The organism is Streptomyces sp. NPDC020898 (genome assembly GCF_044333925.1).
GTDB lineage: Bacteria > Actinomycetota > Actinomycetes > Streptomycetales > Streptomycetaceae > Streptomyces.
Genome location: NZ_JBIRRV010000022.1, coordinates 1 through 57,671 on the forward strand (window position 1 = coordinate 1; position 57,671 = coordinate 57,671).

The window sequence follows — 57,671 nt, forward strand, 5'->3', positions numbered from 1 at the left end:
CACGTTCTTCGAACCTCAAGCCGTCCCCCAAGCCGCCTGAAACATCACCAATCAACCGACCCGCCCCTTGACGAAAGAGATAGGGGCACCCCCCAGAACCACCAGAGCCCTCAGAACCCCCAGGTCCTTCAAGAGGAGAGCCGCACCATGAACGTTCGCTCGTGTCATGATCATGTCACCGCTAAGGCCGCTGTGCTGCTCGGCTGCACCGCCCTCGTCCTGACCGTCACCGGTCCCGCCGCCCAGGCCGCCCCTCAGGCCCGTGACCTCGGCCGTCAGACCCTCGCCGCCGGTGACGGCTGGGGCTCCGACACGGGTGGCACGACCGGCGGTTCGACCGCCGCCGCCGAGCACGTCTACACCGTCACCACCTGGGCGGAGTTCAAGGCCGCGCTGCAGGCCGGCGGGAGCGCCCCCAAGATCATCAAGGTCAAGGGCATGATCGACGCCGTGGCCGAGGGCTGCGAGGCCTTCGTCGCCGGTGGCTACGACCTCCAGGAGTACCTCAAGGCCTACGACCCGGCCGTCTGGGGCAACGACACGGTCGCCAGTGGTCCGCAGGAGGACGCGCGGGTCGCCTCCGCCGCCAACCAGGACTCGGAGATCAAGGCCAACATCCCGAGCAACACCACCATCGTCGGCGTCGGCAAGAACTCCGGCATCCTCGGCGGCAGCCTCCAGATCAAGGGCGTCTCGAACGTCATCATGCGCAACCTCACCATCGAGGCCCCGCTCGACTGCTTCCCGAAGTGGGACCCGACCGACGACAACAAGACCGGCAACTGGAACTCCGAGTACGACGCCGTGGTCGTCTTCGGCACCGATCACGTGTGGCTCGACCACAACACGTTCACCGACGGCCGCTACCCCGACAGCGAGCGGCCGAGCTACTTCGGCAAGGTCTTCCAGCAGCACGACGGGCTGACGGACATCGTGCGTGGCTCCAACTACGTCACCGTGTCCTGGAACGCCTTCAAGGACCACGACAAGAACATGCTGATCGGGAACGGCGACGGCCTCGCCACCACCGACGCGGGCAAGCTCAAGGTCACCATGCACCACAACCACTTCGAGGGCATCCTCCAGCGCTCCCCGCGCGTGCGCTTCGGACAGGTCGACGTCTACAACAACAACTACGTGGTGAACGAGGCGCAGGTCTCCGACTACTACATCTTCGGCGTCGGCATCTCCTCGCAGCTGCACGCCAGTGACAACGCCATCTCCCTGCCAGCCGGCGCCAAGGTCGGCAAGGCGCTGAAGAAGTGGAACGAGTCCCCGCTCACCGCCGTGAACAACTACGTCAACGGCAAGCTGACCGACCTGATCGCCGTCCACAACGCCGAGATCCCCGCCGAGACCCTCCAGTCGGGCGCCGGCTGGACGCCCACCCTGCGCACGAAGGTCGACTCGCCGCGAGCCGTACCGCACATCGTCAGCCGCGGTGCGGGCGCCGGCAAGGTCTGCTGACCATGACCAGCCCCCAACTCCCGTTCAGCAGACGTTCGTTCGTCGTCGCGAGCACCGGGGCCGCACTGGCCCTGGGGCTCGCGGCCCCCGCCCGCGCGGCCGGCCGCCCCCGGTTCGGCCGCTACGGCTCCCCGTCCCGTCGCCGCTCCGCGCAGACCCTGTACGTCGACGCGGCCGGCTCCGGCGACTTCACCACCGTCCAGGCCGCGGTGACCGCCGTCACCGGCAGCGGATACACGCTGGTCATCGCGCCGGGCGTCTACCGGGAGACGGTCGCCGTCGACGTCACCCGTACGGAACTGACCTGGATCGGCGCCTCCGAGAACCCGCGTGACGTCGTCGTCGTGTACGACAACGCGGCCGGCACCCCGAAGCCCGGCGGCGGCACGTACGGCACCACCGGTTCCGCCACCACCCTCGTCCAGGCCGCCGGCTTCACCGCCTCCTGGATCACCTTCGCCAACGACTGGCTGCGCGCCGACCACCCCGGTGTGAGCGGCACCCAGGCCGTCGCCATCAAGGTGCAGGGCGACCGGTCGGCGTTCCGCCACTGCCGGTTCCTCGGCCACCAGGACACCCTGTACGCCGACTCCATGAACCGCGACGCGTACGCCAGGCAGTACTTCGCGCACTGCTATGCCGAAGGGGACGTCGACTTCGTCTTCGGCCGGGCCACCGCCGTGTACGAGCACTGCCACTTCCGCACCCTGAACCGTACCGACCTCACCAGCGCCCCCCTCGGCTTCGTCTTCGCGCCCTCCACCGTGGGCACCAACCCGCGCGGATACCTGGTGACGGACAGCCGGATCACGAGTGAAGCCCCGGACGCCTTCTACAAGTTGGCCCGTCCCTGGGTGCCCAGCTCCGACACCGCCGCCCGCCCCATGCTCACCGTCCGGGACACCCACCTCGGCGCCGGCATCGACGCGGTCGCGCCCTACACCAACATGTCGGACACCTACCCGTGGCAGAGCCAGCGGTTCGCCGAGTACCGGAACACGGGCCCGGGAGCGGAGATCACCGTCCCCGAGAACCGGCCCCAACTCACGGCCACGGAGGCCGAGTCGGCGACCCGCGAGGCGTATCTGGGCGACTGGACGCCGTGGCTGCGGCAGGGGTGGTGCTGAGATGCGCCGACGCGCGCTGCTCACCGGGTTCGCCGGAGGCCTGATCGCCACCGGTACGGCACCCGCCTTCGCGTTCGGCGCCCGCCGCGTCCTGCATGTCCGTCCCGGCGGCTCGGTCCAGGCCGCCGTGGACGCGACGGTCGCGGCGGGCGGGGCCGGCTGGACGGTCGTCGTGCACCCGGGTACGTACCGCGAGGTCGTCAACATCCCTGCCCAGGCAGCCGAGTTGACGATCCGCGGTGCCACCCGCGATCCGCGCGACGCCGTCATCGTGTACGACAACGCCAACGGCACCCAGAAACCCGACGGTTCGGGTACCTACGGCACCGCGGGCTCCGCCACCTTCACCTCGGCGGCGCCCGGCCTGACCGTACGCGAGCTGACCCTCGCCAACGACTGGCTGCGCGCCGACCACCCGGAGATCACGGGGACGCAGGCCGTCGCCGCGTATGTCACCGGGGACCGTTCGCAGTTCACGCGCGTCCGGCTCCTCGCCCACCAGGACACCCTGTTCGCGGACACGACGGCACTGACCGCCTTCGACCGGCACTACTACCACGACTGCTACATCGAGGGCGACGTCGACTTCGTCTTCGGCCGGGCCAGGGCCGTCTTCGACCACTGCCACTTCCACACCCTGGACCGGCAGGTCGCCTTCACACCCGAGGGCATGGTCTTCGCCCCCGCCACGGCCCGCGCCAACCCGTACGGCTTCCTGGCCGTGCGCGGGCTGGTCACCTCGGGCGCGGAGGACGGCGCCTACAAGATCGCCCGGCCCTGGGTGCCCTCGTACGAGACAACTGCCTGGCCCTCGCTGGTCGTCCGGGACACCTGGCTGGGCCCGGGCATCGACGCGGTGACCCCGTACATCAACATGCGCGAGGCCTATCCCTGGCAGACCATGCGCTTTCGGGAGTACGGCAACTCCGGTCCGGGCGCGGTGATCACGGTGCCGGAGAACCGGCCGCAGCTGACGGAGGCCGAGGCCGGGGAGCACACGCGGCGGACGTATCTGGGGGACTGGTGCCCGTATGCCCGCCCGTGATCCGGCGGTCGGGCGGCGGGCGTTCGTCGTCGGAGCGGGGGCGGCCCTGATCAACGGGGCCGCTCCCCACCCCGCCCAGGCAGCCACGGACATGGAGTCGGTCATCGTCGACGGCCCCCTGCCCGGCTTCCACCCGGCGCTCAAGGACGAGCTGGACTTCCCGCTCGCCTGGGGCAGGTCAGGTATCCGGGACTTCCGCGCCTGGCGCCGGATCGCCCGCGCCAAGGTGGAGGAGACGCTCCTCGTCGAGCCGGACGGCGACGGCACCCCGTACGACCCGGAGTTCAGCGACCGCGCCGAAACCCCTTCCTACACAAGGGAGTTGGTGACCCTCGCCCTCACCCGTTACGAGCCCGTGCGCGGTGCCCTGCTCACCCCGCACGGCCCCGGCCCCTTCCCCGCCGTTCTGCTGCTCCACGACCACGGGGCCAAGTTCGACATCGGGAAGGAGAAACTCGTCCGGCCCTGGTACGACGACACCCGGCTCGCCTCCGCACAGACCTGGGCGGACCGGTACTTCAGCGGACGGTTCGTCGGTGACGAACTGGCCCGGCGCGGGTATGTCGTGCTCGCGCTGGACGCGCTCGGCTGGGGCGACCGGGGCCCGCTCGCCTACGACCAACAGCAGGCCCTGGCAAGCAACTTGTACAACCTCGGCTCGTCCCTCGCCGGACTCATGGCGCGCGAGGACGTCCGCGCCGCCCACTTCCTCGCCGGGCTCGACCGCGTGGACCGGCGGCGGGTCGCGGCTGTCGGGTTCTCCATGGGCGCCTTCCGCGCCTGGCAGACCGCCGCGCTCAGCGACGACATCGCCGCCGCGGCCAGCGTCTGCTGGATGACCGGGCTGAAGGAAATGATGGTCCCCGGCAACAACACGCTGCGCGGCCAGTCCAGTTACTACATGCTCCACCCCGGGCTCGCCCGGCACCTCGACTTCCCCGACGTGGCAAGCATCGCCGCACCCAGGCCGATGCTGTTCTTCCACGGCGCCCAGGATCCGCTGTTCCCGGCGGAGGGCGTACGTGTGGCCCACGAGAAGCTGCGCGCCGTCTGGCGCTCACGCCGCGCCGGGGAGCGGCTGCACACCAGGATCTGGCCCGACCTCGGCCATGTGTTCACCGCACCCATGCAGGACGACGTCTTCTCATGGCTGGACGACGTCCTGTAGTCCCCACCGCCCACCCTCGACCGCTTGTCCCAACCCCCCACCGCTTCCCCATGCCCATGCCCATCCCCATCCCTATCCCCACACCCGTCCCCGTTCTACGACCAAAGGACCCGCACGTCATGCGTCGTATTACTCGTGTCACCCAGTCCCTGACCGCTCTCGCCGTCACCACCGCCGGTGTCGGCCTCGCGGTACTCCCCACCCCCGCCCAGGCCGCGACCGTGGTCGTCGACACGTCCGCCGAGCTGAGCAGCGCGCTCTCCAGCGCCACCGCCGGCACGGTCATCCAGGTGCGCGCCGGAACGTACTACCCGACGGCCACCCTCCAGTCGACCGCCAACGGCACGTCCGCCAGCCGCATCCACCTCCAGCCGTACGGCTCGGAGAGCGTCAAGATCGACGGGTCGAACCTGCCCGACGGCGACTGGATCTTCAAGCTGACCGCCGACTACTGGACCGTCTCGAACATCACGTTCCAGAACTCGCCGGACAGCGCGGTCGTCTGCCAGTCCTGTGCCTCGACGGTCTGGAGCAACATCAAGACCATCAACGGCGGCGACTCCGGCTTCACGCTCACCGGCGACAGCACCACCAACAACACCGTGAAGAACATCGACTCGTACGGCCACTACGACGCCGCCAACCACGGCGAGAACGCCGACGGCATCGCCGTGAAGTACGGCTCCGGCTCCGGCAACCTCATCACCGGCGCCCGTCTCTACAACAACTCGGACGACGGGCTGGACTTCTGGTCCTTCTCGTCCCCCGTCACCGTCGAGCACACCTGGGCGATGGGCAACGGCAAGAACCGCTGGTCCGACTCCGCGTTCGCGGGCGACGGCAACGGCTACAAGCTGGGCGGCGACGGCGAGACCGTCGCCCATGTCATCAACAACTCGGCGGCCTGGGACAACGCGGGCAACGGCTTCACCGAGAACAGCAACAAGGGCGCCATCGTCATCAACCGCACCACCGCCTACGCCAACGCCAAGTGGGGCTACTACTTCGCCACCGGCGCGGGCAGGCTCGGCAAGAACCTGGCGGTGAGCAACAGTTCGGGGTCGGTCAACAAGGGCTCGTCGGTCGTCTCGTCCGGCAACAACTGGGACTCGGGGATATCGACCCCGTCCTTCGCGTCCACGAACGCGGCGACCACGTACAACGCCCGTGCGACGGACGGGACGTTGCCCGCGACGACGTTCCTGACGACGGGCAGCAGCACGATCGGGTCGACGATGAACTGACCCTGCCACTGCTCTGTTCCGAGGGCGCGAGGCCAAGACTGTCTGAGGATTTGGTATCCATCAGGCAAACGGGCCTCGCGTTCCGAGGGTGACGCGCGTAGAACTCCTGTCATGCATAAGCCATTCCGTTTCGCGACGCTCACCGTCGCATGTGCCGTCGCCGGTGCCGCCCTGTACGGCACCGGCGCGGCCACCGCCGGCCAGTCCACGGCCAACTCCACCCGCGAGCCCCACAACATCGGGCTCCTGGTCCAGGAGATCGACACCTACTACGGCACCAAGCCCGACAGTGCCGGCGTCTACCAGGCCTCCGCCACCAGCCCGTACGCCCAGGACCTGGCGCGGATCGAGAAGGCGGCGAAGAAGGACATCGACAAGGCGGCCCGCAAGGCGCTGCACAAGGGCAAGAAGCCCGCGGTCGTCTTCGACATCGACGACACGCTGCTGCTCTCCCTCGACTACGAGAAGAAGTCCAACTACACCTACAACTCCGCCACGTGGGCCGAGTACGTGGCCAAGGCCGACCGTCCGGCCGTCTTCGGCACGCCCCAGCTGGTCGCGTACGCCGAGGCCAAGGGCGTCGAGGTGTTCTACAACTCCGGTCTGAAGGAGTCGCAGCGCGCCGCGGCCGTCGCCAACCTGAAGAAGGTCGGCGCCGATATCAACCTCGACGCCGACCACATGTTCCTCAAGGACGCGGCCAACCCGCCCGCCTACCTGAGCGCCTGTGCCACGGCCGCCGCCTGGAACTGCACAACCGTGCAGTACAAGTCCGGCACCCGTCAGCACATCGAGAAGGACCTCGGGTACGAGGTCATAGCCAACTTCGGCGACCAGTACTCGGACCTCGAAGGCGGCTACGCCGACAAGACGTACAAGCTCCCGAACCCGACGTACTACGTCAGCTGATACCTAGTCCCGGACGGGCTTGACGGCCTTGACCGGCCTGATCGACTCCAGGGTCGGTACGACCGGCAGGATCGTCCCGTCGGCCGCGAACCGCATCCGGTCGATGGTGGTCTCCCGGTGCATGCCGTCACCGCCCGCCTTGCCGGGGCCGTTGAGGGCGAACCGGTGGTACACCATGTACCAGTCGTCGGTGCCGGGCGCGTTCACCACCGAGTGGTGGCCGGTGGCCTTGATGCCGTACTCGGGGCGCTTGGACAGGATCGTCCCCCGCTTGGTCCACGGGCCGAGCGGGGACGGTCCGGTCGCGTAGGCGACGTGGTAGTTCTCGCTGCGGGTGTCGTCCTCGGACCACATGAAGTAGTACGTCCCCTGCCGCTTCACCACGAAGGAACCCTCGCGGAAGTTGTCCGGGGTGATGTCCTGCACCTTCGTCGCGTCGAACGACACCATGTCGTCGTTCAGCGGCACGACGTATCCGCGCCCGTTGCCCCAGTAGAGGTACGCCTGCCCGTCGTCGTCGGTGAAGACGGCCGGGTCGATCATCTGGCCGCTCAACTGCCCTTTCGCCACAAGGGGTTTGCCGAGCGCGTCCTTGAACGGGCCGGCGGGGGAGTCGGCGACGGCGACCCCGATCGCCTGCTCGGCGCAGAAGTAGAAGTAGTACGTGCCGTTCCTCTCGGCGATCGCCGGCGCCCAGGCGTTCTTGTCCGCCCAGGACACGTCCGGACCCAGGTCGAGGATCACGCCGTGGTCGGTCCAGTGGACCAGATCCTTCGACGAGAACGCCTTGAACTTCGTGCCGCTCCAGCCCTGGAAGCCGTCCGTGGTCGGGTAGATCCAGTAACGGCCGTCCAGGTACTGGACGTCGGGGTCGGCATACAGCCCCGGAAGCACCGGGCTGCGGGTGGGCACGGCCTCGACCGTCCAGGTGCGCTTCGTCCCGTCCGCCGCCGTCACCGTGTACTTCTGCGGCTTGCGGAAGTCACGTCGCGTACCGGAGGCGGGGCTCACCTTCGCGCCCTCGCCGACCCACAACTTCGGTGCCAGGCGGCCGAGTTCGGCATCGGGCCGCATCGGCAGCACGACCTTGGAGGCAGCCTCGGTGACGACGGCATACCCCTTCTGACCACTCGCCGTGGCGTCCACGACGGATGCCGCTGTCTCCGGATAGGCGGCCAGCAGCCGGTCGTACTCCGCCTGTGTCACCGGCATGACCGTGCCGTGGCGGGGGCTGACGGGCAGCTGGTAGTTGGCGGACATCGTCCACTTGCCCGAGTCGAGGTCGGTGGTCTCGAAGGGGACGTAGCCGCGACCGCCGTACTCGTCGATGAACAGGTACCACTTGTCCTCGGTGTTGGACTTGAAGACCGTCGGCCCCTCGCCCCGGTCGATCGATCCGCTCCCGACGCAGTCGGCGACGAAGTCGTACGAGGTGTCCGTCAGCGAGGTCGACTTCTCCGCGGTGATGAACTTCGAGCAGGGGCTGGACGAGGTGGGGTCCCGCTCGTCCTTCGTGTAGCGGTAGTAAGTGCCCTTGTGCTCCACGACAGTCGAGTCGATCACCGAGTAGCCCGGGTCGTCCCAGACCTTCGGTTCGCTGAAGGTGCGGAAGTCCTTCGTCGTCGCGTACAGCATCTTGTTGTACGTCGATCCGGTGTGCCCGGGGTCGTCGTCGGCGTACAGCTTCGACGCCCAGAAGACGACGTAGGAGTCGAGCTTCTCGTCGTAGTACGCCTCCGGGGCCCAGGTGTTGCCGGCGGCCTCGGGGGAGACCTTCACCAGGCGCTGGTCGGTCCAGTGGACCAGGTCGGTGGACTCCCAGACCATGATCGACTTGCTGCCGTGGCGCTGGACGTAGTCCCAACTCCCGCTGCTGTTGCGGTACATGCGCAGGTCGGTCGCGATCATGTAGAACTTGTCGCCCTCGGGGGAGCGGATCACGAACGGGTCGCGCAGGCCCTTCTCGCCGGTGGTGGAGGTGAGGACGGGCTTGCCCGCGTTCAACTCCCGCCAGTGCAACGGGTCGTTGCCCCGGCTGAGGGCGTACCGGATCTGCTCGCCGTCGGCCGTGCCCTCGCCGGTGAAGTAGGCGAAGAGATAACCGGCGTACTTCTGCGCGGACTTGGGATCAGGCTTCTGCTCGTCCTGCTTCTGCTGCGTCACGGGTGGTGCTCCTGAGGCGGCGGGGCTGGGTGGGGCGGCCAGCAGGGCGAGGAGCAGGGCCGCCAGGGCGATGAGGGGGAGCAGGAAGGTGCGGGCGAGGTGGGGGCGCATGACACATCCTGTGGGAGTCTGATGGTTTCTGTTGGGTGATCGTCCTCGGAGTCTCACCAGCAGGGGACAGCGCGTCAATCGATGCGGACGAGGCCGGTGGGACCGAAAGTTTCGTGCGCTTTCGTACGGACCACGGCAACCCTTTTCAGCCGGGCGGCGACAAGACAGCAGAACCGGGTTGCGGCCCCACCTCATCGGGGGCGCAACCCGGCTCGCATCGTGAAGCGAACACCGTCCCGACTCCGAGGAAAGGAACGTCCCGTGCGCATCGGCACCGGCCGTCACCGCAGAACCCGCACCCTCTCCATCGCCGCCGCGGTGGCCCTCTCCTCGGGTGCGGGCGGCGTCTACCTCGGCCTCTCGCCCGACGGCGCCGACGCTGCCACCGGCACGGTCACCGTGTCCAACGCCGCTCAGCTGGAGGCCGCGGTGAAGAACGCGGCGGCCGGTACCGTCATCCAGGTGCGCGCCGGCACGTACTACCCGACGGCCACGCTCAAGTCGACGGCGAACGGCACGAGTTCGGCGCGGATCACGCTCCAGGCGTACGGCAGCGAGAAGGTGCGGATCGACGGTTCCAAGCTGCCCGCCGGTTCCTGGCTGGCCGGGATCTACGGCGACCACTGGACGGTCCAGAACCTCACCTTCCAGAACTCCCCGGCCCAGGGCTTCGTCGTCACCTCGTCCGTCGGCGGGATCTTCAGGAACCTCGTCACCGCGAGCAACGGCGACTCCGGCTTCACCCTGCGCGGCGACGGCACCAGCGACAACCTCGTGCAGAACCTGGACAGTCACCTGAACTACGACCCCGCCAACCACGGCCAGAACGCCGACGGCCTCGCCATCAAGTTCGGCTCCGGGACGGGGAACAGGATCACCGGCGCCCGCCTCTACAACAACGCGGACGACGGGCTCGACCTCTGGCAGTTCTCCTCGCCGGTCACCGTCGAACGCACCTGGGCCTTCGGCAACGGCAAGAACCGCTGGAACGACACCGCCTTCGAGGGCAACGGCAACGGCTTCAAGCTCGGTGGGGGAGGCGCCTCGGTCGCGCACCTCGTCAACAACAACGCGGCCTGGGGCAACACCCTCCACGGGTTCACGGAGAACTCCAACACGGGCGCGATCCTGCTCAACCGCAACACCGCGTACGCCAACGCCCAGTGCGGCTTCTACTTCGCCACCGGCAAGGCCCGCCTCGCGAGGAACCTCGCGGTGGGCAACAAGGGGGCGCTGTCCAAGTTGGGCCGGTCCACGGTGTCGGCCGCGAACAACTGGGACAGCGGTGTCTGGACGCCGGCGCTGAAGTCGAAGGACCCGGCGAGCGCGTACGGTGCTCGTCGGTCGAACGGCTTGCTGCCGGCTACCACTTTCCTGACGGTGGACTCGACGGCCATCGGGTCGTCCATGAACTAGGCGCGGGAAAAGGGTAGTTGGGTAGCTGCGGGCCGGTTGTGGCTGGTCGCGCAGTTCCCCGCGCCCCTGTCGGGGCGCGAGCGCCCCAGCCAGTCGTCACTGGCTGGGGCGCTCTTTTCTGACTGGCCGAGGGGGGCTCAGGCCAGCAGATCCAGGCAGTCGAAGGAGGTGCCGGGGCTCAGGAACGCCGTTCCGGTCGAACCGCTGACGATGCTGATCTTCAGTACGTTGTACTGCCCCGCGTCCGTCTTCCACGCACTGGCAGGGACGCTGTACGTGAACGTACGGTTGTTCCCCCGGTACGAACCCGTGGTGAGGGAGCGCGTCGAGGGCTGCGCGGGTGCCGAGGGGATGGCTGACACCCAGTCGTTCACCGTGACGCGCGGGCGCCCGTTGGAGAAGGCGTCCGTCACACCGATGCGCAGGGTGTGCGCGGCGGCGGCCTGGGCGGCCGTCAGCTTGAAGTACACGAGGATGCCGTCGTTGACGCCGTTCCACATGTACGCCGGGAAGGATGCCGCCGCCGAGCCGCTGCCGATGGTGACGTTCCCCGTCCACTTCGCCGCGCGGGCGTCGGACGGATGCGCGTACGTCATCAGCTCGGCGTTCTTGAACTCGCCGGGCGTGCCGTCCCAGTCCCCGAGCCGCCAGATCGTCTTCGCGGCGGACGGGTCCCCGGCCACGGTGATGCTGTTCAGCGCGGTCGCGCCGCCCGCCCTCACCGTCACCGAAGCGGTGTGCACGGCCAGCTCACCCTTGAACACGGTCAGCGTGTACGTCCCCGGCAGCATCCCCTTGCAGGAGAAGGCGCCGGTGCCGGAAGCGGCCTTCGCCCAGTACTGGGCGCCCGCGTTCGCGAAGCCCATGGTGTACGGGTACGTCGCGTCCATGCCCTTGATGCCGACGCCGGCCACCTTGCCGCGCCCGGCCGCCCCGACCCAGCCGGTGATGCCGAGCCCGTCCACCCAGGAGGTGTCGAGCTTGGCCGCGGAGAGCGAGGACGAGGGGGCGCCGCCGTCCGTGAAGGCGAGGACGTACGGACCCTGCAAGCCGAAACGCTCCGGCTCCGTCTGGGCCTGGTTGTAGTGCAGGATCTCGTACAGCCCCGCGCCCTTGTCGTTCGAGTGGCGCAGCAGCGAGCGGTAGAAGGGGCCGCCGGACGCCTTCTCGTGGTTGGAGCGCACGATCCACAGGCCGGCCGAACCGGTGGTGAAGCCGATGTGGTCGTAGTCGATGACCCGCTTGCCCGAGTAGTGCTTGGAGTGCGTGGTGCCGTCCGCGCGCTTCCAGACGTCCCCGGCCTCGATGACCTTGTCGGAGGCCTCGATCCAGGAGTCCGACCCCTCGTTCGGGAACATCCCCGGCTTGAGGCGGACCAGGAAACGGGTCGCCGTGAAGGAGGCGTCCGCCTTGTTCGTCCACAGGTAGACGTTGTTCTGGCCGCTGCGGGCCGCGTACCACTGGGTGATCGCCCCGTGCGCGACCTTGACCAGGATCGTCGACCCGGACTGCTTGACGGTCACTGTGGACGCGCCGAGCCCCGACTCGACGTGCGAGTGCCTGCCCCCGTAGCCCTCGTACTCCTTGCCCCGGTAGACCAGGGACGTGAGGTCGCCGGTCGACTTGGAGATCTTGAAGACGAGCGAGGCCCCCGTGTTGATCACGAAGCTCGAACCGTCGTCGGTGTGGCCGAAAGTCGCCGCCGATGCGGAGGACAGCAGACCGCTGCCGGCCGCCACCGCGGCGCCCGTACCGGCCACGCCCACGGCGGAAGCGGCCAGCAGCCTGCGACGACCGATGTTTCTCTTGTGCGTGCTCAAGGGTGCCGACTCCGTCTTACTTGAAGGCTCACTTACTTGTACGTGATGTCAGATGGCGAGAACTTGCAGGTGGTTCCATCCGCTCCGCTGCCGATCTCGGTCGGCTCCTTGCCTGTGTTGTTGCCCTTGAAGCGCACACACGGCTTGATCTTCTTCTTGGGATCGCCGTAGATCCTGATCTTGCTGAGTGTGGCCGTGTCGCCGTAGTTCGCGTTCACGCCGACCAGCACCTTGCCCGGCACGGTCGCGTCGATGTCACTGATCACGATCGTGCGCTTGTACTGCGTCTTGCAGTTGCCGCAGGAGCGCACCAGCTTGCCGAAGTTCTCGACGTGGAAGCCGGTGATGCTGAGCTTGCCGGCCCCGTTGAACTGGAACACCTTGTCGGAGGCCGACCTCGCACCGCCGCCGACCACCTTGTACACGGCCGTCGACTTCTTGCTCTTGAAGCTGGCGGCGTCCTCGCCGACGTCCAGCCACCACACGTTCTCCAGCGTGCAGGAGCCGGTGCAGTGGACGCCGTCCGCGCCCGGGGTACCGATGATCACGTTCTTGAGGACCGCGCCGTCCTTCAGCTCGAAGATCGGGTCCTGGCCCTCGTCCTGGCTCGCGTTGCCGAGCGCGCCGCTGCCGAAGAACTTCTGCAGCTTGCCGTCTAATGTGCCCGACACCGAGATCGTCGACGACACGGCCTTGCTGCCCTTGGCCGTCGGCCAGGTGGCGGTGGCACCGGCGGACGACATCAGCGTCGTCGTCAGGACCGCCCCCGCGGTCAGGCTCAGAGCGGCGGCGCCGCCGATCACGGCCCGTCGTCCGGTGACCCGACGGCGGTGGCGGACGCGCTGTTCGACTCGTGCAGTCATGAACCGGGTTCCTTGGGTGGTGAGGAGATGTGTGCGTCTCCTGGTCGCCACCCGTGGGGAAAGGGTTGCCGAGTCTGCTGAATTTCTTTACGAGTTGGGCCTGTGGGGCCGCTGGACCTTCACGAATCGCCCTCGTCGGACTCGTCGTTGTCGTCCTGGCCTGCGAAGTCGCCCTTCACTGCGAGCTGTTGACCCGCTGCTTCGGCCGTCACCGCATAGGTGTCGTCCTTCGCGTCCCGGCCGCCGCGCGTGTGGTCGTACTGGCCCGCGAAGACCCACTCGCCGGGCTGGACCGTGTGGCCCTCCTTGAGCACCCACGTGTAGACCAGGAAGTCGTCGCGCTCGGCGACCGTCAGCTCGAAGTCGCCCTCCGGAGCCGACCGCCAGGCACCCGCGGAGGTGACCCCGCCGGTCAGCGCGATCCTCAACTCGACGGTGAGCGAGGTGAGTTGCTCGGACGACTTGATGGTGACGTTGCTCTGCGCCCAGAAGTCGTTGCTGTGCGGGTCGACGGAACCGTCCGACCACAGGGGGCCGTCCTCGGTGCCCTTCGCGGCCGGCGCCGACGCCGTGTTCGAGGCCTTGGGCGTCGGAGTGGGGGTCGGTGTCGGCGTCGAACTCGGCTCCTCGTCCTGGGCGTTGCCACCCGACGGATCGGGAGCCGGCTGGATCGGGGCCCGGCTGGTCGCGTCCGGCGAGGGGGTCGGCAGCGGGGAGACCGAGACGGTCGGATCGGCCGGGGTCTCGTCGCTCTTCACCGCGGAGGCCAGCGCGTAGCCGCCCATCGCGAGAATCCCGGAGACCGCGGCGGTGGCACCGGCGACCCGCGCCCAGGCCAGCAGCGGGGGACGCGTCGCCCGGCGCCGGGTGTGCTTCTCCTCGGGACCGGCGGCCATACCGCGCTCGACCCGCGCGAGGATGCGCGCGCGGTCGGGCTCGTACGCCTCGGCCGCCTCGCGCAGCCCGGCGCGCAGCTCGTCGTGCGGCGTCCTCATCGGTTCCTTCCTCCCGCTCCGCCGGTGGTGCGCACCGGAGTACGCATTCGAAGCGGGGCCTCGTCCGAACCAAGGAGCCGCTGCAGTTCGGCCATTCCCTTGGACGTCTGGCTCTTCACCGTACCGACAGTAACTCCCAGCGCGAGCGCCGTGTCCTTCTCCGAGAGGTCGAAAGCATGCCGGAGCACCACACATGCCCGCTTGCGGAACGGCAGCCGACGCAGGGCCTCCTGGACGTCGACGACGCCGGGTATGTCGGGATTCTCCGTTTTCTCCTCGCGCTGCGACCAGAACAGCGTGATCCTCCGGCGCTCCCGGACCGCGCTGCGAATCCGGGTCTTGGCCAGGTTCGCGACCACGCCACGCGCGTACGCCACCGGATGATCGGCGGCCCGCACCCGGTCCCAGCGGTGCCACAGCGCGAGCAGCGCGTCCGCCGCCAGATCGTCGGCGGCATCCGCCTCGCCCGTCAACAGGTGGGCCAGGCGCGCGAGTTCGGCGTAGTGCCGCTCGAAGAAGGCATGGAACTCCACGGAGGCTGCGTCGTCGACGACAGTGCCCACGGGCGACCTCTCCCCCTTAGTCTTCGCTGAGTTTTCCCTGGCAGCGGCGACCGCCGGCCGGAGCCGGGTGTCCACGTATACGGCCACTGTGGTGCGCCAGTGAAGAGACGGTGATCGTTTGGCGCGAGAGCCGAGAGAGTATCAGGCGTACGTACGGCCCTTCGAGTGTCGTACGACCGGTCGATCCTGATTCCGTAACACGGAGAAAACCTGAGAACGGTTCAACACAGGAACAATCCAGCCAGCATCCGCACACAGATCATTCAGGCAACGAGGAGTAACCGTCATGTCCGAACCACAGAAGGTGGCTGACCGGTCGGGCGCCGCGCCCCCCGCGGCGAACAGCGTCGACAGCTTCTTCAAGATCTCCGAGCGGGGATCCACCTTCACCCGTGAGATACGCGGCGGCTTCGCCACGTTCTTCACGATGGCCTACATCCTTGTCCTGAATCCCATCATCCTGGGCAGCGCCAAGGACAAGTTCGGGCACCAGCTCGACAGCGTCCAGCTCGTCACCGCCACCGCCCTCGTGGCCGCGGTGATGACGATCATCATGGGCGTCGGCGGCAACCTCCCGCTCGCGCTCGCCGCCGGTCTCGGCCTCAACGCGGTGGTCGCCTTCCAGATCGCCCCGCTGATGAGCTGGGACGACGCGATGGGCCTGGTCGTCCTTGAGGGGCTGCTGATCTGCGTCCTTGTGCTGACCGGCCTCCGCGAGGCGATCATGCACGCGATACCGGGGCCGCTCAAGGCGGCGATCGGCGTGGGCATCGGCCTGTTCATCGCCTTCATCGGCTTCGTCGACGCCGGCTTCGTCACCCGCATCCCCGACGTCGCGAGCACCACGGTCCCGGTGCAGCTCGGCGGTACGGGCACGCTCAGCGGCTGGCCCGTCCTGGTCTTCTGTCTCGGCGTCCTGCTGACCATCGGTCTGATCGCGCGCAAGGTGAAGGGCGCGATCCTGATCAGCATCGTCACGATGACGCTCGTCGCGCTCGTCATCAACTCGGTCGCCGACATCAAGAGCTGGGGCCTGACCACGCCGGCCTGGCCCGACAAGATCGCGGACACCCCCGACTTCGGGCTGATCGGCGACTTCAGCCTGTTCGGCGCGTTCAGTGAGACCACGGTGATCACCGTGGTCCTGCTGGTCTTCACCCTGGTCCTGTCGGACTTCTTCGACACCATGGGCACGGTCGTCGGCATCACCGGCGAGGCCGGCCTCCTCGACAAGGACGGCAAGGTCCCGAACCTGGGCCGCGTGCTGCTCATCGACGGCGCGGCGGCAGTGGCGGGCGGCGCGAGCTCGTCGTCCTCGGCGACCTCGTACATCGAGTCGGCGGCGGGCGTCGGCGAGGGTGCCCGTACGGGCTTCGCCAACCTGATCACCGGCGGCCTGTTCGCCTGCGCGCTCTTCCTGACACCGATCCTGACCATCGTCCCGATGCAGGCCGCCGCGCCCGCCCTGGTCGCGGTCGGATTCCTGATGATGACCCAGGTCAAGCACATCGACTGGGACAAGTACGAGATCGCCATCCCCGCGTTCCTGACGATCGCCGTGATGCCGTTCACGTACTCCATCACCAACGGCATCGGCGCGGGCTTCGTGACCTACGTCCTCATCAAGGCGGTCGTCGGCAAGGCGAAGGAGGTCCACTGGCTGCTGTGGGGCACGAGCGCGTTGTTCCTGATCTACTTCGCGATCGACCCGATCGAGCAGCTCTTCGGTACCAAGTAAGTTCCGGCACAGGTAACCCCGCGCCCTTGATAGGGGCGCGGGGAACTGCGCGAAAAACCACGACGGCGCCGCACCCGAAAACTCACCCAGCCAGCGCAGCCTGCATCATCGCCTTGGCGACAGGCGCCGCCAGCCCGTTCCCACTCACCTCGGACCGAGCCGCCCCCGACTGCTCGACCAGCACCGTCACGGCAACCTCCTTCCCGGTGGAATCAGATTTCGCATAAGACGTGAACCAGGCATACGGCGTCTGGCTGTTGTTCTCGCCGTGCTGAGCCGTACCCGTCTTACCGCCCACCGTCGCGCCCGGTATCTGCGCGTTGCTCCCGGTACCGTCGGCGACAACCGTCTGCATCGCGGACTGGAGCTGCTCGGCCGTGTCCGAGCTGATGATCTCCTTCGTCGACGCCTCGCTGTCGTAGTCCTGGAGCACATCCCCGTCGGAGTTCGTGACCTGGGACACCATGTGCGGCGAGACCAGTTTGCCGCCGTTGGCGATCGCGGCGGACACCATGGCCATCTGCAACGGCGTCGCCGTGACATCGAACTGCCCGATGCCCGTCAGCGCGGTCTCCGACTTCTCCATGTCCGAGGGGTACACGCTCGTGTACGCCCGCACCGGCACGTCCTGCGCGTCGTCGTTGAAGCCGAACTTCTCCGCCATCGCCCTGAGCTTGTCCTGCCCGAGGTCGACGGCCATCTTCCCGAACACGTTGTTGCAGGAGTACTGGAGCGCGACCCGGATCGTGGCGTTCTCACAGGGCGCGTTCGGATTCTCGTTCGTCAGGTTCCGGATCGTCCCGGGCAGCGGGTACGGGTCCGGGCTGTCCGTACGGTCGTCCACCGACCCGTACAGCCCGTCCTCCAGAGCCGCCGCCGCGACCACCAGCTTGAACGTCGAACCCGGCGGCAGAGGCTGCCGTATCGCGCGGTTGACCAGCGGTTTGTCGGCGTCCTTGTTGAGCGCGGTCCAGGTGCTGCCGTCGCTCGCCCCGGTGATCGTCGACGGGTCGTACGACGGTGTGGAGACCATCGCGAGGATCTTCCCGGTCTTCGGGTCGATGGCGACGGCCGCGCCCTTCTTGTCACCGAGCGCCGCGTACGCCGCCTTCTGCACATCCGGGTCTATCGTCGTGATCACGTTCCCCGGGGCGGCGTGCGCGTTGGTGACCGTGTCCATGACGGTCGTCAGCCGGCTGTCCGAGCCGTCGAGCACGTTCTTGTAGATGCCCTCCAGCTGCGTCGGCGCGAACAACGGCGTGCTGTAGCCGGTCACGGCCGCGTAGAGCTCGCCGTCCGTGTACGTCCGCTGGTACTTGAGATCGCCGCTGCTCGTCTCCTTCGAGCCGGTGACCGACTCGCCGGCCACGATGATGTTCCCGAGCGGATTCGCGTACAACGCGATCGCGTTCCGCCGGTTCTGGCTGTCGTCCGCGAGCGCCTGACCGTCGTAGAACTGCACCCATGTCGCCCTGACCAGCAGAGCGAGCACGAGCAGCAGCGAGAAGACGGAAGCGCGCCTGATCGTCTTGTTCATCCCGTCTGAAGACGACCGGCACCGAGCGGAACGTTCCCTTCCGCCCGGTTTCTCATGACGGATTCATGAAACGCGAGAAAACGCGTGAGGCGGTACGAGGCTCACGCGTCCAGCGTCAGCACGACCTCGTCGATCTCCGCGCCGCGGGCGTTCGCGTACCCCCGGTCGTGCCCGGAGACGCGGAAACCGCATTTCTCCAGGACCCGCAGCGAGCCCGCGTTGTCGGCGGCGGCACGCGCGTGCAGCGGGCGTTCCGGGACGGCGGCGAGAAGCGCGCGCAGGGCGGCCGTCGCGATACCGCGGCCCCAGTAGGAGCGGTCGATCCAGTACGTGACCTCGCGGGAGCCCGGCTCCCCGTACACCGCCGCACTGCCCACCACGTCACCGTCGACGAGGACCGTGCGCGGCACCACGTCCGACGCGGCGCGGATCCGCTTCCAGTGGGCGTCGAAGGCGTCCCGGTCGGTCGGGTCCTGCGCCGTGAACGCGGCCATCCGCAGCGACTCGGGGTCATTCGTCTGCCGGAAGAAGACGGGCAGGTCGCTGTCGTGGACCTCGCGGAGTTCGACCTCCGTGGCAGCTGTGTACCGCATCGCTCAGAGCCTCCTCGTGGCCAGCGTCAGCCGGTCGCGCGCGTCGAAGAGGGCGTCCTTGACCATCTGTTCGTGGGCCGGGGTGAGCCGGGCGACCGGCACCGAGCAGCTGATCGCGTCCCGCGCGGGGGTGCGGTACGGGATCGCCACGCCGAAGCAGCGCAGCCCCAGCGTGTTCTCCTCGCGGTCCACCGCGAAGCCCTGCTCGCGCACCAGGTTCAGCTCCTCGATGAGCTTCTCCCGGTCGGTGATCGTGTGCTCGGTCAGCGCGGGCAGCGTCTCCGGGAGCAGCTTGCGGACCTGCTCGTCGCTGTGGGTGGCCAGCAGCGCCTTGCCGAGGGAGGTCGAGTGGGCGGGCAGCCGGCGCCCGACCCGGGTGAAGGGGCGCAGATAGTGCTGCGACTGGCGGGTGGCGAGATAGACGACGTTCGTGCCGTCGAGCCGGGCCAGGTGGATGGTCTCCGTCGTGTCGTCGGAGAGCCGGTCGAGGGTCGGCCGGGCCACCGCGACCACCTCGTCGCCGTCGATGTACGAGGTACCGACCAACAGGGCCCGTACGCCGATGCCGTACCGCGTACCCGTAGCATCGGTCTCGACCCAACCGAGGTCGACGAGCGTACGCAGCAGCATGTAGAGACTGGACTTGGGGTAACCGACGGCCTCCTGGACCGCCGCCAGGGAGTGCATGCCGGGACGACCGGCGAAGTATTCCAGCAGTTCAACGGTCCGTACCGCGGACTTGACCTGCGCCCCGCCGCCTGTCTCAGCTGCCGACATCGCCCTTGACCCCTTCGTTCGACGGGAAATAGTCTCCAACAGCATATTCATCATCAGAGACAGCGTTCAGCATATCGAACGCCCTGGTGGATGACACAAGAACTGCGCATTTCAAGCGGCAGCACAAACTCGCAACACAATCTGGAGGGACCCCCGGTGGCAGCAGCACCAGTCTGGAGTGTCGACCCCCGTACCGGGAAGCAGCGGGAGCAGGTCGCTGTCGAGGCCACGGCCCAGGAGGTGGACGCCGCCGTCCGCGCGGCGCACGCCGCCCGCCCCGCCCTTGCCGACCGCACGGTCCGCGCGGCCTTCCTGCGCAGCGCCGCCGAGCACCTCGAAGCGGCCAAGGAGCAGCTCGTCGAGGCCGGCGACGCGGAGACCGCGCTCGGCCCGGTCCGCCTCACCGGCGAACTCGCCCGCACCTGCTACCAGCTGCGGGCCTTCGCGGACATCGTCGACGAGGGCGAGTTCCTCGGCGTCGTCATCAACCACCCCGACGACACCGCGACCCCGCCGATCCCGGACCTGCGCCGCTACAAGGTCCCGCTGGGCGTCGTCGCCGTCTACTCGGCCTCCAACTTCCCCTTCGCCTTCTCCGTGGCCGGTGGCGACACCGCGAGCGCGCTCGCGGCGGGCTGCCCGGTGGTCGTCAAGGCGCACCCGGACCACCCGGGCCTGTCCGAGCTGGTCGCGGCCGTCCTGCGCCGGGCCGCGGCCCCGCACGGCATCCCCGAGGGCGTCGTCGGCCTGGTCCACGGCTTCGAGGCGGGCGTGGAGCTCGTCAAGCACCCGCTGGTCTCGGCGGCCGGCTTCACCGGTTCCGTACGAGGCGGCCGTGCCCTCTTCGACGCGGCGGCGGCCCGGCCGGTGCCGATCCCGTTCCACGGTGAGCTGGGCTCGCTGAACCCCGTGGTGATCACGGAGGCGGCCGCAGTCGAGCGTGCCGAGGCCATCGGCACGGGGCTCGCGGGCTCCATGACACTGGGCGTCGGTCAGTTCTGCGTGAAGCCGGGCCTGGTGCTGGCGCCGGCCGGCGCGGCGGGCGACCGCATGCTGAAGTCCCTGACGGACGCGGTCAGCGACACCGCCTCCGGTGTTCTCCTGGACCACCGGATGCGCGACAACTTCGTCGCCGGGGTCGCCGAGCGCGGCGAGCTGCCCGAGGTCGAGTCCCCGGTGACGCCGGGTGCGGGCGGCGAGCACACGGTCAGCGCGGGGTTCCTCACGGTGGCGGCCGAGAAGCTGGTGTCGGAGGGGTCGTACGACCTGCTCCTGGAGGAGTGCTTCGGGCCGGTCACCGTCGTGGCCCGCTACGAGGACGACGCCGAGGCGACGGCCGTTCTCTCGCGGCTGCCCGGGAACCTGACGGCCACGGTCCACCTCTCGGCCGAGGAGGCCGCGGGCGAGGGACGCGGGGCGGAGATCCTGGCCGAGCTGACGCCGCTTGCCGGGCGTGTGCTCGTGAACGCGTGGCCGACCGGTGTCGCTGTGGCCGCGGCCCAGCATCACGGGGGGCCGTACCCGGCCACCACGTCGACGTCGACTTCCGTCGGCGGTACGGCTGTTGAGCGGTGGCTGCGGCCGGTTGCCTACCAGAACACGCCTGCCGCGCTGCTGCCGGTCGAGCTGCGGGACGAGAACGTGCTGGGGTTGCCGCGTCGATTCAACGGTCAGCTGGAGCGCTAGCGGCTTTGGGGTGCGGTGGATTTCGCGGCTGCTTGCCCGTTGTGGCTTGTCGCGCAGTTCCCCGCGCCCCTATCGGGGCGCCCGTCTGGGCCTGCGATAATCAGGCAATGGACCTGGAATTTGCCCAACTGCCCTTTCCCCTGCGTACTTATGGGCCCGACGGACACTGGTCCTTCGAGGACGGGGTGCTCACCGGGTGGGCCGGGCCCCGGCAGGACCGGTTCGTGTCGCCCACCGGGGAGGCGCTGGATCCCGCGTCCGACGCGCCGCGTCTGCTCGGCGCACCCCATGGCGACTTCCAGCTGATCGCCCGTGTCACCGTCGGGTTCGCGGGGGCCTTCGACGCCGGGGTGCTCTACATCCATGTCGGCGAGCGGGCGTGGGCCAAGCTCTGCCTGGAGAACTCCCCGGACGTACCCACCGTCTGCACAGTGGTCACCCGGGGACACTCCGACGACGCCAACTCCTTCACCGTGGACGGCAGTTCGGTCTGGCTCCGGATCAGCCGCACCGGCCGGGCCTTCGCCTTCCACGCCTCGCGCGACGGCGAGAAGTGGACCTTCATCCGCCTGTTCACCCTCGGTGACGAGAAGGAGACGGACGCGGCCCTGATCGGCTTCATGACCCAGTCGCCGATGGGGGAGGGGTGTGTGGTGACGTACGACCACATCGAGTTCCGCCCGGACTGGCCGAAGGACCTGCGGGACGGCAGCTGAGCGCTGCGCTGGGCTTGAGCCGGGCGCCGTCGGGGGCGGCGGGTCAGGTTGTCGGGCGGGTGCGGGTCTGTGGGGGCTGGTCGCGCAGTTCCCCGCGCCCCTGAGTGGGCACAGGCGCCCGGGAATGATCCGCACTGCTTGAACGTTCATCCACTCAGCGGAGGGTGTCTCCGTACCCGTACGACCTGGAGAGCCGAAGACATGCGCGTCGAGATCTGGAGCGACATCGCCTGCCCCTGGTGCTATGTCGGCAAGGCCCGATTCGAGAAGGCGCTCGACGCCTTCCCGCACCGTGACGGCGTCGAGGTGGTGCACCGGTCCTTCGAGCTGGACCCGGGGCTCGCCAAGGGCGACATCCAGCCCGTCCTCACGATGCTCTCCAAGAAGTACGGCATGAGCGAGGCGCAGGCGCAGGCCGGCGAGGAGAACCTGGGGGCGCAGGCCGCCGCCGAGGGGCTCGCGTACCGCACCCGGGACCGTGACAACGGCAACACCTTCGACATGCACCGGCTGCTCCACCTCGCGAAGGACAAGGGGCGCCAGGACGAGCTGATCCAGCTCTTCTACCGGGCGAACTTCGCCGAGGAGCAGTCCGTCTTCGGCAACGACGAGCGGCTCGTGGAGCTCGCGGTCTCCGCCGGTCTCGACGCGGACGAGGTACGAGGCGTACTCGCCGACCCGGACGCGTACGCCGACGCCGTGCGCGCCGACGAGCGCGAGGCCGCCGAACTGGGCGCCAACGGTGTGCCGTTCTTCGTCCTCGACCGCAAGTTCGGCGTCTCCGGCGCCCAGCCCGTCGAGGCCTTCGCCCAGGCGCTCACCCAGGCGTGGGGGGAGCGGCCCGCGCCCCTCAAGGTCGTCCAGTCGGAGGCAGGCGCGGGCGCCGAGGTCTGCGGGCCCGACGGTTGCGCCGTACCCCAGCAGTCCCAGTAGGCCAGAAAACCGCAGCTCAGGGGCTATGCATAAGCATCCCTTTGCGGTGCCGTGCAGAATTCGGCAATGGACGAGGGGATCAACGGGCCGCACAGTTGTCCCTATGGAGACCTCCGAGAACCTCCGCAACCTCGTCCGTGCCGAGTTCGCTCCGAAGAACACCTATCTGAACACTGCGAGCACCGGGCTCCTCCCTGCCCGCGCGGTGACCGCCATGCGCGACGCCGTGCAGTCGGTGGCCGACGGTCAGGCGCAGGACATGTTCGCCGACGTGGAGGCGTCGCGGTCCGCCTTCGCGCGGCTCGTCGGGGTGTCCGACCGCAGGGTCGCCGCCGGGGCCTCGGTCGCCGTCTACAGCGCGCTGATCGCCGCCTCGCTGCCCGCCGGCGCCGAAGTCCTCACCGCCGAGGACGACTTCACCTCCGTCCTCAACCCGTTCCACGTACGCGGGGACCTGAAGGTACGGACCGTGCCGCTGGAGCGGATCCCCGAGTCCGTCCGGCCGGGCACCGCCCTCGTCGCCGTCAGCGCCGCCCAGTCCGCCGACGGACGCATCGTCGACCTGCCCGCGCTCCGCGAGGCCGCCCGTGAGCACGGCGCCCGTACGTACGTCGACGCCTCCCAGGCCACCGGCTGGCTGCCGGTCGACGCGGACGCCTACGACTACGTCTCCTCCGTCGCCTTCAAGTGGCTCGTCTGCCCGCGGGGCGTGGCCTTCCTCGTCGTACCCGAGGACATGGGCGGTCTGACGCCGGTGTTCGCGGGCTGGGTCGCGGGCGAGGTGCCCTGGGACAGCTGTTACGGCCCGGTGCGTGAACTCGCCCACTCAGCGCGGCGGTTCGACGAGAGCCCGAGCCTGTTCTCCTACGCCGGCGCCCGCCACTCCCTCGCCCTGATCGAGGAGTTGGGCGTCGACACCGTACGCGCCCACGACCTCGCGCTCGCCGACCGGTTCCGCGCCGGGCTGGACCGACTGGGCCACCAGCCCGTCCCCGCCCCCGGCTCGGCCATCGTGTCCGTACCGAAACTCGGGCACCGGCAGGCCGAGTTGAGCCGCGCCGGGGTCGAGGTCTCCGACCGGGCCGGAAATCTGCGCGCGGCCTTCCACCTCTACAACACGCCCTCGGACGTCGACCGGCTCCTGGACGTCCTGTCCGGCTGAACCGACGGCCGGTACACGGCGCAGGGCGGCCCGGTGAACGGGCCGCCCTGCGGCCGGAGAAGAGCTACTTCACCGGAGTGAAATCCCTGGCCTCAATGCTGTGTCCGATTGCGGCTTCGCCGCGGGTCGGCTCCGCCGACCGGAAGAGACCTCACTTCACCGGAGTGAAATCCCTCGCCCCGATGAACTCAGGCCGGCGCACCGGTGCCGCGAACGGTTCCACCGCCTGGTTCTCCACGCTGTTGAACACGATGAAGACGTTGCTGCGCGGGAACGGTGTGATGTTGTCACCGGACCCGTGCATGCAGTTGCAGTCGAACCAGGTCGCCGAACCCGCCCTGCCCGTGAACAACTTGATGCCGTACTCGCCGGCCAGAGAGGTCAGCGCCTCGTCGGACGGGGTGCCGGCGTCCTGCATCTGGAGCGACTTCTTGTAGTTGTCCTCGGGCGTGGCCCCCGCGCAGCCGAGGAACGTCCGGTGCGAGCCCGGCATGATCATCAGGCCGCCGTTGGTGTCGAGGTTCTCGGTCAGCGCGATCGAGACGGACACCGTGCGCATGTTGGGCAGACCGTCCTCGGCGTGCCAGGTCTCGAAGTCGGAGTGCCAGTAGAAGCCGCCGGCCCCGAAACCCGGCTTGACGTTGATCCGCGACTGGTGGACGTACACGTCGGAGCCGAGGAGCTGCCGGGCCCGCCCGACGACCCGCTCGTCCCGGACGAGCCGCGCGAACACCTCGCTGATCCGGTGCACCTCGAAGACCGACCGGATCTCCTTCGACTTCGGCTCGATGATCGACCGCTCGTCGGCCCGGATCGCGGGATCGGCGATCAGCCGTTCCAACTCGGCCCGGTAGAGCGCGACATCGTCGTCATCGAGGAGCCGGTCGATCGCCCGGAAGCCGTCCCGCTCGTACGCCATGACCTCGGCGGTGGAGAACGGCCCGGGCGTACCGGGCGCGCCCCAGACGACCGGGTCCTGGCGCGGGGCGGACACCTCGGTGGCGCCACGGGTGGGGTACAGGTCGGTGAGCGTGGATGTGGGTGACATGGGTGTCAGACCTCCTCGTGGTCGAAGCCGGGGTCGGGGTCGGGTTCCGTCAGCAGGGGATAGACGCCGTTCTCGTCGTGGTCCTCGCGGCCGGTCACGGGCGGGTTGAAGACGCACAGGCAGCGGAAGTCCTCCTTGATCCGCATCGTGTGCCGCTCGTGCCCGTCGAGGAGGTACATGGTGCCGGGGGTGATCGTGTACGTCCGCCCGGTCTCGTCGTCGGTCAGCAGGGCCTCGCCCTCGACGCACACGACGGCCTCGACATGGTTCGCGTACCACATCGACGTCTTCGTGCCCGCGTACAGAACGGTCTCGTGGAGCGAGAAGCCGACCCGCTCCTTGGCGAGGACGATGCGTTTGCTCTCCCAGGTGCCGGACGCCGACCTCACATGCCGGTCGGTGCCTTCGATGTCCTTGAACGAACGGACGATCACGTGTTCAACAACCCCTTTCTCAGACGGTTTCTGCGGTTTCTGTGGTTTCGCGTACGGCCCGGGCCACGACGCGCAGGCCCTCGTCCAGTTCCTCGGGTGTGATGGTGAGCGCCGGCAGCAGCTTCACGACCTCGCCCTCGGGGCCGGACGTCTCGATGAGCAGCCCGAGTTCGAAGGCGCGCTTCGCGACCCGCCCCGCGCGCCCCTTCTCGTGGAACTCCATGCCCCAGACCAGCCCCCGGCCCCGGTACTCCTTCACGTCGGCCAGGTTCTCCTCGGCGATCGAGATCAGCGCCTCCTCGATCTGCTCACCCCGGGCACGCGTCTGCTTCTCCATGGCGGAGCCGTCGGACCAGTACGTCTCCAGCGCCGCCGCGGCCGTCACGAACGCCGGGTTGTTGCCGCGGAACGTGCCGTTGTGCTCGCCCGGCTCCCAGATGTCCAGCTCGGGCCTGAACAGGCAGAGGGACATGGGGAGTCCGTACCCGCTGATGGACTTGGACACGGTGACGATGTCGGGCACGATGCCCGCCTCCTCGAAGGAGAAGAAGGCGCCGGTGCGCCCGCAGCCCATCTGGATGTCGTCGACGATCAGCAGCATGTCCTGGCGCTCGCACAGGTCGGCCAGCGCCCGCAGCCACTCCGGGCGCGCCACATTGATGCCGCCCTCGCCCTGCACGGTCTCCACGATCACGGCGGCCGGCTTGTTGAGACCGGAGCCCTGGTCCTCCAACAGCCGCTCGAACCACAGGAAGTCGGGGACCGTACCGTCGAAGTAGTTGTCGAAGGGCATCGGCGTGCCGTGCACCAGCGGAATCCCGGCGCCGGCCCGCTTGAAGGCGTTGCCGGTCACGGCCAGCGATCCCAGCGACATTCCGTGGAAGGCGTTGGTGAAGGACACGATGGCCTCCCGCCCCTTCACCTTCCGCGCCAACTTCAGTGCCGCCTCAACGGCGTTGGTGCCCGTCGGCCCCGGGAACATGACCTTGTACGGCAGTTCGCGGGGTCGCAGCACCAACTCCTGGAAGGACTCCAGGAAGGCGCGCTTGGCGGTGGTCGACATGTCGAGCCCGTGCGTGACGCCGTCCCGCTCCAGATAGTCGATCAACGCCCGTTTGAGTACGGGGTTGTTGTGGCCGTAGTTGAGTGATCCGGCGCCGGCGAAGAAGTCGAGGTAGACATGGCCGTCCTCGTCGTACATCCGGCTGCCCTGTGCCCGGTCGAACACGGCGGGCCAGCTGCGGCAGTAGCTGCGCACCTCCGACTCGACGGTCTCGAAGACGCTCAGGTCGGGCTGGGTGATGGTCATGGCGGTGAACTCCTTGAAGTGGGGGGTGAGTCAGCCGGAGAGGTCGGTGAGGGGGCCGATGCGGTACAGGACCTCGGGGTCGTGCGCGCCCTCCTGGCCGACGGAGTCCTTCGGGAACAGGCCCGCGTCGAACAGCACTTCGCGCTCGACGGTGGCACCGTGGCGCTGTGCGAACGAGGTGAACAGCCGCTCCGAGGCGGTGTTGCCCGGCGTGATGGTGGTCTCGACGGCGGTGATCCCCTGCTCGGCGGCGACCCGCCGGGCCAGTCCGTCGAGCATCGCGGCGGCGAGCCCGCGCCCCTGGTGGCCGGCGTCGACGGCCACCTGCCAGACGAGCAGGGTGTGCGGGCGGTCCGGCCGGACGTACCCGGTGACGAAGCCGACCGGTCCGCCCTCGGCGTCCCGGGCGACGACCGAGGTGGCGGCGAAGTCCCGGCACCAGAGCAGATAGCTGTACGACGAGTTGAGGTCGAGAACTTTCGAGTCCCTGGCGATCCGCCACAGCGCGGCCCCGTCGGCCACATCCGGGCGGTCTATTTGCAGGTCTGTCAGTACGGCACTCATGCAAATTGAACTTACCGAGAGAAAATCAAAAATGCATCGCCGGTCGGGGTTACGTATGAGGGGGCGATGTGTTATCCAGCAGGCATGGAAATGCCCGCTTTGCGCGGTAAATAACCAGACAAAGTGGGCGGGTTGTTGGGTGCGTCACAATCATGTAATTCACTTGATTTGTTCGCGAAATCTTTGCGTTTAGGTCGCCGAAAAGCGGGCAGAAGAATACGGGGAGCTGCCCTGGATTTCCTGGATTTACTTGTCGATTTTCAACGCGCATTCACGGTGTGTATTCGCGGGGTGGATTCACAGAGAATTCGCGACGGCCCGCCGGGCCCCGGCCACGTCCACCACGAGCCCCCGCTCCGCCAGCGCCGCCCCCAGCGCGACCAGGCTCCCGAGCACCGCCTCGCGCGTCGCGTCGGCCCCGTAGTGGTTGACCCGGATCATCTCCTTGGCCAGCGCGCCCCCGCCCGCCGCCAGCGGCAGCGCCGGATCGGCGGCCAGCGCGCTCGCCACCAGCTCCGACGCGACGACCCCGGAGGGGGTCCGCAGCGTCGTGGCGACCGGCGCCGCGTCCTCGGCCTCGTACACATACGGCTCCAGGCCGCCGCCCAGCGCGAGCGCCCCCGCCCGGGTGGCCGCCGCCGCGGTGGTGTGCCGGGCGATCACCGCATCCAGCCCCGCCGCGTCGATCCGCTCGACGCACGCCTCCAGCGCGAGCATCTCCAGCTGGGCGGGAGCGTGCAGGAGGGCGCGTCGGCCGCCGTCGATCCAGCGCTCCTTCCAGTCGAGGAGCGAGAGGTACGACCGTCGGGGAGCCCCCGGGTTCGCCGCCATCCGCGCCCACGCCCGCTCGCTCACCGACACCGCCGACACCCCGGCCGGCCCGCCCATCGCCTTCTGCGCCCCGATCACACACAGGTCCACGCCCCACGCGTCCGGCAGCACCGGCTCGGCGCCGACCGAGGCGACGGCGTCGAGGTAGAAGAGGGCGCCGTGTTCCCGTACGGCCTCGCCGATCTCCGCGACCGGGTTGGTGTTGCCGGTGGCGGCCTCCGCGTGCACCAGGGAGACGAAGTCGATCTCCGGGTGCTCGGCGAACGCCTCCCGGATCTGCGCGGCCGTGACCGCCGTGTGGAAAGGCACGGTGAGGTCGACGACCGTGGCACCGCAGTCCCGCAGCCAGTCGCCGAAGGTCTGCCCGTAGGGGCCCGTGACGACATTGAGGGCCGTCGTACCGGGGCCGGCGGTCGCCCGGATGGCGCCTTCCAGGGGCAGCAGCGCCTCGCCCTGCATGATCACGACGTCCTGCTCGGTGCCGAGCAGCCGCGCCACGCGGTCCTCGATCGACGCGAAGCGCGCGGCGGTCAGTGGCGCCAGGTCCAGGAAGGGGTGCGTGGTCACGGTGGTGCTCTCTTCGATTCGCGGGGTAGGTAAGTCGAGTCGAGACTAACCGGAGAGCTTCCTGACCCTAGGCCCTGTCGTCAAACTCCCGCCTGCCCTGCGACGCCATGCACGCTCCCCCACTGCCTTAAGGGCGTGGGAGGGGCCCCCACTCGCCGCACCGGACACAGACCCACGTACAACCAGTACGAGGGCCTGCGCCCGGCACGCCGAGAGCACGCTCCCCCACTCTCGGCTTCGCTCGAGCGGGAGGTGCCCCCACGCCGCCGCAGGGCCCGCCCTTCGGGCGGACGACGGGAATGTGACGACAGGGCCTAGGACTGGCGGGATGCGAGACCCAGCAGCCTCGGAACCACAGGCCACGCTGCCCCGCGACCATGGGAATGGTTTGAGAAAGCCAAACGTCTCCTTATCATCAGAACTCACAGTCCCCCCACAGGAGGTCCCCGTGAACACGGTCCCCGGACGACGGTCCCGCATCCTTGCCGCCACCACCGCGACGGCCGGGCTCCTGCTCGTGGCCGGCTGCTCCTCGGACGACGACGGCGGCAGCGCCGCGAAGACCGCCGCCGGCGGCGTGGAGGTCGTCAAGGCGGGGCAACTCACCGTCTGCACCCACCTGCCCTACCCGCCCTTCCAGTCGGAGATCGACGGCAAGGTGCAGGGCTTCGACGTGTCGCTCGTCGACCTGGTCGCGGGCGATCTCGGCGTGAAGCAGGAGATCCTCGACACGCCCTTCGAGAACTTCAAGACGGGCGCCTTCCTCAACGCCGGTCAGTGCGACCTCGGCGCGGCCGGCATGACCATCACCGAGGAACGCAAGAAGAACGTCGACTTCTCCGACCCCTACTTCGACGCGACGCAGGCCGTCCTCGTCGACAAGAAGAGCGGCATCGCCTCCGCCGCCGACCTCAAGGGCAAGAAGGTCGGCGCCCAGGCACAGACGACCGGCGAGGACTACGCCAAGGGCAAGGACCTCGACCCGGTCTCCTTCGAGTCCTCCGACGCCGTCCTCAACGGCCTGCGCACCGGCCAGGTCGATGCCGTGATCATCGACTATCCGGTCGTCCAGGGCTGGCTCAAGGACAAGGCCAACGCCGACGCCTTCACGGTGGCGGACAACCTCAACACCGGTGAGCAGTACGGCTTCACGGTGAAGAAGGGCAACACCAAGCTCCTCGCCGCCCTCAACAAGGCGATCACGGACGCGAAGGCCGACGGCACGTACAAGAAGCTGTACGAGCAGTGGATCGGCCCGTACGACGAGTCCGCGGCGTCGGCGTCGGCGTCCCCCGCCTCATGACGGACACCGCGGACAAGCAGGTCCAGCCCCGTAAACAGGGGTTGAGTCGCCGTCAGAAGCGGGCGCTGTCCCGTGGCGTCCAGTACGCGGTGTTCGTCGCGGCGGTGGTCGCCTTCGCGGTATCGGCCGACTGGGGCCGTCTGAGGAACCAGTTCGCGCAGGCGGACCTGGCCGAGCAGATGTTCCCGGACATCATCACGCTGGCGCTCAAGAACACCGTCCTCTACACCCTGTCCGGCTTCGTCTTCGGCCTGGTCCTCGGCATGGTGATCGCCCTGATGCGGCTGTCACCGGTGGGCCCATACCGCTGGCTCGCCGGCATCTACATCGAGATCTTCCGCGGCCTGCCGGCGCTGCTGATCTTCATCTTCGTAGGTGTGGCGGTCCCGTTGGCGTTCCCCGGCACGGAGATCCCGGGCGGCACCTACGGCAAGGTGGCGCTGGCACTCGGTCTGGTCTCGGCCGCGTACATGGCGGAGACGATCCGCGCGGGCATCCAGGCGGTGCCCAAGGGGCAGATGGAGGCGGCCCGTTCACTGGGTTTCTCGCACACCTGGGCCATGGTCTCGATCATCATTCCGCAGGCGTTCCGCATCGTGATCCCGCCGCTCACCAACGAGTTGGTGCTCCTCTTCAAGGACTCCTCGCTGGTGCTGTTCCTCGGTGTCACCCTGGAGGAACGCGAACTGGCCAAGTACGGCCGCGACTTGGCGAGCCAGACCGCCAACTCCACCCCGATCCTGGTGGCGGGCCTGTGCTATCTGCTGGTGACGGTGCCGCTGGGCCTCGTCGTACGACGGCTGGAGACGAAGGCGGGGGAGGCCACGAGATGAGCGACGGCACCGAGAACACCACGAGCGTCCCGGAGATCCACGTACGGGACCTGTACAAGTCGTTCGGCGACAACGAGGTGCTGCGCGGCATCGACCTGGAGATCGGGCAGGGCGAGGTCGTGTGCGTGATCGGCCCGTCCGGCTCGGGCAAGTCGACCCTGCTGCGCTGCGTGAACCTGCTGGAGGAGCCGACGAAGGGCCAGGTCTTCGTCGGCGGTACGGAGGTCACGCACCCGGACGTCGACATCGACGCGGTCCGCCGCCGTATCGGCATGGTCTTCCAGCAGTTCAACCTCTTCCCGCATCTGACGGTGACGGAGAACCTGACACTGCCGCAACGCCGTGTCCTGAAGCGGGACAAGGCGGAGGCGGCGAAGGTGGCCGCCCACAACCTGGAGCGGGTGGGCCTGTCGGAGAAGGCGACCGCCTACCCCTCCTCCCTCTCCGGCGGCCAGCAGCAACGCGTGGCGATCGCACGGGCGTTGGCGATGGGTCCCGAGGTGATGCTGTTCGACGAGCCGACGTCGGCACTCGACCCCGAGCTGGTGGGCGACGTCCTGGCGGTCATGCGCAGGCTGGCGAACGAGGGCATGACGATGATGGTCGTCACCCACGAGATGACGTTCGCCCGCGAGGTCGCCGACCGGGTCGTCTTCATGGACGGCGGAGTGATCGTCGAGGACGGCCCCCCGGACCGGGTCATCACCAACCCGAGCCACGAACGCACCCGCCACTTCCTCTCCCGGCTGCTGGACCCGGCGATGGCCGAGGTGGAGGAGGAGACCTCGGACCAGGTGGGCGGCCCGGCTGACTAAGGTGCGGTGCATGAGCGATCAGGCGGCGGTGCTGCATGTGAAGGGGCGGGTGCTGGTCGGCCCGGAGGAGACCCGGGACGAGCTGTGGGTGGTCGGCGGCAGGATCTCGTACGACCGGCCGTCCGGCGCCCGTGACATCCGCACGGTGGAGGGCTGGGCGCTGCCCGGCCTGGTCGACGCGCACTGCCATGTGGGGCTGGGCCCGCACGGCCCGGTGCCCGAGGTCACGGCGGAGAAGCAGGCACTGACGGACAGGGACGCCGGGGCCCTCCTCATCCGCGACGCGGGCTCACCGTCGGACACCCACTGGACCGACGCCCGCGAGGATCTCCCGAAGATCATCAGGGCGGGCCGGCACATCGCCCGTACCCGCCGCTACATCCGGGGCTACGCGCACGAGATCGAGCCGGACGACCTGGTCTCGTACGTCGCCCAGGAGGCCCGGCGCGGCGACGGCTGGGTGAAGCTGGTGGGGGACTGGCTGGACCGGGGCACCGGTGACCTGTCCGCCTGCTGGCCGCGCGAAGCGGTGGAAGCGGCGATCACGGAAGCCCACCGCCTGGGCGTCCGCGTCACGGCCCACTGCTTCGCGGAGGACTCCCTGCGGGACCTGGTCGAGGCGGGCATCGACTGCGTCGAGCACGCGACGGGCCTGACGGACGACACGATCCCCTTGTTCGCGTCGCGCGGCGTGGCCATCGTCCCGACGCTGGTCAACATCGCGACGTTCCCGACCCTGGCGGAGGCCGGCGACGCGAAGTTCCCGGCGTGGTCGTCCCACATGCGCCGCCTGCACGCCCGCCGCTACGACACGGTGCGTTCGGCGTACGACGCGGGGATCCCGGTGTACGTCGGCACGGACGCCGGCGGCACGCTGCCCCACGGCTTGGTCGCGGCGGAGGTCGCGGAGCTGGTCACGGCGGGTATCCCGGCGGTCGCGGCGCTGTCGGCGACGACGTGGGGTGCGCGGGAGTGGCTGGGGCGGCCCGGGCTGGAGGAGGGGGCTGCGGCGGACCTGGTGGTGTACGAACGGGACCCGCGTACGGACGTACGCGTGCTGGGGGCCCCGGTTCGGGTGGTGCTGAACGGGCGGGTGGCGGCCTGAGGTTCGCTGGAAGAACGGCCGCGTCACCCGGGTAGGGAAGAGGTGGCGCCGCGGTCGCGGTCGTGGGTGATGCGGGGCGGCTCAGAGTCGCCGTCGTCCCGGTCGTCCTTGTCGTCGGCGAGTTCACGGGCGGGCCGCGCCTTCCCCGGGGTCCGTGGTGTCGGGTTCGGAGGCGGCCGCGGTCCAGCCCCGTCAGTGCGGGCCGGGGTCGCGGGAGCGGTGCCGATGATCAACGCCGTGGCCACGGTGCCGACGAGGACGGCGCGCAGCAGGCTCCTCCATGACCTGCCACATGTGTGCGCGAGTTCCGGACTGTGAACGATTGCTCGAAAGTCTGCACGTATGCGCCACGATGGGGCGAACTCCCATGGGATCGCCGTCGAACGAGCGGTGGTGCGACATCCTTTCGAGGTCCCGAATCTGTTCTCTCTGGGGGTCCCACCACCTTGAACGGCACCAACTTCCGCATGCCCGCACGCCGTCTCGCCACCGTCGCGGCGGCCACGGCCCTGGCCGCCGGTCCCGCGGCCCTGACCGGCGCGGCCTCCGCCCACGCGACCCCCGACCCTGGGCGCGCGAGCGCCGCCGTCCTGCGCGCCGGACTCGACGTCTCGCTGCTCAACAAGACCGTGAACGTCCCGCTCGCGGTCTCCCTCAACGAGGTCCAGGCGCCGAGCAGTGCCCAGAAGACCACGCTGACCGCCCAGTTGGACGGGGTCGACGGAGGGGAGCCCTTCAGTCTGCTGCGCGCCGACGTCGCGGACGCGAAGGCCACGGTCACCGCGGAGAAGGCCGAGGCCCACACCCGCCTCGCCCACGCCCGGCTGCATGTCCCCGGCCTGCCGCTGCTCGCCCTGGTCGAACTCGGCACGGTCACCTCCAAGGCGACCTGTGAGGCCGGAAAGACCCCGGTCGCCACCTCGAACCTGCTCGGCGCGGTGACGGTCCTCGGCAAGAAGGTCGCGCTCACCGCCGACGGTCCGACGGAGGTGAAGGTGCCCGGCGTGGGCGAGGTCCGACTCGACCTCTCGAAGGCGGAGACGACTACGCGTACGGCGGCCGCGACGGCCCTTGAACTCAAGGTCTCCGTCAACCCGTTGAACCTGAACGTCGCCGAGGTGACCGGCACCCTGACCCTGGCGAAGGCGACCTGCGAGGCACCCCCGGCGCCGGCGGAGGCCCCCGCGGCGCCGGACGGTACGGCTCCGGACGCCGACGTGAAACCGCAGGGCGCCCCCGCCGAAGCGGGGCTGGCGCAGACCGGCGGCAACTCGATGACGCCGTACCTCGCCGGTGGTGCGATCGCCCTGGTAGTTGCAGGTGGGGGAGCGGTGGCGCTGGCGCGCCGCGGCCGCGGCTGACCGGCCGGGCAGGTTCGGCAGTCAACAGGCTTCTGTGTCAGGCCTGTTGACTGCCGAATGAAAACGTTTTAACTTCCCCTCACTCTGACATCGAGATTCGAGGGGGACCCGTGGTCACCGTCCTACGGGAACGCGCAGGTACAGAGGAGGTAGACACACCTCGCCGTCGAACCGGCGGTGAGCGCCCGCGACGAAAACGTTTGCAGAGTCGCGGCCTCATTCTGCTCCTGTTACCCGGCCTCGCCTACTTCCTGGTGTTCCACTACGGCGCCCTGGCCGGCAACGTCATCGCCTTCAAGGAGTACGTCCCCTTCGACGGACTCTGGGGCAGTCCCTGGGTCGGCCTCGGCAACTTCCAGCGCATGTTCGAGGACGGCGCCTTCTGGGACGCGGTGCTCAACACCGTCTGGATCGCCGTCCTGCAACTGGTCTTCTACTTCCCGGTGCCGCTCGCCCTCGCCCTGCTCCTGCACAGCCTCACCTGGAGCACGGTGCGCCGGTTCGTGCAGTCGGTGGCGTATCTGCCGCACTTCATCTCGTGGGTGATCGTCGTCGCCCTCTTCCAGCAACTGCTCGGCGACACCGGACTGCTCAACTCCTCGCTGGACGGCATGGGACTGAGCACCGTCGACATCATCGGCAACCCCGACGCCTTCAAACCGCTCACCGTCGCCCAGGTCATCTGGAAGGACGCCGGCTGGGGCACGATCATCTTCCTCGCCGCGCTTTCCCAGGTCGACGAGCAGCAGTACGAGGCCGCCGCGATCGACGGCGCCGGGCCCTGGCGGCGCTTCTGGCACGTCACGCTGCCCGCCATCCGCCCGGTGATCGTGCTGCTGCTGATCATGCGGCTCGGCGAGATCCTCTCCGTCGGCTTCGAGCAGATGCTGCTCCAGCGCGACGCGGTCGGCCCGGAGGCCGCCGAGATCATCGACACCTTCGTCTACTACCAGGGCATCGTCGGCGGCGACTACGGATTCGCCGCCGCCGCGGGCCTGTTCAAGGGCGTCATCGGCGCCCTCCTCGTCTACGCCGCCAACAAGGTCGCCCACCGCCTCGGCGAACAGGGGGTCTACAAGTGAGTGCCCGCACCCGGACCGCTGTCCGGCCCGGCTGGATGGAGAAGCCGAAGCCGCTCACCCAGGCCGCGAAAGCCCTCGCGCTCGTCGCCGTCGTTCTTCTGGTCTGCGTGCCGTTCCTCGTCATCGTGTCGACCTCGCTGGCCTCCACCGACGAGGTCGTCGACAACGGCGGCTGGGTGCTGTGGCCGACCGAACCGTCGCTCGACGCCTACCGTGACATCCTCGACGGCGGCATCGTCACCCACGCCCTCGGGGTCAGCGCCGGCGTCACGATCATCGGCACCCTGCTCAGCCTCGCCTGCACGGTGACCCTCGCCTACGCCCTGTCCCGCCCCGGGGTCTTCGGCGGCAGGCCGGTGCTGCTCCTCATCCTGTTCACGTTCCTCTTCCCACCCGGCATGATCCCGAGCTTCCTGCTGGTCAAGGAGCTGGGCCTGCTGGACAGTTACGCCTCACTGGTTCTGCCCGTCCTGGTCAACGTCTTCAATCTCGTCGTCCTGCGCGGCTTCTTCCAGGGCATCCCCGAGGAGCTGTACGAGGCCGCACGGCTCGACGGGGCGGGGGACTGGCGGGTGCTGTTCTCGGTCGTCCTCCCCCTGTCCAAGGCGGCGCTCGCCGTGGTCGGCCTGTTCTACGCGGTGGCGTACTGGAACTCCTGGTTCTACGCCTCCCTCTACCTGGAGAGCGACCACTGGCCCCTCCAACAGGTGTTGCGCACCTACGTGGTGGCCGGTTCCGGACTCACCGACGCGACGACCGGCGAGGGCACGATCAGCGCCCCGCAGACCGTGCAGATGGCGGTGCTGGTGATCGCCACCGTGCCGATCCTGCTCGTCTACCCCTTCCTGCAGAAGTACTTCACCAAGGGCGTGCTCACCGGCGCCATCAAAAGTTGACACATCATCAAAAGCTGATACGTCATCAAGAGCCGCATGTAGAAAGGTGACCTGCCCATGTCCAGCATGTCCCGACGCACGCTCCTGCGCTCCGTGGCGGTGGGCGGCGCAGCACTCTCCGCCCCCGCCCTGCTGTCCGCCTGTTCCACCAGCTCGGGCGACAGCGACGTCTCCAACGCGGGCAAGAAGCTGGCCCCGTGGCCCGCCTACCGCCCCACCGCCAAGGCGCCCAAGCCCGACCTGGCGCCCACGGAGGCCGGTGTCCAGGCCGGGTACACCGCCTACCCCGCCGACCTGACGCAGTCCGTGGCCCGCACCCCGGGCGACGGCTCCACCGTCAAGGTCATGACGGTGTCCTTCGGCGTACCGCCGAAGCCGGCCTCCGCCAACCAGTTCTGGGCGGCCGTCGAGAAGGCCCTCGGCGTGAAGATCGAGTACACGATCGTCTCCCAGGCCGACTACCAGAAGAAGATGGCCACGGTCATGGCCGGCGACGCCGACGGCCTGCCCGACATCATCAACATGTTCTCCGGGTTCGTGCTGCCCCGCGAGGGCCAGTTCGTGCAGCGCCGCGCCGAGGACCTCACACCGTTCCTGTCCGGCGAGGCGATCGCCGACTACCCGAACCTCGCCAACATCCCCACCCACGCCTGGCGCGACATGGGCCGCATCGGCGGCCGTATCCACGGCATCCCGCTGGAGCGCCCGCTGCCCGGCTCCACGCTCTGGATCAACCAGGGCGCGTTCACCGACGCGGGCATGAAGGAAGGCTGGACCTCCGACGACTTCGCCGCCGTCGCGAAGCAGGCCACCAGCGGCAGAACGTACGCCCTCGGCGCCGCGCAGGGCTCCGGGTTCTGCAACGGCTTCCACTCCGCCGCCCACAACGCGCCCCAGGGCTGGGCCGTCTCCAAGGACGGCGCATTCCTGCCGGGCTACGCCGACGAACGCTACAAGGCGTCCATCGCCTTCCGGGCCCAGTTGCGCAAGGAGGGCTCCTTCTACCCGGAGTCGACGTCCGTCTCCCAGATCGACCTGACCACCCTCTACTACAACGGCACTGTCGGCTCCATGCAGGACGGCTTCGGCGCGTACCTGCCCAAGTACCGGGAGGCCCCGGACGGGATGACACCGGCCGCCGCGCTGCCGTACAGCGTGGGCGGCACGTCCGGCGGCATCGTCGCCGCCCGCCGCTCCTTCGGCTACACCGTGCTGAAGAAGGCGAAGAAGGAGCGCATCCAGCTCCTCCTGCGCATCCTCGACTACCTCGCCGCCCCCTTCGGCAGCAAGGAGTGGGAGCTCGTCCACTACGGCGTCGAGGGCACCCACTTCACCCGCGGCAAGGACGGTTCGCCCCAGCCGACCGAGCTCGGCGATGTCGAGAACAACACCAACCTGCCGCTGAAGTACCTCGCCGAGGGCCCGCAGGTGCTGTTCGTGCCGGGCATGCCCGACGCCGTACGGGCCCTGCACGCCTGGCAGCAGAAGGTGGTGCCGCACGCCGTCCGCAACGCCTCCTTCGGTCTGCAGTCCACCACGAACAACGCCAAGGGCGCGACGCTGCAGACGCTGCTCGACGACGCCGTCACCGGGATCGTCGCGGGACGGATCCCGCTGTCGGAGTGGGACGCGACGGTGAAGAAGTGGCGGGCCGGGGGCGGCGACAGAATGGCCGAGGAGTTCGCGAAGGACTACGCGGCCAACACGTGACGGCTGCCGGTGGAAGAGGAGCGCGGGGGATGGGGAACGACATGGGATCCAAGCGGCGGGTCACGATCAGGGAGGTCGCGCAGCGCGCGGGCGTGTCGATGGCCACCGCCTCCCGCGCGCTCAGCGGCAACCACCCGGTGCCCCCCGCGACCCGGGCCCGCGTCCTGCGCGCCGCCCGCGACCTCGACTACGTCGCCAACGCGCACGCCCGCGCCCTGGTCGGCGGTGGCCGCAAGATGGCCGCGGTCGTCGTCCGCCAGGTGACCAGCCCGTTCTACGCCCAGGTCGCCGAGGGCGTCGAAGCCGAGGCCGCCGACCGCGGCTGGCTGTGCGTGGTCGGCGCGACCGGCGGGGACCCGCAGCGCGAGATGGAGTTCGTGCAGCTCATGCGGGAGGAAGGGGCCAGGCTGGTGATCCTGGTCGGCGGGGTCGTCGAGGACGACGCCTACCGCGAGCGGGTCGCCCACTACGCCCAGGCGCTGGACGCCACCGGTGCCCGGCTCGTGCTGTGCGGCAGGCCCGCCCCGGATCGCGACATCCCCGCGCTGGTGGTCGAGTTCGACAACGAGGCGGGCGCGCGGGCCGTCACCGGGCACCTGCTGTCAGCCGGCCACCGCAGGATCGTCTTCCTCGGCGGGCTGCCCGGCAACACCGCCCTCGACGCCCGCGTCACCGGCTACCGGGCCGCGCTCGCCGAACACGGACTGCCGCCGAGCGCCGCGCACGTCGTCGACTGCGGCCTGGGCCGTGCGGCCGGGCTCCAGGCAATGACCGAACTCCTCAAGGAGGAACGGGAGTTCACGGCGGTTTTCGCCGGGGACGACATGGTCGCCGCCGGAGCTCTCCGTGCCATCGCCGACGCGGGCCTGAGCGTCCCCGACGACATCTCCGTCGTCGGCTACAACGACATCCCCCTCGCCGAGGACTTCAACCCGCCGCTCACCACCGTCCGCACTCCCGCCGAGGAACTCGGCCGCGCCGCCGTCCGCATCGCCCTGCGCGACCCCGACCACGCCGCCGGCAGCCACCACCTGCTCGGCACCCACATCGTCGTACGCCGCAGCGTGGGCCCGCCCCCGGCCACCGCCGGCTGAGAGGGCCTGCCGCCCCATTGCCATATGCCGCAGCGTCGCCCGCCCGCGGCCACCGCCGACCGACGGGAGACCTGCGGCCTCATCGCCGTACGCCGCGGCGTCTGCCCGGCCCCGGCCACCGCCGACCGACGGGAGACCTGCGGCCTCATCGCCGTACGCCGCAGCGTCGCCCCGCCCTGGCCACCACCGACTGACGGAGGACCCACCCCCGTATGACCGCGCCGCACGTGTCGCTCCCGGACGATCCGACGCATCTGCCGAACCTTCCCGGACTGCCCCCCGCCGACCCGGTGCTCTCGCCCGTCACCGGGTGGACCCGCGCCCACTGGGAGGCGATGGCCGACCAGCTTCTCGACGGGCTGTTGCCTTACGCCTCGCCGGGCTTCGCCCAGTACCGGCTGCCCGGGCCGCCCAGCCACTCCGGCCCGTGGTCGGACGGTCTGGAGGGCTTCGCACGGTCGTTCCTGCTGGCCGCGTTCCGTATCGCGGGCTCGGACGGCCGCGTCGCCCCCGCCCTCGTCGAGCGGTACGCGGCCGGACTCGCCGCCGGCACCGACCCGTACGGCACCGAACGCTGGCCGCCCGTCACCGACCGGTCCCAGCCCATGGTCGAGGCCGCGTCGATCGCGATCGCCCTGCACGAGTCCCGCCGCTGGCTGTGGGACCACCTCGACGACGGCGTACGCCAACAGGTCGCCGACTGGCTGGGCGGTTTCGTCGGCGCCGACGTCAACGACTCCAACTGGCGCCTGTTCCAGGTGATCACGGAGGAGTTCCTGGCCTCCGTCGGCGCCCCGCACAGCCGTGCCGAGATCGACGCCGGGCTCGCCCGCCTCGACGACTGGTACCGGGGCGACGGCTGGTACACGGACGGCGACGGCCGCAAGTTCGACTACTACAACGCCTGGGCACTGCACCTGTACCCGGTGCTGTGGGCGCGCATCGCGGGCCCACGCGCGAACCCGCGGACGGTGTCCCGGCACCGCGCCCGCCTGCGCGAGTTCCTCGCCGTCCACCAGCACTTCTTCGGCTCCGACGGCGCCCCGGTGCACCAGGGCCGTTCCCTCACCTACCGCTTCGCGACCGCCGCCCCACTGTGGGCGGGCGTCCTCGCCGACGCCACCCCGCTGCCGCCCGGCCGCACCCGCCGCCTCGCCTCGGGCGCGCTGCGGCACTTCGCCGAACGCGGCGCGCCGGACGAGCGCGGTCTGCTCACCCTCGGCTGGTACCGGCCCTTCCTGCCCGTCACCCAGCGCTACTCGGGCCCCGCCTCCCCCTACTGGGCGAGCAAGGCCTTCCTCGGCCTGCTGCTGCCCGAGAGTCACCCGGTGTGGACGGCACCCGAGGAGCCCGCCCCCGTGGACACGGCCGACGTCCGCCTCGCCCTCCCGGCCCCCGGCTGGCTCCTGCACACCACCGCGGCCGACGGGATCGTACGGCTCGTCAACCACGGCAGTGACCGGCTCCCGCCGGCTCCGGCGACCGCCGAGGACAATCCGCACTACGCCCGGTTCGCGTACTCCAGCGCGACTGCCCCCGAAACGCCGACTGCCCCCGCCACCGGTCCGGACAACCACATCGCCCTGCTCGCTCCCGACGGCACGCCGTCTGCGCGCGGGCGCATCCACCCGCTCGGCGCCGCGGGCGGCCGTGCCGCCTCCTGGCACCTGGCGCGGGGGCACCGCATCGAGACGGTGAGCGTGGTCCACGGCCCGTGGGAGGTGCGCGTCCACCACCTCGACGTCCCGCCCGGGACTCCGGTTCGCGAAGGCGGCTGGGCCGTCGCCGACGACACCGCGCCGCCGGTCGCCCGGACCGGCCCGGGCCGGGCGTCGGCCCGCCGCGCGGACGGCCTGACCAGCGCGATCACCGGCCTGTACGGCTGGGACGGCACGGAGAGCACGGTCGCAACGGCCATCGACACCAACGCCGTAGGCCACCACTCGGCGACGCCACTGCTCGAACTAAGCGGTGGCGCCCGCCTGTTGGTCACCCTCGTGGTGCTCAGCGCCGACCCGGACGCGCTGCGCACGGGAGCGGGCGCGTCGGTCGCCGAGGACGGAACCGTGGAGATCCGCTTCCCGGACGGTACCCGGGAGCGGGTGGTGCCCCGGATCAGCGATCCGCCAGCGTCATCGCCCGGTCCAGTGCCTGAAGGAACGAGTTGACCGTCACCCGGTCCCGTACCGCCAGCCGCAGCCACTCCTCGCCGAGCCCGGGGAACGTGTCCCCGCGCCGGACCGCGAAGCCCAGGTTGCGCAGGTGGCGGCGGACGGCGGCGGCACGTGGGAGCCGTACGAGCACGAAGGGGCCCTCGGACGGTGCGGCCAGCCGCAGCCCGTCCGCGGCGAACTCCTCCAGCCCCGCGACGAGATGGGACCGGTCCGAGGCGACGCGGTGGGCCGCGTGGGCCGCCTCCGTCAGAGCCCGCGGCGAGACACACGCCTCGGCCGCAGCCAGCGCCGGCGTCGACACCGGCCACAACGGCTGCGCCCGCTCCAGCTCCACGATCGTCTCCGGCGCCGCCAGCACGTACCCGATCCGCAGCCCCGCCAGCCCCCACGTCTTCGTCAGACTCCGCAGCACCACCAGCCCAGGCACATCCGTACGCCCGGCCAACGCCTCCCGCTCACCCGGCACCGCGTCCATGAACGCCTCGTCGACCACCAACACCCGCCCAGGTCGGGCGAGTTGGGCAACGACCCCCGCCGGATGCAGCACCGACGTAGGGTTCGTCGGGTTGCCGATCACCACCAGATCCGCGTCCTCGGGCACGAGCGACGCGTCCAGCCGGAACCCGTCCTCCGCCCGCAACAGCACCCGGTCCACGGTGTGCCCGGCATCCCGCAGCGCCGCCTCCGGCTCAGTGAACTGCGGGTGCACGACGACCGGCCGGCGTACCTTCAGGGCGCGCGCCAGCAGCACGAAGGCCTCCGCGGCCCCGGCGGTGAGCAGCACCCGCTCCACCGGCAGCCCGTGCCGAGCCGCCACCGCCGCCCGCGCGGCCCGCCCGTCGGGATACGCGGCGAGCCCGCCGAGCGACCCGGCGATGTGCTCCCGCAGCCAGGCCGGGGGAGTGCCGGCCCGGACGTTCACGGCGAGGTCGACCAACTCGGCGCCGTCGTCGCGCACTTCGGCGTCCCCGTGGTGCCGCAGGTCGTGCGTGCCGTTGTCTCTGTCAGTGCGCATGGGAGTGCGAGTGCCCGTGTGAGTGATGTCCATGATGGTGACCATCGTGCTGGCCGTCGTCGTCCGGATGGAAGTGCGGCTGCTGAGGCAGTCCGACCTTGTCCTCGAAGCCGGGCAGCGCGATCCGGTACACGCACGAGTCGCAGTTCATCCGCAGATCCCCCTGCACGGCCTCCCGGTACCGCTCCATCACCAGATCGAGCAACTCCGGCTCCGGACCGATGACGTCGGCGGACCGCACCTCGATCTCCGGGTGCGCGGCGGCCCAGCCCTCCGTCTGGTGCCGTACGCGGTCGGGCAGGATCCCGGTGAACAGGAAGTAGGGCAGCACGACGATCCGCCGCGCCCCCAGCTTCACGCACCGGTCGAGGCCCGACGGCACGTCCGGCGCCGCCAGCGACACGAACGCCGTCTCCACACCGGCGTACCCGCGCCCCTCCCACAGCAGCCGCGCCGCCTTGAGCACCTCGGCGTTGGCGTCCGGGTCGGTCGAGCCGCGCCCGACCAGCAGCACGGTCACCTCGGCCCGGTCGGCGGGCGTCCGCACCCCCCCGCCGAGCGCCTCTTCCAGGCGTCGCTCCAGCACCGTCAGCAGCACCGGGTGCGGACCCAGCGGACGCCCGTACGTGTAGGAGATCCCGGGGTGCCGTTCCTTCTCGCGGGACAGCGCCGCCGGGATGTCCCCCTTGGCGTGGCCGGCGGACACCAGCATCAGCGGAACGGCGGCGAACCGCCGAACACCCCGCTCCACCAGCTCGGTCACGGCGTCACCCAGCGGCGGCGGCGACAACTCGATGAAGCCGCCCGCGACGGGGAGTTCGGGGTTGCGGCGTCCCAACTCCTCGACGAAGTCACGGAACGCCTCGGCCCCGGCCTCGTCCCGGGTGCCGTGGCCGGCGATGAGCAGGGCGGGCGGCGGGGTGGTCACGATGTCTCCTCGGACTGTGAAGCGGGCGGGAACTGAAGGGAGTTGAGAAGGGGGCAGGGAAGGGGACGACGGTTCACCGCGCCGACTCCTGCCAGCGATACCCGCGAGGCGTGACCATCCGCCCCGCGATGTTCCGGGTCGCGGTGTTGCCGACGGTCACGACGGTCATCATGTCGACCGTCGCCGGGTCCAGGGCCGCCAGCGTGGTGACGCGGCCGGCCTCGTCGGACCGCGACGCGTTCCGTACGACACCGACGGGCGTCGTCGGCTCCCGGTGCTCGCCGAGGATGGCCAGCGCCTTCGGCAGCTGCCAGTCACGGCCCCGGCTGCGCGGGTTGTAGAACGTCACGACGATGTCCGCCTCGGCCGCCGCTCGCACCCGCCGCTCGATGACCTCCCAGGGAGTGTGCAGGTCGGAGAGGCTGATGGACACATGGTCGTGGCCCAGCGGTGCCCCGAGAATCGCCGCCGCGGCCAGGGCGGCCGTCACGCCCGGCACCCCGACCACGTCGATGTCGTCGGACGCCTCGGCGAGGGCGGGCGACGCCATCGCGTACACGCCCGCGTCCCCGCTGCCGATCAGCGCGACCGCCTGGCCCTTCCGCGCCTCGGCCACCGCGGTCCGCGCCCGCTCCTCCTCGGCCCCGAGCCCCGACTCCAGGACGCGGGTACCGGGCCGCAGCAGATCGCGGATCTGGTCGACGTACTGGTCGAGCCCGACGAGCACGGACGCCCGCCGCAACTCCGCCTCGGCACGCGGCGTCAGCAGATCCCGGGCCCCGGGTCCGAGCCCCACGACCGCCAGCCGCCCCCGCCCCGGCCGCCGTACAACGGCACAGGTGGCCATGGCCGGCGCCCCGTCCGCACGCTGCGACTTCGTCTTCGGTACGAGGAGTTCGCCCCCACCGACCAGCGCGGCGGCCTCCGCCACGGACGGCGTACCGACGGCGGCGAGCGGCGCGTCGGAGGGATTCGGCACGTCGACGACGGCCAACTCCTCGGCGGAGTACGTCACCAAGGGCACCCCGAGCCGCTCGGCGGCCCCGACGATCCCCGGCTCGCCCGCTTTCGCGTCGACGGTCGCCAGCGCGGCGACGGAGGCCACGGAGAGCCCCGCGTCCGCCAACGCGCCCTTCACCAGCCCGAGTACCTCGTCGACGGGGGCACCCTTGGAGGCGCCCACACCGACGACGAGGGACGGCGGCCGGAGGACGACCTCGTGCCCGGCGGGATCGACGGCCCGGTCGGTCACCCGGATCACCGCCCCGGCGCCCGCCGCCGCACCCCCGACGTTGGACGGGAACGCGGGCAGCGGCCAGATCGACTCCGCTTCCAGAGCGACCGGTTCACCGTCGAGCAGGGCGCGCGAGACCCCCGCGACATCCCCCTCCACGGGCATCCCGAGGGTGTCAAGGCCCGGCACTCCCATGGCGTCCGTCGCGGTCGTCACCACCGGCTCCGCACCCAGCAACGTCCCGACCGCACGGGCGAGTTCATTGGCGCCGCCGCCGTGCCCGCCGACCAGCGACACGGCGAACCGCCCGCCCTCGTCGACGCACACCACCCCGGGGTCGGACGCCTTGTCGGACAGCAACGGCGCGACCAGTCGTACCACCGCCCCCGTGGCCAGGAAGCACACGAGCTGCTCGCACTCACCGAACGCGCGCCGGACGGCGTCGGCGACCGGACCCTCGTACACACGCGTACGGTCCGGCCAGGCGACGGCAAGCCGATCACGCGCCGCCGCGCCCGCCGCCGTCGCGGAAATCAGGCCGATCACAGAGCAACTCCTTCTTCACCTGTACGTGTTGAGGGGCGTGTGCCCCACAGCAGAAACACGGGATTGGTCGCCGCGAGCCGGGTCACATCACCCGGCAGCGGTGCGAGCCGGGACGACTGCAACAGGACACCGTCGCAGTCGAGGCCGGCCCCGGTGAGCGCCTCCCGAACGGCAGGCACCCGGTCGAGGGCGGCCATCGCGACGACCACCGTCCGCCGCGCCCGCCGCGCACACGCCGTGACGATGGCGGGCAGCTCACGCCCGCCCCCACCGATGAACACGGCGTCGGGATCGTCGAGCCCAGACAGCCCAGACAGCCCAGACAGCCCAGACAGTTCGGAAAGCTCGGGAAGTTCGGAACCCGCAGGCAGATCACCAGGCGCCGACCCCTCCACCACCCGCACGTCCACACCGTGCGCGGCGGCGTTGGCACGCACCCGCGCCGCCCCGTCCGGCGTCTTCTCGACGGCGACGACGGCGGCCCCGAGCCGCGCGCACTCCACGGCCACGGAACCGGAGCCCGCGCCGATGTCCCAGACCAGGTCACCGAGGCGCGGTCCGAGGCGGGCCAGCGCAAGGGCCCGTACCTCGAACTTGGTGATCATCGAGTCGCGGTGGCTGAACTCCCGCTCGTCCAGGGCCCATTGGTCAGGCCCGGCCGGCGCCCCGGCGACCGTGACACGCACCGGCGCGACGCCCCGCGTCTCATCGAGACACAACACCACGCTGACCGCATCGCCCCAGTCGCGAGCCGCCGCCTCGGCGGGCGTGACCCGCTCGACGCGTTCGAGGACGGGATCGCCCAGAGCGGACGCGACGACCAGGACACGCACCCCCGGACCGCAGGCCAGAGCGGCGCCGATCTCGGCGGGCCCGGCACCAGGACCGGTCAGTACCGCCACCTTCGGCCGTGCCCGGCACACGTTCACCGCCGTACGCAGCGCCCGCCCGTGCGCGCTGACGACCACCGCGTCGTCCCAGGTCAGCCCCAGCCGGGCGAACGCGGTCGCGACGGACGACACCCCCGGCCGGACATCGAGCCGCCCGGCCCCGAACCGCTCGGCCAGCGCCCGCACGATCCCGAAGAACCCGGGGTCACCGGAGGCCAGCACGACAACCGCCTGACCCTTCCCGACGTACCCCTCGATGGTGTCGAGCGCCGGAGCCAGCGCCCCGAGGACGACCAGCTCGGCACCTTCCGGTACAACCGGGACCGCAGCCAGATGCCTCCGAGCGCCCACGACCAGCGCGGCCCCGGCGACGGCGGCCGTGGCGTCCGGCGGAAGGGGCGCCCCCGTCCCCGTACCGATGACGGTGATCACGTACTCGCCCCTCGTTCACGCAGCGCCCGACGCGCCTCGGGGTCGGCCTTGCGGAAGCCGTGGAAGTGGCCGGGGTGGTAGAGGTGCGAGCGGGTGCCGCTGGCGTCGAGGGCGGGACCGATCAGGAACAGGGTGTGCTTCCACAGCTTGTGCTCCTTGACCGTCTCCTCCAGCGTCTCGATCGTGCACCGCACGACCAACTCCTCGGGCCAGGTCGCCTGGTAGGCGATGACGACCGGCGTGGACGTCGGATAGCCGCCCTCCAGCAGCTCCCGTACGAGCTGCCCGCTCCGCGCGGCGGACAGGAAGATCGCCATGGTGGTCCCGTGCCGCGCGAACTCCCGCACTTCTTCCCCCGGCGGCATCGGCGTCTTGCCGCCGCCCAGCCGGGTGAGGATCACGGACTGCGCGATCTCGGGAATGGTCAGTTCGCGCTGGGCGATGGCGGCGACCGCGGAGAAGGAGGAGACACCGGGCACGATCTCGGTGTCGATCCCCAGCTCGGCACACCGGTCGACCTGCTCCTGGGTACCGCCCCAGAGCGCCGGATCGCCGGAGTGGATACGCGCCACGCGCAGGCCCTCGCGCACCGCACGCCCGTACACGGCGACGACGTCCTCCAGCGACATGGTCGCCGAGTCGAGGATCTCCGCTCCCTCACGCGCGTGTTCGAGTACCGCCTCCTGTACGAGGCTGGCCGCCCAGATCACGACGTCCGCCTCGGCGATGGCGCGGGCCGCGCGGAACGTCAGCAGATCGGCGGCACCGGGGCCGGCACCGACGAACGTCACCTTGCCGGTGGGAGCGCCAGTGGAAACGTCGGCCGTGGGAGCCATGGGGCGAGATCCTCTCGTACGAACGGAATCAAGAACGGAACAGCGAACAAGAACGGAACAGCGAAAACGTCAGTGAGCGTCCGGGTGGGTGTGTCGGGCTGAGGGGTTCACAACTTGCCGCCCCGCCCGCCGTCGCGCCGGGCGGGCGCGATGAGCGTGGAGAGATACGGGAGCGGCTCACCGTCGAGCTCGGCCGCGGGCCGGATGGACTCGCCCGCCAGCCCGAGCGCGGACCCCCACACGGCGTCGTCGATCCGCCCGCTCTCCCGCAACGCCTCGGCGACCTCCCCGGCCTGCCGACCGAACTTGTACGCCACGACCGTGCCCGGCCCCTGGAGAGCCTCCTTGAGCACAGCGGCACCCGCCGTCACCGGTACGAGGGTGAGCGGCTCGGTCCCCTCGGTCAGTACGGCCCCCGACCGCGCCGCCAGATCCTGCATGGCGGTGATACCGGGCACCGTCTCGACGACGGTGGAGGGCACGAGCTCTCCGATCGTCTGCGCGAGATAGGTGAACGTCGAATACACGTTGGGATCACCGATGGTGGCGAACGCGACGACGGAATGGGCACCGAGCAACTCGGCGACCCGCGCACCCGCGGCATCCCAGGCATCCTCACGCCGGCCACGGTCGGTCCGCTCGTTGAGCGCGAACACGACCCGGACGACCTTCTCCTCGGGCACGTAGTGCAGCACGGTGGCCTCGGCACGCCCCCGCTCCAGGGTGTCCATCACGGGTACGACGACCACATCGGCGGCGCGCAACGCGTTGACGCCCTTGACGGTCACCAACTCGGGGTCACCGGGCCCGACCCCGACCCCGATCAACCTGCTGCCGCTCACACTGCTGATGCTGCTCATGACGTCCGGCACCTCTCCACGAACCGACGGGCGACACCGGGCGCCGACGCCCAGTGCGTGTGCAGATAGCTCGCGTGCACACCGCGCTGTACAAACCCCTCGACCCGCCGCTCGGGCCCCCGCACTCCCCAGGCGGGCGTCGCCCCCGCCCCGGGCTCGACAATGGTCCGATGAAACTCGTGGCCCCGCATCCGGGTACCGGCCACCGCGAGCGAACTGTCACTCACGGCCACGGCATCCCGGTAACCGAGGGTGAGCCGCTCACTCATCCGCGCACCGGCATCGAGCACCCCGCACATGGGCCGCCCGTCCAACTCCCGGCACAGATACAGCAGTCCGGCACACTCGGCGGCAACGGGCGCGCCGCTCTCCGCGAGCGCCGCGACGGACTTGCGCAGCGGTTCGTTGGCGGACAACTCGGCCCCGAACACCTCAGGAAACCCGCCGCCGATGACCAACCCCCGTGTCCCCTCCGGCAGTTGCTCATCCCGAAGCGGATCGAACACAACAACCTCGGCCCCGGCGGCCCGCAACAACTCGGCATGCTCGGCATAGGAAAAGGTGAACGCGGCCCCACCGGCAAGAGCGACGGTCACTTTCGAGCCCCGGGCCGGCATCTCCAGCCCGTCCGGCGTTTGAGGACGAGCGCTTTCGGCGCGAACGGGGGTCTGGGGGCGGAGCCCCCAGGTCGAGGATGGGACGGGTAGGGGCGGCGGGGGCGAGGCTGCATCCGTCAGCGGCTCCGCCGCGGGCAGAACCTCACCCGCATCCCACCCCGCACAACCCAACCCCCCCGCCCCGCGCGCCAGCGCGACCAGAGCCCCCAGATCACACCCCGCCGCCACCTGCGCCCCCATCGCCGCGACAGCCGCAACCGCCTCCGCCCGCCGCTCACCCACCGGCACCAGCCCCAGATGCCGGGACGGCGTATCCACCTGCGGAACCCGCCGAAGCACCCCCAGCACAGGCACCCCCACCGACTCCAACGCCTCCCGCAGCAACCCCTCATGCCGATCCGACGCGACCTTGTTGAGAATCACGCCCCCGACCCGTACCTCCGGATCCCACGACACGAACCCGTGCACGAGAGCCGCCACGGACCGAGACTGCGACGAGGCGTCCACGACCAGCACCACCGGCGCCCGCAGCAACTTGGCCACCTGAGCCGTGGACGCGAGTTCACCCTCCCCGGCGGCACCGTCGTACAGCCCCATCACGCCCTCGACCACGGCGATGTCACACCCGCGCGCCCCGTGCACGAACAACGGCCCGACCAACTCCGGCCCGCACATGTACGCGTCGAGATTCCGCCCCACCCGCCCGGTCGCGAGCGCGTGGTACCCGGGGTCGATGTAGTCCGGCCCGACCTTGTGCGGAGACACGGCGAGCCCCCGCGCGGCGAACGCGGCCATCAACCCCGTGGCAACGGTGGTCTTGCCGCTGCCGGAGGAAGGCGCGGCAATAACCAGCCGAGGAACGGAAGCCGAGGAGGAGGAGAAGGACGAGGACGAGGAGAAGGACGAGGAGGTCAGCACAGCTTCACCACTCGATCCCCCGCTGCCCCTTCTGACCGGCGTCCATCGGATGCTTGACCTTGGACATGTCCGTCACCAGATCCGCGAACTCGACCAGCTTCTCCGGGGCGTTCCGCCCGGTGATCACCACGTGCTGGGTCCCCGGCCGGTCCCGCAGCACGGCGATGACCTCATCGACGTCGATCCACCCCCAGTGCATGGGATACGCGAACTCGTCCAGCACGTACAGCTTGTACGTCTCGGCGGCGAGATCCCGCTTGACCTGCTCCCAGCCCTCCCGGGCCTTCTCCTCGTTGTCCATCTGGGAGTCCCGCTGAACCCAGGACCACCCCTCGCCCATCTTGTGCCAGTCGACGGACCCGCCCTCCCCGCTGGCCCCCAGCACACGCAGCGCGTTCTCTTCCCCCACCTTCCACTTCGCCGACTTGACGAACTGGAACACCCCGATGGGCCACCCCTGATTCCAGGCGCGCAGCGCAAGCCCGAACGCGGCGGTCGACTTGCCCTTCCCCACGCCCGTATGCACGACGACGAGCGGCCGATTACGCCGCTGCCTCGTCGTCAGCCCGTCCTCCGGCACGACACTCGGCTGCCCCTGCGGCATTACGCGACCCTCCTGTTGCTCTGCCTGTTGCCCTGAACGTCCTTGACCAGCCCGGCGATCGAATCGGCCCGCAGCTCGTCCAGCGTCACAGCGGTACCTCCCAAGTCACCGGCGAGCTGAGCGGCGAGCCCGAGCCGCACAACCCCCGACTCACAGTCGACGACCACCGAGGCAACCCCCTCGGCCGCGAGCAGCCGAGCCGCACGCGCACCCAGCGCGACCGGCTCCGGCCCCCCGGTGGCCCGCCCGTCCGTGACGACCACGACGAGCGCGCGCCGCGCCGGATCCCGCATCCGCTCCACCCGCAGCACGTCATGCGCCTTGAGCAGCCCGGCACCGAGCGGCGTACGCCCACCGGTGGGCAACGACTCCAACCGGGCCGCAGCCGCGTCAACAGACGACGTAGGAGGCAGAACAACCTCGGCCCCCGCCCCCCGAAACGTCACGAGCCCCACCTTGTCGCGCCGCTGATAGGCATCGAGCAACAGCGACAGCACAGCCCCCTTGACGGCACTCATCCGCTGCCGGGCGGCCATCGACCCCGAGGCATCCACGACGAAGAGCACGAGATTCCCCTCGCGCCCCTCCCGCGTGGCCTGCCGCAGATCGTCCCGCCGCACGACCAGCCCACGCCCGACCCGCCCCCGCGCCCGCTGATGCGGCGCGGCGGCCTGCACGGTAGCCGCCAAGTGCAGCTTGGTGAGCGCCCCTTGAGGCCGCCGCGACCCCGTCGTCCGCCCTCGCTCGGTACGGGCCCGCGACCGCCGCCCGGCAGCCCCCTCACCCACACCGGGAACGCTCAGCACCTTCGTACGAAACGGCTCACCCGCCCGCACGGGCTGCTGCTCACCGGCCCCGGCCCCCGAGGGCTGCGGCTCCCCGGCCTCCCCGGCCTCGGGCCGCGCACCGGAGTCACCCCCCTGCGGGCCGTCGGACTCCGGAGCCTGGCCACCACCGTCGCCACCGGGCCCGTCCGACCCAGGATCAGGATCAGGATCAGGATCGGGGTCAGGATCCTCGTCCTCACCCGATCCCTGCCCCCCGAACTCCTCCAACGTCTCGTCGAGCTTGTTCTCGTCAAGTCCGGGCGCGTCAAAGGGATTCCGCCGCCGCCGGTGAGGCAGGGCGAGCAACGCGGCCTGCCGCACATCCTCCGCGAGCACGTCGGTACGCCCGTCCCAGGCGGCCAGCGCGACAGCGGTCCGCGCCATCACGATGTCGGCGCGCATCCCGTCCACCTCGAACGCGGCACAGGTAGCGGCGATCTGCCGCAACGCCCCGTCGCCCAGCCGCACGGACGGCAACAGCTCCCGCGCGGCCACGATCCGGGCGCGTACGGCACCTTCCTCGTCCGCCCACCGCGTGGCGAACCCGTCGGGATCGTCGTCGTACGCCAGCCGCCGTCGCACGACCTCGACCCGCTGATCGGGCTCCCGAGAAGCCGCGACCTCGACGGTCAGCCCGAACCGGTCGAGCAACTGCGGCCGAAGCTCACCCTCCTCGGGATTCATGGTCCCGACGAGCAGGAACTTCGCCGCATGCCGTACGGAGACACCCTCACGTTCGACGTAGGAGGCGCCCATGGCGGCGGCGTCCAGCAACAGGTCGACGAGATGGTCATGCAGCAGATTGACCTCGTCGACGTACAGAATCCCGCGATGAGCATCGGCGAGCAGCCCGGGCTCAAAGGCCTTCACGCCCTCCGCCAGCGCCCGCTCGATGTCGAGCGCCCCGACGAGCCGGTCCTCGGAGGCACCGACGGGCAGCTCGACCATGCGGGCCGCCCGGGACTCGTAGGCCCCGGCCTCGTGCGGACCGTCAGGACAGGCCGGATCGGGCGCCCCCGGATCACACGAGAACCGGCACCCGGCGACGACGTCGACGCCGGGCAGCAGCGCCGAAAGGGCGCGTACGGCAGTGGACTTGGCGGTCCCTTTTTCCCCGCGTACCAGCACACCACCGACCGCGGGTGAGACGGCGTTCAGGAGCAGCGCGAGCCGCAGGTCGTCCTGACCGACGACGGCAGTGAACGGAAATGGAGTACTCACTTGTCGTCGCCCTCCAGGTCGCCTTCGAGCTCCAGGTAGGTAGCCCGCAGCCGCTCGATCGTGTCGGCGTCCGGCTCGGCCCACAACCCACGGTCGGCGGCCTCAAGGAGCCGCTCTGTGATCCCGCGCAGCGCCCAGGGGTTGGACTTCTTCATGAAGTCCCGGTTCTCGGGGTCGAAGACGTACTCGGCACTGAGCTTCTCGTACATCCAGTCATCCACCACCCCCGCCGTGGCGTCGTACCCGAACAGATAGTCCACAGTCGCGGCCATCTCGAACGCACCCTTGTACCCGTGCCGCCGCATCGCCGCCATCCAGCGAGGGTTGACCACCCGCGCCCGGAACACCCGGTGGGTCTCCTCGCCCAGCGTCCGGGTCTTCACCTGGTCGGGAGTCGCCGAGTCACCGACATACGCCTCCGGGCTGGCCCCCGTCAGATGCCGCACCATGGCGACCATGCCGCCGTGGTACTGGAAGTAGTCGTCGGCGTCGACAAGATCGTGTTCCCGCGTGTCGACGTTCTTCGCCGCCACCGCGATCCGCCGGAACGCCGTCTCCATGTCCCCCCGAGCCGCGCGCCCCTCCAGCCCTCGCCCGTACGCATAACCGCCCCACACCGCGTACACCTCGGCCAGATCCGCGTCCGACCGCCAGTTCCGCGCATCGATCAACGGCAGCAGCCCAGCCCCGTAAGCCCCCGGCTTCGACCCGAAGATCCGAGCCGTAGCCCGCCGCCGATCACCATGCTCGGCGGTATCGGCCTCCACATGAGCCCGAACGAAGTTGGACTCATCAGGCTCGTCCAGTTCCGCGACAGCCCGCACCGCGTCGTCGATCAGCCCCACCACATGCGGGAACGCATCCCGGAAGAACCCGGAGATCCGCACCGTGACGTCAATACGAGGCCGCCCCACTTCCTCGACCGGCACCACCTCGAACCCGGTCACCCGCCTCGACGCGTCGTCCCACACGGGACGGCAGCCGAGCAGTGCGAGGATCTCGGCGATGTCGTCGCCCTGGGTCCGCATCGCCGACGTACCCCAGACCGTCAGGCCGACAGACTTCGGGTACTCGCCGTTGTCGGTCAGATACCGCTGCACCAGTGAGTCGGCGAGCGCCTGGCCGACCTCCCAACTCAGCCTGGACGGAATGGCCTTGGGGTCGACGGAGTAGAAGTTGCGCCCGGTCGGAAGGACATTCACGAGCCCACGCGTGGGCGAACCCGAAGGACCCGCCGGGACATAACCCCCGTCAAGTGCCTTGAGGATGTGGGTGATCTCATCCGTCGTACGGGCGAGCCGGGGCACCACCTCACGGCAGGCGAACTCCAACACCGCGACGGCGTCCGGAAGTTCGAGACCCAGCACCTCACGCACAAGAGGCGCGACGGCCGCGACCTCCCACCCTCGTTCCTCCATGCCCTCCGCGAGCCGCCGGCACAGCTGCTCCAGCAGGTCGATCGCATCGGCGGCCGAACGCGCGGGCCCTTCGACGAGATCCGTCAGCTCGACCGGCACCTTCAGCGGAGCGCCCGGCTCGCCCAGCAACTCCTTCTCGACCAGCCCGAAATGAGTGGCCAGGGCGGCCCGCAGCCCCGGCAGGGCGTTCGCCTTTCCGCCCCACACCTGCGAGGCGCGCAGCACGGCGAGTACGAGGTTGACGCGCGGCTCGGCCTCCGGGCCACCGCCGAGAATGTGCAGGCCGTCCCGGATCTGGACGTCCTTGATCTCGCACAGATAGCCGTCGATATGCATGACGAACTCGTCGAACGCGTCGTCGTCCGGCTGGTCGTCCACATGCAGGTCGTGGTGCAGCTCGGCCGCCTTGACCAGCGTCCAGATCTGCGCGCGTACCGCCGGCGCCTTCGTCGGGTCCAGGTCGGAGACGAGCGCGTACTCGTCGAGAAGCTGCTCCAGCTTCGCGAGGTCGCCGTACGTGTCCGCGCGCGCCATCGGCGGTACGAGGTGGTCGACGACCGTGGCGTGCCCGCGCCGCTTGGCCTGGGTGCCCTCGCCGGGGTCGTTGACGATGAACGGGTAGACGAGGGGGAGTTCACCGAGCACGGCGTCCGGCCCGCACCCTCGGCTCAGACCGAGTCCCTTGCCGGGCAGCCATTCCATGGTGCCGTGCTTGCCCATGTGGACGACCGCGTCGGCCCCAAAGGAATTCTCCAGCCACCTGTAGGCCGCCATGTAGTGGTGGGACGGCGGCATGTCGGGGTCGTGGTAGATCGCGATCGGGTTCTCGCCGAAGCCGCGCGGCGGCTGGATCATCACGACGACGTTCCCGAACTGGAGGGAGGCCAGGACGATGTCGTCCCCGTCGACGTACAGGGAGCCGGGCGGCTCGCCCCACGCCTCCAGCATTCCGTCCCGCATCCCGCTGTCCAGCTTGTCGAACCACGCCTGGTAGTCGGCGAGCGGCACGCGTGCGGGCGCGGCGGCCAGCTGATCCTCCGTCAGCCACTCGACATCGTGACCGCCGGCCGCGATGAGCCGGTGGATCAACTCGTCGCCGTTGTCGGGGTATTCGGTGAGGGAGTACCCGGCGGCGCGCAGCGCGTCGAGCACCCGTACCGCCGAGGCGGGCGTGTCCAGGCCCACCGCGTTGCCGACGCGCGAGTGCTTGGTCGGGTAGGCGGTGAAGACGAGCGCGAGCTTCTTGTCCTTGTTCGGCTTGTGCTTCAACTGCGCGTGCCGTACGGCGATTCCGGCCACGCGGGCGGCCCGCTCGGGGTCGGCGACGTACACCGGTACGCCGCCGGGGCCGTCCTCCTTGAAGGAGAACGGCACGGTGATCAGCCGGCCGTCGAACTCGGGGATCGCGACCTGCATCGCCGCGTCCATGGGGGAGAGGGCGGCGTCGGACCCGTCCCACGTACTCCTCGATGACGTCAGGCAAAGCCCTTGCAGCACAGGGATGTCGAGGTCGGCGAGCGCCCCGATGTCCCAGGCCTCCTCGTCACCGCCGGCCGAGGCCTCGGAGGCGTGCGTACCGCCGGCGGCGAGGACGGTGGCGACGAGGGCGTCGGCCTTGACGAGCAGCTCGTACAGACCCGCGTCGGCCCCGCGCAGTGAACCGCAGTACACGGGAAGGGCGTTGGCGCCCCGCGCCTCGATCGCGTCGCACAGCGTGTCGACGAAGCCGGTGTTGCCGCTCAGCTCGTGGGCCCGGTAGAAGAGCACCCCGATGGTGGGCCGCCCCTCGACGAACGCGTACTCCCCGTGCACCCCGTACTCGGGCATCTTCTGCGGCTCGACGAACCCCTCACCGGTGAGCAGCACGGTGTCGGACAGGAACCGCGCCATCTCCACGAGGTTGGCGGGCCCGCCCTCGACGAGGTAGCGCAGCGCCTCCGCGACCACACCGGCGGGCACCGACGACTCGGCCATCAACTCGGCGTCGGGCACGGTCTCGCCGCCGAGCAGCACGGTCGGCACCCCGGACGTCTTGAGATAGGCGAGCCCGTCCTCCCAGGCCCGTTTCCCGCCCAGCAGCCGTACGACGGCGATGTCCGCGCCCTCGACGAGCGCGGGCAGTTCCTCCGCGACGTCCACCCGGGTCGGATTGCCGGTCCGGTACGAGGCGCCGGAAGCGGCCCGGGCCGCCAGCAGATCCGTGTCGGCGGTCGACAACAACAACACTGTGCTCATGCGGGCGCTCCCGGTGGGATGAAAGGCAGTCCTTGCGGCGCGCCCGACTCGATGAGCCGCCAGAGCGCGTCCGTGTCCGCGTGCTGTTCGATGAGATCGCCGAGCAGATCGAGCTGTTCCTCGCGCAGCCCGGCGAAGGAGGTGTCGGCGGCGGGTACGAAGCGGCGGCCCGCGGCGGCGGCCACCTCGCGCAGGAACGCCCGCCGGAACCCGTCGGATTCGAGCGATCCGTGCCAGTGCGTGCCCCAGACGGCCCCGACCCGGCACCCGTCCAGGAAGGCTTCTCCGCCGTTGACTTCGGCGACGCCGTGATGAATCTCGTACCCCTCGACAGGTTCGCCGAGGGCGGTGCCGACGGGCCGGGTGAGGGTCTTCTCGCGGGCGAACCGCACCCGCACGGGCAGCAGTCCGAGTCCGTCGACCTGCCCGGCCCGCGATTCGACGTCGTCCTCGATGTGCTCGCCGAGGATCTGGAAGCCACCGCAGACACCCAGCACGGGTCGCCCCTCGGCGGCCCGGCGCACCAGGGCGTCCGCGAGTCCGCGCTCGCGCAGCCACGCCAGTGCCTTGACGGTTCCCCGGGTCCCCGGAACGACGACGAGGTCGGCGTCGGCAAGTTCCTCCGGCCGGTCCACGAACCGCACCACGACGCCCGGTTCGGCGGCGAGCGCGTCGACGTCCGTGAAGTTGGACATGAGCGGCACCGCGCAGACGGCGACCCGCAGCACGTCCTCGCCGACGGGCGGCGCGACGACGGATTCCCGGACGGCCCCCCGCATCGACACCCGCAGCCCGTCCTCCTCGTCGATGCCGAGCCCGTGCCGGAAGGGCAGCACACCGTATGTCGGCCGTCCGGTGAGCCCGAGCAGCATGTCGAGCCCGGGCTCCAGCAACGACACATCACCGCGGAACTTGTTGACGAGGAACCCGGCCACAAGTGCCTGATCCTCGGGGGACAGCAGGGCGACGGTCCCGAAGAAGGAGGCGAAGACGCCACCCCGGTCGATGTCGCCGACTACAAGGACAGGCAGCCCGGCATTGCGGGCGATCCCCATGTTCACGATGTCGGTCCGCCGGAGATTGATCTCGGCGGGAGAACCGGCCCCCTCACAGATCACCGCGTCATACGTGCCCCGCAGTTCGGCGAGGCACTCCAGCACGGTCCCGAGAAGTTGCTGCTGCCGCCCCCCGTGATACCCACGCGCACTCAACTCGCCCACGGGTTTCCCCATCAGCACGACCTGACTGCTCTGCTCGCCCCCCGGCTTGAGCAGTACGGGATTCATGAGCACGGTGGGTTCCACCCGGCAGGCCTGCGCCTGCATGGCCTGCGCCCGCCCGATCTCGGCACCCTCCCGCGTCACGAACGAGTTGAGTGACATGTTCTGCGCCTTGAACGGTGCGACCTTGACCCCCTGCCGCACCAGCCACCGGCAGATCCCGGCGGTGACGACACTCTTGCCGGCATCGGAGGTGGTCCCGGCAACAAGCAGCCCCCCACCCACAGTCCTGCCACCGGCAGTTCCGCCACCCGCACTTCCGCCACTCACGATGTGGTCCGCCCCTTCGCGAGAAGCCGCCCGGCGACGCTGACGCCGAGCGCGAGCCAGGTGACGCGCCGGGACAGCCGTACGGCCCGTTCGATGTCGGGCACGCCGACGGCACGCCCGTACTCCCCGTTGAGCACGGGCCGATGCTCGACCCGCCCCGCGTACGACAACGTCCCGCCGAGCCGCACACCGAGCGCTCCCGCGAAGGAGGCCTCCACGGGCCCGGCGTTGGGGCTGGGGTGCTTGCGGGCATCGTCCCGCCAGGCCCGCACGGCGCCGCGTGGGTCGCCCCCCGCAACAGCGGCGAGTACGGCGGTGAGTCGGGCCCCGGGCCACCCCACGACATCGTCGAGCCGGGCGGACGCCCACCCGTACCGCCGG

General features: G+C 70.0%; 47 protein-coding genes and 1 pseudogene (1 of these 48 running past the window's edge). 23 read left to right on the top strand and 25 right to left on the bottom strand.

Annotated features, from left to right (window positions below; genetic code table 11):
• Positions 1 to 147: 147 nt before the first annotated feature.
• From ACH4TV_RS41375 to ACH4TV_RS41400, 6 genes are all read left to right on the top strand, one after another.
• Complete coding sequence (locus tag ACH4TV_RS41375; RefSeq protein ID WP_398406533.1) at positions 148 to 1,467, top strand: polysaccharide lyase family 1 protein; 1,320 nt, start codon at positions 148 to 150, stop codon at positions 1,465 to 1,467.
• Between the two features lie 2 nt (positions 1,468 to 1,469).
• Positions 1,470 to 2,594 (top strand): pectinesterase family protein, encoded by a 1,125-nt coding sequence (locus tag ACH4TV_RS41380; RefSeq protein WP_398406534.1) that lies wholly within the window; start codon positions 1,470 to 1,472, stop codon positions 2,592 to 2,594.
• Position 2,595: 1 nt separating this feature from the next.
• A complete protein-coding gene (locus ACH4TV_RS41385) occupies positions 2,596 to 3,639 on the top strand; it encodes a pectinesterase family protein (RefSeq protein ID WP_398406535.1) in 1,044 nt (347 codons plus the stop codon).
• Entirely contained in the window at positions 3,626 to 4,807 is a 1,182-nt protein-coding gene (locus ACH4TV_RS41390) for a dienelactone hydrolase family protein (protein ID WP_398406536.1), read from the top strand. The genes ACH4TV_RS41385 and ACH4TV_RS41390 overlap by 14 nt, the downstream gene beginning before the upstream one ends.
• 119 nt (positions 4,808 to 4,926) lie before the next feature.
• Complete coding sequence (locus ACH4TV_RS41395) at positions 4,927 to 6,051, top strand: pectate lyase (RefSeq protein ID WP_398406537.1); 1,125 nt, start codon at positions 4,927 to 4,929, stop codon at positions 6,049 to 6,051.
• Positions 6,052 to 6,162: 111 nt separating this feature from the next.
• The gene (locus ACH4TV_RS41400; RefSeq protein ID WP_398406538.1) at positions 6,163 to 6,960 is read left to right on the top strand and encodes an HAD family acid phosphatase; all 798 of its coding nucleotides are present in this window, start codon (positions 6,163 to 6,165) and stop codon (positions 6,958 to 6,960) included.
• A 3-nt stretch (positions 6,961 to 6,963) separates the two neighbouring features.
• On the opposite strand, the gene ACH4TV_RS41405 is transcribed toward ACH4TV_RS41400, so the two are convergent.
• Positions 6,964 to 9,234: a family 43 glycosylhydrolase gene (locus tag ACH4TV_RS41405; protein ID WP_398406539.1), complete on the bottom strand. Its 2,271-nt coding sequence runs from the start codon at positions 9,232 to 9,234 to the stop codon at positions 6,964 to 6,966.
• A 261-nt stretch (positions 9,235 to 9,495) separates the two neighbouring features.
• Between ACH4TV_RS41405 and ACH4TV_RS41410 the strand changes: the two genes are divergently transcribed.
• Positions 9,496 to 10,650 carry a right-handed parallel beta-helix repeat-containing protein gene (locus ACH4TV_RS41410; RefSeq protein WP_398406540.1) on the top strand — a complete coding sequence of 385 codons (1,155 nt, stop codon included), beginning with the start codon at positions 9,496 to 9,498 and terminating at the stop codon, positions 10,648 to 10,650.
• 137 nt (positions 10,651 to 10,787) lie between these two features.
• Here ACH4TV_RS41410 and ACH4TV_RS41415 read toward each other — a convergent pair whose 3' ends face one another.
• The 4 genes from ACH4TV_RS41415 to ACH4TV_RS41430 form a co-directional block, all read right to left on the bottom strand.
• Positions 10,788 to 12,470, bottom strand: coding sequence for a rhamnogalacturonan lyase B N-terminal domain-containing protein (locus tag ACH4TV_RS41415; protein WP_398406541.1), 1,683 nt, complete (start codon positions 12,468 to 12,470; stop codon positions 10,788 to 10,790).
• 32 nt (positions 12,471 to 12,502) lie between these two features.
• On the bottom strand, positions 12,503 to 13,333 hold the full coding sequence (locus ACH4TV_RS41420; RefSeq protein ID WP_398406542.1) for a pectate lyase: 831 nt from the start codon (positions 13,331 to 13,333) through the stop codon (positions 12,503 to 12,505).
• Positions 13,334 to 13,452: 119 nt separating this feature from the next.
• Positions 13,453 to 14,328: a hypothetical protein gene (locus ACH4TV_RS41425; protein WP_398406543.1), complete on the bottom strand. Its 876-nt coding sequence runs from the start codon at positions 14,326 to 14,328 to the stop codon at positions 13,453 to 13,455.
• Positions 14,325 to 14,891: a SigE family RNA polymerase sigma factor gene (locus ACH4TV_RS41430; RefSeq protein WP_398406544.1), complete on the bottom strand. Its 567-nt coding sequence runs from the start codon at positions 14,889 to 14,891 to the stop codon at positions 14,325 to 14,327. Before ACH4TV_RS41430 ends, ACH4TV_RS41425 begins: the two co-directional genes overlap by 4 nt.
• Before the next feature lie 286 nt (positions 14,892 to 15,177).
• On the opposite strand from ACH4TV_RS41430, the gene ACH4TV_RS41435 reads away from it, so the two are divergent.
• Positions 15,178 to 16,629, top strand: a complete 1,452-nt coding sequence (locus ACH4TV_RS41435; protein ID WP_398406545.1) for an NCS2 family permease — start codon at positions 15,178 to 15,180, stop codon at positions 16,627 to 16,629.
• Between the two features lie 82 nt (positions 16,630 to 16,711).
• Here the strand turns inward: ACH4TV_RS41435 and ACH4TV_RS41440 are convergent, their stop codons facing one another.
• The 3 genes from ACH4TV_RS41440 to ACH4TV_RS41450 all read right to left on the bottom strand — a co-directional run bounded on the left by ACH4TV_RS41440 (position 16,712) and on the right by ACH4TV_RS41450 (position 19,536).
• Positions 16,712 to 18,166, bottom strand: a complete 1,455-nt coding sequence (locus ACH4TV_RS41440) for a peptidoglycan D,D-transpeptidase FtsI family protein (protein WP_398406546.1) — start codon at positions 18,164 to 18,166, stop codon at positions 16,712 to 16,714.
• A 101-nt stretch (positions 18,167 to 18,267) separates the two neighbouring features.
• Entirely contained in the window at positions 18,268 to 18,759 is a 492-nt protein-coding gene (locus ACH4TV_RS41445) for a GNAT family N-acetyltransferase (RefSeq protein ID WP_398406547.1), read from the bottom strand.
• A 3-nt stretch (positions 18,760 to 18,762) separates the two neighbouring features.
• Positions 18,763 to 19,536: an IclR family transcriptional regulator gene (locus tag ACH4TV_RS41450; RefSeq protein WP_398406548.1), complete on the bottom strand. Its 774-nt coding sequence runs from the start codon at positions 19,534 to 19,536 to the stop codon at positions 18,763 to 18,765.
• Between the two features lie 156 nt (positions 19,537 to 19,692).
• Here ACH4TV_RS41450 and ACH4TV_RS41455 point away from each other — a divergent pair, with 156 nt between their 5' ends.
• From ACH4TV_RS41455 to ACH4TV_RS41470, 4 genes and pseudogenes are all read left to right on the top strand, one after another.
• Positions 19,693 to 21,222, top strand: coding sequence for an aldehyde dehydrogenase (NADP(+)) (locus ACH4TV_RS41455; protein WP_398406549.1), 1,530 nt, complete (start codon positions 19,693 to 19,695; stop codon positions 21,220 to 21,222).
• A 107-nt stretch (positions 21,223 to 21,329) separates the two neighbouring features.
• The gene (locus ACH4TV_RS41460; RefSeq protein ID WP_398406550.1) at positions 21,330 to 21,938 is read left to right on the top strand and encodes a DUF1349 domain-containing protein; all 609 of its coding nucleotides are present in this window, start codon (positions 21,330 to 21,332) and stop codon (positions 21,936 to 21,938) included.
• 201 nt (positions 21,939 to 22,139) lie between these two features.
• A complete protein-coding gene (locus ACH4TV_RS41465; RefSeq protein ID WP_398406551.1) occupies positions 22,140 to 22,871 on the top strand; it encodes a DsbA family oxidoreductase in 732 nt (243 codons plus the stop codon).
• Between the two features lie 66 nt (positions 22,872 to 22,937).
• Positions 22,938 to 24,033: pseudogene (locus ACH4TV_RS41470) on the top strand (aminotransferase class V-fold PLP-dependent enzyme).
• A gap of 151 nt (positions 24,034 to 24,184) precedes the next feature.
• Here the strand turns inward: ACH4TV_RS41470 and thpD are convergent.
• The 5 genes from thpD to ACH4TV_RS41495 form a co-directional block, all read right to left on the bottom strand.
• A complete protein-coding gene (gene thpD, locus ACH4TV_RS41475) occupies positions 24,185 to 25,081 on the bottom strand; it encodes an ectoine hydroxylase (protein WP_398406552.1) in 897 nt (298 codons plus the stop codon).
• 5 nt (positions 25,082 to 25,086) lie between these two features.
• On the bottom strand, positions 25,087 to 25,515 hold the full coding sequence (locus tag ACH4TV_RS41480) for an ectoine synthase (RefSeq protein ID WP_398406554.1): 429 nt from the start codon (positions 25,513 to 25,515) through the stop codon (positions 25,087 to 25,089).
• A gap of 19 nt (positions 25,516 to 25,534) precedes the next feature.
• Complete coding sequence (gene ectB, locus ACH4TV_RS41485) at positions 25,535 to 26,824, bottom strand: diaminobutyrate--2-oxoglutarate transaminase (protein WP_398406555.1); 1,290 nt, start codon at positions 26,822 to 26,824, stop codon at positions 25,535 to 25,537.
• Positions 26,825 to 26,854: 30 nt separating this feature from the next.
• Positions 26,855 to 27,388, bottom strand: coding sequence for a diaminobutyrate acetyltransferase (gene ectA / locus ACH4TV_RS41490; protein ID WP_398406556.1), 534 nt, complete (start codon positions 27,386 to 27,388; stop codon positions 26,855 to 26,857).
• A 297-nt stretch (positions 27,389 to 27,685) separates the two neighbouring features.
• Positions 27,686 to 28,786 carry a pyridoxal-phosphate-dependent aminotransferase family protein gene (locus ACH4TV_RS41495; protein WP_398406557.1) on the bottom strand — a complete coding sequence of 367 codons (1,101 nt, stop codon included), beginning with the start codon at positions 28,784 to 28,786 and terminating at the stop codon, positions 27,686 to 27,688.
• Between the two features lie 448 nt (positions 28,787 to 29,234).
• Between ACH4TV_RS41495 and ACH4TV_RS41500 the strand changes: the two genes are divergently transcribed.
• From ACH4TV_RS41500 to ACH4TV_RS41550, 11 genes are all read left to right on the top strand, one after another.
• Positions 29,235 to 30,089, top strand: a complete 855-nt coding sequence (locus ACH4TV_RS41500) for a transporter substrate-binding domain-containing protein (RefSeq protein WP_398406558.1) — start codon at positions 29,235 to 29,237, stop codon at positions 30,087 to 30,089.
• Positions 30,086 to 30,922 (top strand): amino acid ABC transporter permease, encoded by an 837-nt coding sequence (locus ACH4TV_RS41505; RefSeq protein ID WP_398406559.1) that lies wholly within the window; start codon positions 30,086 to 30,088, stop codon positions 30,920 to 30,922. The genes ACH4TV_RS41500 and ACH4TV_RS41505 overlap by 4 nt, the downstream gene beginning before the upstream one ends.
• Complete coding sequence (locus ACH4TV_RS41510; protein ID WP_398406560.1) at positions 30,919 to 31,737, top strand: amino acid ABC transporter ATP-binding protein; 819 nt, start codon at positions 30,919 to 30,921, stop codon at positions 31,735 to 31,737. The genes ACH4TV_RS41505 and ACH4TV_RS41510 overlap by 4 nt, the downstream gene beginning before the upstream one ends.
• Before the next feature lie 10 nt (positions 31,738 to 31,747).
• The gene (locus ACH4TV_RS41515; protein WP_398406561.1) at positions 31,748 to 32,842 is read left to right on the top strand and encodes an amidohydrolase family protein; all 1,095 of its coding nucleotides are present in this window, start codon (positions 31,748 to 31,750) and stop codon (positions 32,840 to 32,842) included.
• 446 nt (positions 32,843 to 33,288) lie between these two features.
• On the top strand, positions 33,289 to 34,203 hold the full coding sequence (locus ACH4TV_RS41520; protein WP_398406562.1) for an SCO1860 family LAETG-anchored protein: 915 nt from the start codon (positions 33,289 to 33,291) through the stop codon (positions 34,201 to 34,203).
• A 200-nt stretch (positions 34,204 to 34,403) separates the two neighbouring features.
• Positions 34,404 to 35,285: an ABC transporter permease gene (locus tag ACH4TV_RS41525; RefSeq protein ID WP_398406563.1), complete on the top strand. Its 882-nt coding sequence runs from the start codon at positions 34,404 to 34,406 to the stop codon at positions 35,283 to 35,285.
• A gap of 35 nt (positions 35,286 to 35,320) precedes the next feature.
• A complete protein-coding gene (locus ACH4TV_RS41530) occupies positions 35,321 to 36,181 on the top strand; it encodes a carbohydrate ABC transporter permease (RefSeq protein ID WP_398406639.1) in 861 nt (286 codons plus the stop codon).
• Positions 36,182 to 36,238: 57 nt separating this feature from the next.
• The gene (locus tag ACH4TV_RS41535) at positions 36,239 to 37,891 is read left to right on the top strand and encodes a sugar ABC transporter substrate-binding protein (RefSeq protein WP_398406565.1); all 1,653 of its coding nucleotides are present in this window, start codon (positions 36,239 to 36,241) and stop codon (positions 37,889 to 37,891) included.
• Between the two features lie 41 nt (positions 37,892 to 37,932).
• The gene (locus ACH4TV_RS41540) at positions 37,933 to 38,985 is read left to right on the top strand and encodes a LacI family DNA-binding transcriptional regulator (protein WP_398406640.1); all 1,053 of its coding nucleotides are present in this window, start codon (positions 37,933 to 37,935) and stop codon (positions 38,983 to 38,985) included.
• A 24-nt stretch (positions 38,986 to 39,009) separates the two neighbouring features.
• A complete protein-coding gene (locus tag ACH4TV_RS41545) occupies positions 39,010 to 39,201 on the top strand; it encodes a hypothetical protein (RefSeq protein WP_398406566.1) in 192 nt (63 codons plus the stop codon).
• Entirely contained in the window at positions 39,198 to 41,153 is a 1,956-nt protein-coding gene (locus tag ACH4TV_RS41550) for a DUF2264 domain-containing protein (protein ID WP_398406567.1), read from the top strand. The genes ACH4TV_RS41545 and ACH4TV_RS41550 overlap by 4 nt, the downstream gene beginning before the upstream one ends.
• On the opposite strand, the gene cobC is transcribed toward ACH4TV_RS41550, so the two are convergent.
• From cobC to ACH4TV_RS41610, 12 genes are all read right to left on the bottom strand, one after another.
• Positions 41,101 to 42,174, bottom strand: coding sequence for an Rv2231c family pyridoxal phosphate-dependent protein CobC (gene cobC / locus ACH4TV_RS41555; RefSeq protein WP_398406568.1), 1,074 nt, complete (start codon positions 42,172 to 42,174; stop codon positions 41,101 to 41,103). The two genes, ACH4TV_RS41550 and cobC, sit on opposite strands and share 53 nt — an antisense overlap.
• Complete coding sequence (locus ACH4TV_RS41560) at positions 42,164 to 43,102, bottom strand: sirohydrochlorin chelatase (protein ID WP_398406569.1); 939 nt, start codon at positions 43,100 to 43,102, stop codon at positions 42,164 to 42,166. The genes cobC and ACH4TV_RS41560 overlap by 11 nt, the downstream gene beginning before the upstream one ends.
• Before the next feature lie 73 nt (positions 43,103 to 43,175).
• The gene (cobJ, locus tag ACH4TV_RS41565) at positions 43,176 to 44,882 is read right to left on the bottom strand and encodes a precorrin-3B C(17)-methyltransferase (RefSeq protein WP_398406570.1); all 1,707 of its coding nucleotides are present in this window, start codon (positions 44,880 to 44,882) and stop codon (positions 43,176 to 43,178) included.
• Positions 44,879 to 46,204: a precorrin-6y C5,15-methyltransferase (decarboxylating) subunit CbiE gene (cbiE, locus tag ACH4TV_RS41570; RefSeq protein WP_398406571.1), complete on the bottom strand. Its 1,326-nt coding sequence runs from the start codon at positions 46,202 to 46,204 to the stop codon at positions 44,879 to 44,881. Before cbiE ends, cobJ begins: the two co-directional genes overlap by 4 nt.
• Positions 46,201 to 47,040: a precorrin-4 C(11)-methyltransferase gene (gene cobM / locus ACH4TV_RS41575; protein ID WP_398406573.1), complete on the bottom strand. Its 840-nt coding sequence runs from the start codon at positions 47,038 to 47,040 to the stop codon at positions 46,201 to 46,203. The genes cbiE and cobM overlap by 4 nt, the downstream gene beginning before the upstream one ends.
• A 107-nt stretch (positions 47,041 to 47,147) precedes the next feature.
• The gene (gene cobI, locus ACH4TV_RS41580; RefSeq protein WP_398406574.1) at positions 47,148 to 47,912 is read right to left on the bottom strand and encodes a precorrin-2 C(20)-methyltransferase; all 765 of its coding nucleotides are present in this window, start codon (positions 47,910 to 47,912) and stop codon (positions 47,148 to 47,150) included.
• Positions 47,897 to 49,435 carry a cobyrinate a,c-diamide synthase gene (locus tag ACH4TV_RS41585; RefSeq protein WP_398406575.1) on the bottom strand — a complete coding sequence of 513 codons (1,539 nt, stop codon included), beginning with the start codon at positions 49,433 to 49,435 and terminating at the stop codon, positions 47,897 to 47,899. The genes cobI and ACH4TV_RS41585 overlap by 16 nt, the downstream gene beginning before the upstream one ends.
• A 4-nt stretch (positions 49,436 to 49,439) precedes the next feature.
• Entirely contained in the window at positions 49,440 to 50,039 is a 600-nt protein-coding gene (gene cobO, locus ACH4TV_RS41590) for a cob(I)yrinic acid a,c-diamide adenosyltransferase (protein ID WP_398406576.1), read from the bottom strand.
• Positions 50,039 to 52,087, bottom strand: a complete 2,049-nt coding sequence (locus ACH4TV_RS41595) for a putative cobaltochelatase (RefSeq protein ID WP_398406577.1) — start codon at positions 52,085 to 52,087, stop codon at positions 50,039 to 50,041. Before ACH4TV_RS41595 ends, cobO begins: the two co-directional genes overlap by 1 nt.
• A complete protein-coding gene (gene cobN, locus ACH4TV_RS41600; RefSeq protein WP_398406578.1) occupies positions 52,084 to 55,740 on the bottom strand; it encodes a cobaltochelatase subunit CobN in 3,657 nt (1,218 codons plus the stop codon). The genes ACH4TV_RS41595 and cobN overlap by 4 nt, the downstream gene beginning before the upstream one ends.
• Positions 55,737 to 57,245: a cobyric acid synthase gene (locus tag ACH4TV_RS41605; protein WP_398406641.1), complete on the bottom strand. Its 1,509-nt coding sequence runs from the start codon at positions 57,243 to 57,245 to the stop codon at positions 55,737 to 55,739. Before ACH4TV_RS41605 ends, cobN begins: the two co-directional genes overlap by 4 nt.
• A 41-nt stretch (positions 57,246 to 57,286) precedes the next feature.
• A protein-coding gene (locus ACH4TV_RS41610) for a cobalamin biosynthesis protein (RefSeq protein WP_398406580.1) crosses the window boundary here: on the bottom strand, positions 57,287 to 57,671 show its 3' end. It continues 563 nt past the right edge of the window; the window shows 385 of its 948 coding nt (coding positions 564-948); its start codon lies beyond the right edge, outside the window — the gene reads right to left on this strand; its stop codon occupies positions 57,287 to 57,289.

Coding starts and splice junctions, on each gene's coding strand:
- ACH4TV_RS41535 (WP_398406565.1), top strand. CDS start 36,239: ATGTCCAGCATGTCCCGACGCACGCTCCTGCGCTCCGTGGCGGTGGGC.
- ACH4TV_RS41450 (WP_398406548.1), bottom strand. CDS start 19,536: ATGTCGGCAGCTGAGACAGGCGGCGGGGCGCAGGTCAAGTCCGCGGTA.
- cobM (WP_398406573.1), bottom strand. CDS start 47,040: ATGGCTCCCACGGCCGACGTTTCCACTGGCGCTCCCACCGGCAAGGTG.
- ACH4TV_RS41420 (WP_398406542.1), bottom strand. CDS start 13,333: ATGACTGCACGAGTCGAACAGCGCGTCCGCCACCGCCGTCGGGTCACC.
- cobC (WP_398406568.1), bottom strand. CDS start 42,174: ATGCGCACTGACAGAGACAACGGCACGCACGACCTGCGGCACCACGGG.
- thpD (WP_398406552.1), bottom strand. CDS start 25,081: ATGTCACCCACATCCACGCTCACCGACCTGTACCCCACCCGTGGCGCC.
- ACH4TV_RS41515 (WP_398406561.1), top strand. CDS start 31,748: ATGAGCGATCAGGCGGCGGTGCTGCATGTGAAGGGGCGGGTGCTGGTC.
- ACH4TV_RS41400 (WP_398406538.1), top strand. CDS start 6,163: ATGCATAAGCCATTCCGTTTCGCGACGCTCACCGTCGCATGTGCCGTC.
- cobN (WP_398406578.1), bottom strand. CDS start 55,740: ATGAGCACAGTGTTGTTGTTGTCGACCGCCGACACGGATCTGCTGGCG.
- ACH4TV_RS41540 (WP_398406640.1), top strand. CDS start 37,933: ATGGGATCCAAGCGGCGGGTCACGATCAGGGAGGTCGCGCAGCGCGCG.
- ACH4TV_RS41465 (WP_398406551.1), top strand. CDS start 22,140: ATGCGCGTCGAGATCTGGAGCGACATCGCCTGCCCCTGGTGCTATGTC.
- ACH4TV_RS41550 (WP_398406567.1), top strand. CDS start 39,198: ATGACCGCGCCGCACGTGTCGCTCCCGGACGATCCGACGCATCTGCCG.
- ACH4TV_RS41380 (WP_398406534.1), top strand. CDS start 1,470: ATGACCAGCCCCCAACTCCCGTTCAGCAGACGTTCGTTCGTCGTCGCG.
- ACH4TV_RS41375 (WP_398406533.1), top strand. CDS start 148: ATGAACGTTCGCTCGTGTCATGATCATGTCACCGCTAAGGCCGCTGTG.
- ACH4TV_RS41390 (WP_398406536.1), top strand. CDS start 3,626: ATGCCCGCCCGTGATCCGGCGGTCGGGCGGCGGGCGTTCGTCGTCGGA.
- ACH4TV_RS41405 (WP_398406539.1), bottom strand. CDS start 9,234: ATGCGCCCCCACCTCGCCCGCACCTTCCTGCTCCCCCTCATCGCCCTG.
- ACH4TV_RS41530 (WP_398406639.1), top strand. CDS start 35,321: ATGGAGAAGCCGAAGCCGCTCACCCAGGCCGCGAAAGCCCTCGCGCTC.
- ACH4TV_RS41435 (WP_398406545.1), top strand. CDS start 15,178: ATGTCCGAACCACAGAAGGTGGCTGACCGGTCGGGCGCCGCGCCCCCC.
- ectB (WP_398406555.1), bottom strand. CDS start 26,824: ATGACCATCACCCAGCCCGACCTGAGCGTCTTCGAGACCGTCGAGTCG.
- ACH4TV_RS41445 (WP_398406547.1), bottom strand. CDS start 18,759: ATGCGGTACACAGCTGCCACGGAGGTCGAACTCCGCGAGGTCCACGAC.
- ACH4TV_RS41440 (WP_398406546.1), bottom strand. CDS start 18,166: ATGAACAAGACGATCAGGCGCGCTTCCGTCTTCTCGCTGCTGCTCGTG.
- ACH4TV_RS41460 (WP_398406550.1), top strand. CDS start 21,330: ATGGACCTGGAATTTGCCCAACTGCCCTTTCCCCTGCGTACTTATGGG.
- ACH4TV_RS41545 (WP_398406566.1), top strand. CDS start 39,010: ATGCCGCAGCGTCGCCCGCCCGCGGCCACCGCCGACCGACGGGAGACC.
- ACH4TV_RS41385 (WP_398406535.1), top strand. CDS start 2,596: ATGCGCCGACGCGCGCTGCTCACCGGGTTCGCCGGAGGCCTGATCGCC.
- ectA (WP_398406556.1), bottom strand. CDS start 27,388: ATGAGTGCCGTACTGACAGACCTGCAAATAGACCGCCCGGATGTGGCC.
- ACH4TV_RS41425 (WP_398406543.1), bottom strand. CDS start 14,328: ATGAGGACGCCGCACGACGAGCTGCGCGCCGGGCTGCGCGAGGCGGCC.
- ACH4TV_RS41505 (WP_398406559.1), top strand. CDS start 30,086: ATGACGGACACCGCGGACAAGCAGGTCCAGCCCCGTAAACAGGGGTTG.
- ACH4TV_RS41395 (WP_398406537.1), top strand. CDS start 4,927: ATGCGTCGTATTACTCGTGTCACCCAGTCCCTGACCGCTCTCGCCGTC.
- cobO (WP_398406576.1), bottom strand. CDS start 50,039: ATGCCGCAGGGGCAGCCGAGTGTCGTGCCGGAGGACGGGCTGACGACG.
- ACH4TV_RS41510 (WP_398406560.1), top strand. CDS start 30,919: ATGAGCGACGGCACCGAGAACACCACGAGCGTCCCGGAGATCCACGTA.